Annotated in this window: 50 protein-coding genes (1 of these 50 running past the window's edge); 24 read left to right on the top strand and 26 right to left on the bottom strand. The window is 55.5% G+C overall.

Annotation, left to right across the window (positions count from 1 at the left end; genetic code table 11):
- The first annotated feature begins 183 nt into the window (after positions 1 to 183).
- The gene (locus CA54_RS22795) at positions 184 to 1,689 is read left to right on the top strand and encodes a type IV pilus twitching motility protein PilT (protein ID WP_146373263.1); all 1,506 of its coding nucleotides are present in this window, start codon (positions 184 to 186) and stop codon (positions 1,687 to 1,689) included.
- A 330-nt stretch (positions 1,690 to 2,019) separates the two neighbouring features.
- Positions 2,020 to 2,493 (top strand): phosphohistidine phosphatase SixA, encoded by a 474-nt coding sequence (gene sixA, locus CA54_RS22790; protein WP_146373262.1) that lies wholly within the window; start codon positions 2,020 to 2,022, stop codon positions 2,491 to 2,493.
- Between the two features lie 29 nt (positions 2,494 to 2,522).
- Here the strand turns inward: sixA and leuD are convergent, their stop codons facing one another.
- The 8 genes from leuD to CA54_RS22750 form a co-directional block, all read right to left on the bottom strand.
- Positions 2,523 to 3,113 (bottom strand): 3-isopropylmalate dehydratase small subunit, encoded by a 591-nt coding sequence (leuD, locus tag CA54_RS22785; protein ID WP_146373261.1) that lies wholly within the window; start codon positions 3,111 to 3,113, stop codon positions 2,523 to 2,525.
- Between the two features lie 74 nt (positions 3,114 to 3,187).
- Complete coding sequence (gene leuC, locus CA54_RS22780) at positions 3,188 to 4,609, bottom strand: 3-isopropylmalate dehydratase large subunit (protein WP_146373260.1); 1,422 nt, start codon at positions 4,607 to 4,609, stop codon at positions 3,188 to 3,190.
- Between the two features lie 343 nt (positions 4,610 to 4,952).
- Positions 4,953 to 5,846 (bottom strand): phosphatidate cytidylyltransferase, encoded by an 894-nt coding sequence (locus tag CA54_RS22775; protein WP_146373259.1) that lies wholly within the window; start codon positions 5,844 to 5,846, stop codon positions 4,953 to 4,955.
- Positions 5,847 to 5,967: 121 nt separating this feature from the next.
- On the bottom strand, positions 5,968 to 6,741 hold the full coding sequence (locus CA54_RS22770; RefSeq protein ID WP_231963164.1) for an isoprenyl transferase: 774 nt from the start codon (positions 6,739 to 6,741) through the stop codon (positions 5,968 to 5,970).
- A gap of 206 nt (positions 6,742 to 6,947) precedes the next feature.
- The gene (locus CA54_RS22765; RefSeq protein WP_146373258.1) at positions 6,948 to 8,600 is read right to left on the bottom strand and encodes a formylmethanofuran dehydrogenase subunit A; all 1,653 of its coding nucleotides are present in this window, start codon (positions 8,598 to 8,600) and stop codon (positions 6,948 to 6,950) included.
- A 74-nt stretch (positions 8,601 to 8,674) separates the two neighbouring features.
- Positions 8,675 to 9,250 carry a Uma2 family endonuclease gene (locus CA54_RS22760; RefSeq protein WP_197532738.1) on the bottom strand — a complete coding sequence of 192 codons (576 nt, stop codon included), beginning with the start codon at positions 9,248 to 9,250 and terminating at the stop codon, positions 8,675 to 8,677.
- A gap of 23 nt (positions 9,251 to 9,273) precedes the next feature.
- Positions 9,274 to 10,608 carry a formylmethanofuran dehydrogenase subunit B gene (locus CA54_RS22755; RefSeq protein WP_197532737.1) on the bottom strand — a complete coding sequence of 445 codons (1,335 nt, stop codon included), beginning with the start codon at positions 10,606 to 10,608 and terminating at the stop codon, positions 9,274 to 9,276.
- A gap of 298 nt (positions 10,609 to 10,906) precedes the next feature.
- Positions 10,907 to 11,248 carry a molybdopterin dinucleotide binding domain-containing protein gene (locus tag CA54_RS22750; protein ID WP_197532736.1) on the bottom strand — a complete coding sequence of 114 codons (342 nt, stop codon included), beginning with the start codon at positions 11,246 to 11,248 and terminating at the stop codon, positions 10,907 to 10,909.
- Positions 11,249 to 11,509: 261 nt separating this feature from the next.
- Between CA54_RS22750 and CA54_RS22745 the strand changes: the two genes are divergently transcribed.
- The 4 genes from CA54_RS22745 (at position 11,510) to CA54_RS22730 (ending at position 18,124) form a co-directional block, all read left to right on the top strand.
- The gene (locus CA54_RS22745) at positions 11,510 to 12,985 is read left to right on the top strand and encodes an outer membrane protein assembly factor BamB family protein (RefSeq protein WP_146373255.1); all 1,476 of its coding nucleotides are present in this window, start codon (positions 11,510 to 11,512) and stop codon (positions 12,983 to 12,985) included.
- A 62-nt stretch (positions 12,986 to 13,047) separates the two neighbouring features.
- Positions 13,048 to 15,252: an alpha-glucuronidase family glycosyl hydrolase gene (locus CA54_RS22740; RefSeq protein WP_146373254.1), complete on the top strand. Its 2,205-nt coding sequence runs from the start codon at positions 13,048 to 13,050 to the stop codon at positions 15,250 to 15,252.
- A complete protein-coding gene (gene pdxA, locus CA54_RS22735; RefSeq protein ID WP_146373253.1) occupies positions 15,249 to 16,274 on the top strand; it encodes a 4-hydroxythreonine-4-phosphate dehydrogenase PdxA in 1,026 nt (341 codons plus the stop codon). The genes CA54_RS22740 and pdxA overlap by 4 nt, the downstream gene beginning before the upstream one ends.
- Before the next feature lie 167 nt (positions 16,275 to 16,441).
- Positions 16,442 to 18,124, top strand: coding sequence for a hypothetical protein (locus CA54_RS22730; protein ID WP_146373252.1), 1,683 nt, complete (start codon positions 16,442 to 16,444; stop codon positions 18,122 to 18,124).
- Positions 18,125 to 18,290: 166 nt separating this feature from the next.
- On the opposite strand, the gene CA54_RS22725 is transcribed toward CA54_RS22730, so the two are convergent.
- Complete coding sequence (locus tag CA54_RS22725) at positions 18,291 to 18,728, bottom strand: hypothetical protein (RefSeq protein ID WP_146373251.1); 438 nt, start codon at positions 18,726 to 18,728, stop codon at positions 18,291 to 18,293.
- A gap of 369 nt (positions 18,729 to 19,097) precedes the next feature.
- On the opposite strand from CA54_RS22725, the gene CA54_RS22720 reads away from it, so the two are divergent.
- Both CA54_RS22720 and CA54_RS22715 read left to right on the top strand, forming a co-directional pair.
- The gene (locus CA54_RS22720; protein WP_146373250.1) at positions 19,098 to 19,601 is read left to right on the top strand and encodes a YciE/YciF ferroxidase family protein; all 504 of its coding nucleotides are present in this window, start codon (positions 19,098 to 19,100) and stop codon (positions 19,599 to 19,601) included.
- 310 nt (positions 19,602 to 19,911) lie between these two features.
- Positions 19,912 to 21,327 carry an OprO/OprP family phosphate-selective porin gene (locus CA54_RS22715; RefSeq protein WP_146373249.1) on the top strand — a complete coding sequence of 472 codons (1,416 nt, stop codon included), beginning with the start codon at positions 19,912 to 19,914 and terminating at the stop codon, positions 21,325 to 21,327.
- A 71-nt stretch (positions 21,328 to 21,398) separates the two neighbouring features.
- Here CA54_RS22715 and CA54_RS22710 read toward each other — a convergent pair whose 3' ends face one another.
- Complete coding sequence (locus CA54_RS22710) at positions 21,399 to 21,683, bottom strand: hypothetical protein (protein ID WP_146373248.1); 285 nt, start codon at positions 21,681 to 21,683, stop codon at positions 21,399 to 21,401.
- A gap of 245 nt (positions 21,684 to 21,928) precedes the next feature.
- On the opposite strand from CA54_RS22710, the gene CA54_RS22705 reads away from it, so the two are divergent.
- Positions 21,929 to 22,150, top strand: a complete 222-nt coding sequence (locus CA54_RS22705) for a hypothetical protein (protein WP_146373247.1) — start codon at positions 21,929 to 21,931, stop codon at positions 22,148 to 22,150.
- Positions 22,151 to 22,236: 86 nt separating this feature from the next.
- Here CA54_RS22705 and CA54_RS22700 read toward each other — a convergent pair whose 3' ends face one another.
- From CA54_RS22700 to CA54_RS22690, 3 genes are all read right to left on the bottom strand, one after another.
- The gene (locus CA54_RS22700; protein WP_146373246.1) at positions 22,237 to 23,679 is read right to left on the bottom strand and encodes a protein kinase domain-containing protein; all 1,443 of its coding nucleotides are present in this window, start codon (positions 23,677 to 23,679) and stop codon (positions 22,237 to 22,239) included.
- Between the two features lie 352 nt (positions 23,680 to 24,031).
- Positions 24,032 to 24,790 carry a class I SAM-dependent methyltransferase gene (locus CA54_RS22695; RefSeq protein ID WP_146373245.1) on the bottom strand — a complete coding sequence of 253 codons (759 nt, stop codon included), beginning with the start codon at positions 24,788 to 24,790 and terminating at the stop codon, positions 24,032 to 24,034.
- Positions 24,791 to 24,796: 6 nt separating this feature from the next.
- Positions 24,797 to 27,166, bottom strand: coding sequence for a hypothetical protein (locus tag CA54_RS22690; protein WP_146373244.1), 2,370 nt, complete (start codon positions 27,164 to 27,166; stop codon positions 24,797 to 24,799).
- 176 nt (positions 27,167 to 27,342) lie between these two features.
- Between CA54_RS22690 and CA54_RS22685 the strand changes: the two genes are divergently transcribed.
- The 15 genes from CA54_RS22685 (at position 27,343) to CA54_RS22615 (ending at position 43,895) form a co-directional block, all read left to right on the top strand.
- Positions 27,343 to 28,356, top strand: coding sequence for an NADP-dependent oxidoreductase (locus CA54_RS22685; protein WP_146373243.1), 1,014 nt, complete (start codon positions 27,343 to 27,345; stop codon positions 28,354 to 28,356).
- A gap of 426 nt (positions 28,357 to 28,782) precedes the next feature.
- Entirely contained in the window at positions 28,783 to 29,364 is a 582-nt protein-coding gene (locus CA54_RS22680; RefSeq protein WP_146373242.1) for a PEP-CTERM sorting domain-containing protein, read from the top strand.
- Between the two features lie 234 nt (positions 29,365 to 29,598).
- Positions 29,599 to 29,925 carry a hypothetical protein gene (locus tag CA54_RS22675; protein ID WP_146373241.1) on the top strand — a complete coding sequence of 109 codons (327 nt, stop codon included), beginning with the start codon at positions 29,599 to 29,601 and terminating at the stop codon, positions 29,923 to 29,925.
- A 162-nt stretch (positions 29,926 to 30,087) separates the two neighbouring features.
- Complete coding sequence (locus tag CA54_RS22670) at positions 30,088 to 30,795, top strand: SGNH/GDSL hydrolase family protein (RefSeq protein ID WP_146373240.1); 708 nt, start codon at positions 30,088 to 30,090, stop codon at positions 30,793 to 30,795.
- A gap of 63 nt (positions 30,796 to 30,858) precedes the next feature.
- The gene (locus tag CA54_RS22665; protein WP_146373239.1) at positions 30,859 to 31,464 is read left to right on the top strand and encodes a preprotein translocase subunit SecA; all 606 of its coding nucleotides are present in this window, start codon (positions 30,859 to 30,861) and stop codon (positions 31,462 to 31,464) included.
- Positions 31,465 to 31,490: 26 nt separating this feature from the next.
- On the top strand, positions 31,491 to 32,261 hold the full coding sequence (locus CA54_RS22660) for a leucine-rich repeat domain-containing protein (RefSeq protein ID WP_146373238.1): 771 nt from the start codon (positions 31,491 to 31,493) through the stop codon (positions 32,259 to 32,261).
- A gap of 85 nt (positions 32,262 to 32,346) precedes the next feature.
- On the top strand, positions 32,347 to 32,832 hold the full coding sequence (locus CA54_RS22655) for a thioesterase family protein (RefSeq protein ID WP_146373237.1): 486 nt from the start codon (positions 32,347 to 32,349) through the stop codon (positions 32,830 to 32,832).
- Positions 32,833 to 33,096: 264 nt separating this feature from the next.
- Positions 33,097 to 34,425, top strand: coding sequence for a (Fe-S)-binding protein (locus tag CA54_RS22650; protein WP_231963163.1), 1,329 nt, complete (start codon positions 33,097 to 33,099; stop codon positions 34,423 to 34,425).
- Positions 34,426 to 34,488: 63 nt separating this feature from the next.
- The gene (locus CA54_RS22645; protein ID WP_146373235.1) at positions 34,489 to 35,151 is read left to right on the top strand and encodes an HAD family hydrolase; all 663 of its coding nucleotides are present in this window, start codon (positions 34,489 to 34,491) and stop codon (positions 35,149 to 35,151) included.
- A 151-nt stretch (positions 35,152 to 35,302) separates the two neighbouring features.
- Complete coding sequence (gene ahcY, locus CA54_RS22640; RefSeq protein WP_146373234.1) at positions 35,303 to 36,613, top strand: adenosylhomocysteinase; 1,311 nt, start codon at positions 35,303 to 35,305, stop codon at positions 36,611 to 36,613.
- Positions 36,614 to 36,786: 173 nt separating this feature from the next.
- Complete coding sequence (locus CA54_RS22635) at positions 36,787 to 37,857, top strand: glycosyltransferase family protein (RefSeq protein WP_146373233.1); 1,071 nt, start codon at positions 36,787 to 36,789, stop codon at positions 37,855 to 37,857.
- A 248-nt stretch (positions 37,858 to 38,105) separates the two neighbouring features.
- On the top strand, positions 38,106 to 39,206 hold the full coding sequence (locus CA54_RS22630; RefSeq protein WP_146373232.1) for an FAD:protein FMN transferase: 1,101 nt from the start codon (positions 38,106 to 38,108) through the stop codon (positions 39,204 to 39,206).
- A 143-nt stretch (positions 39,207 to 39,349) separates the two neighbouring features.
- Positions 39,350 to 40,615: a hypothetical protein gene (locus CA54_RS22625; protein ID WP_146373231.1), complete on the top strand. Its 1,266-nt coding sequence runs from the start codon at positions 39,350 to 39,352 to the stop codon at positions 40,613 to 40,615.
- Positions 40,616 to 40,710: 95 nt separating this feature from the next.
- Positions 40,711 to 42,282, top strand: coding sequence for a Gfo/Idh/MocA family protein (locus CA54_RS22620; RefSeq protein WP_146373230.1), 1,572 nt, complete (start codon positions 40,711 to 40,713; stop codon positions 42,280 to 42,282).
- Positions 42,283 to 42,653: 371 nt separating this feature from the next.
- On the top strand, positions 42,654 to 43,895 hold the full coding sequence (locus CA54_RS22615; protein WP_146373229.1) for an MFS transporter: 1,242 nt from the start codon (positions 42,654 to 42,656) through the stop codon (positions 43,893 to 43,895).
- A gap of 276 nt (positions 43,896 to 44,171) precedes the next feature.
- Here the strand turns inward: CA54_RS22615 and CA54_RS22610 are convergent, their stop codons facing one another.
- The 13 genes from CA54_RS22610 to CA54_RS22550 form a co-directional block, all read right to left on the bottom strand.
- Positions 44,172 to 44,483, bottom strand: a complete 312-nt coding sequence (locus CA54_RS22610; RefSeq protein WP_146373228.1) for a hypothetical protein — start codon at positions 44,481 to 44,483, stop codon at positions 44,172 to 44,174.
- Between the two features lie 32 nt (positions 44,484 to 44,515).
- A complete protein-coding gene (locus CA54_RS22605) occupies positions 44,516 to 45,739 on the bottom strand; it encodes a DUF420 domain-containing protein (RefSeq protein ID WP_197532735.1) in 1,224 nt (407 codons plus the stop codon).
- A gap of 37 nt (positions 45,740 to 45,776) precedes the next feature.
- Positions 45,777 to 46,637 (bottom strand): ABC transporter permease, encoded by an 861-nt coding sequence (locus CA54_RS22600; protein WP_146373226.1) that lies wholly within the window; start codon positions 46,635 to 46,637, stop codon positions 45,777 to 45,779.
- Entirely contained in the window at positions 46,634 to 47,572 is a 939-nt protein-coding gene (locus tag CA54_RS22595) for an ABC transporter ATP-binding protein (RefSeq protein ID WP_146373225.1), read from the bottom strand. Before CA54_RS22595 ends, CA54_RS22600 begins: the two co-directional genes overlap by 4 nt.
- Entirely contained in the window at positions 47,572 to 47,994 is a 423-nt protein-coding gene (locus tag CA54_RS22590; protein WP_197532734.1) for a cytochrome C oxidase subunit IV family protein, read from the bottom strand. The genes CA54_RS22595 and CA54_RS22590 overlap by 1 nt, the downstream gene beginning before the upstream one ends.
- A gap of 92 nt (positions 47,995 to 48,086) precedes the next feature.
- A complete protein-coding gene (locus CA54_RS22585) occupies positions 48,087 to 49,124 on the bottom strand; it encodes a cytochrome c oxidase subunit 3 (protein WP_197532733.1) in 1,038 nt (345 codons plus the stop codon).
- Positions 49,125 to 49,254: 130 nt separating this feature from the next.
- Positions 49,255 to 50,196, bottom strand: a complete 942-nt coding sequence (cyoE, locus tag CA54_RS22580) for a heme o synthase (RefSeq protein WP_146373223.1) — start codon at positions 50,194 to 50,196, stop codon at positions 49,255 to 49,257.
- The gene (locus CA54_RS22575; protein WP_146373222.1) at positions 50,193 to 51,158 is read right to left on the bottom strand and encodes a COX15/CtaA family protein; all 966 of its coding nucleotides are present in this window, start codon (positions 51,156 to 51,158) and stop codon (positions 50,193 to 50,195) included. Before CA54_RS22575 ends, cyoE begins: the two co-directional genes overlap by 4 nt.
- Positions 51,159 to 51,230: 72 nt before the next feature.
- Positions 51,231 to 53,045 carry a cytochrome c oxidase subunit I gene (locus tag CA54_RS22570; protein WP_146373221.1) on the bottom strand — a complete coding sequence of 605 codons (1,815 nt, stop codon included), beginning with the start codon at positions 53,043 to 53,045 and terminating at the stop codon, positions 51,231 to 51,233.
- A gap of 3 nt (positions 53,046 to 53,048) precedes the next feature.
- Positions 53,049 to 53,867: a cytochrome c oxidase subunit II gene (locus CA54_RS22565; RefSeq protein WP_231963162.1), complete on the bottom strand. Its 819-nt coding sequence runs from the start codon at positions 53,865 to 53,867 to the stop codon at positions 53,049 to 53,051.
- A gap of 87 nt (positions 53,868 to 53,954) precedes the next feature.
- Complete coding sequence (locus CA54_RS22560; protein WP_197532732.1) at positions 53,955 to 55,367, bottom strand: c-type cytochrome; 1,413 nt, start codon at positions 55,365 to 55,367, stop codon at positions 53,955 to 53,957.
- A gap of 79 nt (positions 55,368 to 55,446) precedes the next feature.
- Entirely contained in the window at positions 55,447 to 56,742 is a 1,296-nt protein-coding gene (locus CA54_RS22555; protein ID WP_146373219.1) for a hypothetical protein, read from the bottom strand.
- Between the two features lie 72 nt (positions 56,743 to 56,814).
- A protein-coding gene (locus CA54_RS22550) for a carboxypeptidase regulatory-like domain-containing protein (RefSeq protein ID WP_146373218.1) crosses the window boundary here: on the bottom strand, positions 56,815 to 57,671 show its 3' portion. Its footprint extends 34 nt past the window's final position; the window shows 857 of its 891 coding nt (coding positions 35-891); its start codon lies beyond the right edge, outside the window — the gene reads right to left on this strand; its stop codon occupies positions 56,815 to 56,817.

The raw sequence follows: 57,671 nt of genomic DNA, 5'->3' as shown, positions 1-57,671 counted from the left end.
CGGAATTCTCGTTGCAACGTCAAGAGGAATCATCCCGTCGGCCTGCCTGAGTGGGCCGTACGATAGGATCGATGCGCTGCGCATCGCAAGAATTATGTTGCAATCTTCAGTCCATTCAGTACAAGATAGAGTTGGTGCTCGGGTTTCCACGGTCACAAATCCTTTTGATTGAGAAACCACGGCATGACCGAAATGATACTCGGTATCGGCCACCAGGAAAGTTTGATCACTGTTCTGGAAATGGCGGAGGAGCATGCCCGCCGCACGCACGGTGCGCCGCGATCGATCGCGGCTCATGCGCCGGGAATCGAAATCCACGCCGACCGGAAGAACTTTGACGGACCCTTTGAGACATTCAAAATCCGCCTGCTCCTCGATGGCCCCTTATTAGTCGAAGTTAAGAACTTCGTAGCGCAATCCGGTGGCGCAATGACCGCCACCGAAGAGGGGGACACGCTCGAACTGCTGTGCCATTGCGACAATCCGGAACACGTTGAGGAGACTCACAAAACCATTGACGAGATTTCGCGGTTATTGCCATTGCCGGAGGTTTGGCGATTTCATGGAGAGCAATATCGTAAAGAGCATTTGAGCGCTGAAAAGATGTTCCATGCGATGCTCAAATTCAAGGCCAGCGACGTGCACCTCTTCCCCGATGCCCACCCGGTGTTTCGGGTAGACAATGTGGCCCGCAATTCGGAAATGCTCAAGCCGCTCTCTGCCGAGCAGATTCTGGCGTTCATCCGTGAAATCGCACCCGACCGCGACTGGAAAGACTTTGAGCAGCATCGCCAATGCAGTTTCACCTACCATCAAGTCGGTATGGGCTATGCGCGGGTGTCGGCATTTATAAAAGGCGACGTGCCGCACTGTACGATGCGGTTCCTTTCCGAAGTCATCCCGTCGTTTGAAGACCTTAACGTTCCTCGCGAAATCATGGAAACCCTGGGCCGCGCTCATTTCGGGTTGATCCTAGTGACCGGCATGACCGGCAGCGGCAAGTCCACAACCGTGGCCTCGCTGGTCGATTGGATCAATACGCACAAGTCCTTGCACATTTTGTCCATCGAAGAGCCGGTGGAGTATGTGCATCACAACAAAAAGTCGATCATTTCGCAGCGGGAAGTGGGGATCGACGTTGAGTCGTTCCATGAAGCGGTTAAGGCTTCTTTGCGGCACGATCCGGATGTGATCTTCATCGGCGAAATGCGCGATCCCGACACAATTCGATCGGCGATCAATGCCGCTGCCACGGGCCACTTGGTCATCAGCACGCTGCATGCCAACACAGCCTCGGAAGTCGTGAATCGGGTGGTCAGCTTTTTTGATCCCGTGGAGCGGGACTTGGTCAAATTGCAACTGCGGGATTGCGTGCAGTGCATCATTTGCCAACGACTGATTCCTAAAGTCGGCGGCGGCCGCGCCCCGGCACTGGAATTCATGTTCAACGACACCAAGCATATTTCCGATAGTATTCTCGCCGGCGACAGTATCGGCATTCGTGTCGGCATGCAGCAGACAATGACCAATTCGATCATCCTAGAGAAGTATTTGTTGCAGATGATAAAATCGGGCTTGATCGCTAAGGATGATGCGCGGGAGCACGCCGCTCATGCCGAAGTCCTGGATCAAATGCTCCGCGGGACGTACGTGGTCCCGTCATTGGAATCAATGATGCACAGCCATTGATGCCTGCGCGTCATTTTTAAGAGCTATTGCTTAAAGTGGCCATGCTGGAAAAGCTGGGCCTGTACCGGCTTGTGACCATCCCTCTGTTTTCTAGCAATCACTCTTGGAAATAATACGTAAGAATTTGCTCGTGCGGAGGGGCAGCCAGATGGGGAAACCACATCCAGGCGAGCGTCTGACTTTTCGCCGGGCATTTTTTCATGCGCGTTCGGCGACGCTCCCGCCCGGCGAACTTCTTGACTTTGCTGCGGGGGGCAACATAGACTCAAGTCTCTGTGGCTTCCGAAATGGGGAGCTGATTTCCTCAAGCATTAAGCGAAGTCGCAATCGATGGACCTCTACATCATCCGGCACGGAATTGCCGCCGATATTGCCCCCAGTGACCGCGAGCGCCCGCTCACTCCACCCGGCAAAGAGCAAATGCGGCAAATGTCCGCCTGGCTAGCGAAACAGGGGACCGTTCCACAGAAGATCATCTCCAGCCCGCTCGTTCGTGCCGTACAAACTGCGGAAATTCTTCGCGACGGTGTCGGTCTGGATGCTGACGACTTGGTCATCAGCAATATCATGGCCCCGGGAGCCGACCCGCAAAAACTCTGCGAACTGCTCCAAAATACATCCGCCAAATCCGTAGCAATTGTGGGCCATGCCCCGGACGTGCAAGTCTACACATCCTTTTTCGCCGGTGGCGGCTGGCTAACCTTCGGCCGCGCAAACATCGCCAGCCTAGAAATCCACGGTTCCCCTTGCGCCGAGCACGGCGTCCTACGCTGGTTCGTCAGCCCACGCATGCTGGGATTTTGACCGCCGGACAATGAACCCTTCTCTCGCAATCACGCGAAGTTCGTCACGTAGGGCAACTGGCTCGCTGTGTCGCGGATTTGTGGTTCGCCTTCGAGCAGTTCGCCTAGGTAATCCCATTGCCCGGTGACCAGGGCGGTCCGCGTTCCTTCGTGCACGTGGCAATCGTGTTTGGTCTCGCCGTGCGTGACGGTCGATGTTTCCAGACAGACGGTCAGGTGCAAGGTGGGGTCGGCTTCGACGGCGGCATTGATTTGCTTCAATTGCTCCGGCGTCGCATGCACGCAGGGAATACCCAGAGCGGTGCAATTGCCGTGGAAAATCTCGGCGAACGATTCGGCGATGATTGCTTCAATCCCCCACCGCAGCAACGCTTGCGGGGCATGTTCGCGGGAGGATCCACAACCAAAGTTCCGCCCGGCGACGAGCACCTTGGCTTCTTGATGGTGGTCGCGGTCAAAGACGTGATCGCCATGTTGTTCGCGGTCATCCTTAAAGACATGATCACCCAAACCATCGAATGTGACGCAGCGCAAATAGCGGGCGGGGATGATGCGGTCGGTGTCGATATCGTCCAACAACAGCGGCATGCCGGGGCCGGTGACTTTTACAATTTTTTTCATGATCTCATCAGGATTCTGGAGGGTTATGCGACGGAGGGGCCGCAAGCTTGGGTAATAATCAGTGCCGTGGAACGCTAGACTCCGACCGGGGCGGCGACTTCGCGGACGTCGACCACTTCACCGGCGATCGCCGCAGCGGCAACCATGGCTGGGCTCATCAACAACGTTCGTCCGGTCGGGCTGCCTTGCCGACCTTTGAAGTTGCGGTTGCTGGAGGACGCACAGAGTTCGCGACCGGAGAGTTTGTCGGGATTCATTGCCAGGCACATGGAGCACCCCGCCGCCCGCCATTGAAAACCGGCCTCTTCGAAGATCTTGTCCAAACCTTCTTCTTCGGCCTGTTTGCGGACTTGTTGCGAACCGGGCACGATCAAAGCGCGAACGTGGTCAGCCACCTTGTGACCTTCCGCCACACGAGCCGCTTCACGTAGGTCCGAAATGCGGCCGTTGGTGCACGATCCGACAAAGGCGACGTCGATCTTCAAGCCTTTGATCGGTTGATGTTCTTCTAACTCCATAAACGTTAACGCTTCGCGGATGCCGGCCTGTTCCTGTTCCGAGAAACTATCGACGGAGCCGATTTCTTCGCTGACACCGACCGACTGACCAGGGTTGATACCCCAAGTGACCGTCGGTTCGATGTCGGCCGCGTCATAAACCACAACATCGTCGTACTGGGCGTCGGGACCGGATGCCAAGCTCAGCCAATACTCAGCCGCCTTTTCAAACGCAGCGCCCTGGGGAGCAAACGGACGGCCGCGGATATAGTCGACGGTCGTTTGGTCCGGATTGATGTAACCGCACCGGGCCCCCCCTTCGATGCTCATGTTGCAGACCGTCATCCGCTCTTCCATGGTCATCGTATCGAAGACCGTGCCGGCAAATTCATAGGCATAACCCACGCCGCCTTGCACGCCCAATTTGCGAATGATGTACAAAGCGACATCTTTGGCATACACGCCCGGTCCCAACTCGCCGTTCACCTCAACGCGACGGACTTTAGGGCGACTCATTGGCAATGTCTGCGAGGCCAACACCGCGGCAACTTGGCTGGTGCCGATGCCCATGGCGATCGAACCAAACGCCCCGTGCGTGCTTGTGTGGCTGTCGCCGCAAGCGATCGTCATCCCCGGTTGCGTGACACCCAATTCCGGGCCGACGATATGCACCACCCCCTGGCGATCATCGTTCAAATCGAGCAACGTGATGCCGAATTCGTCGCAGTTTTTTTCGATGGCGGTCATCATCTCTTCGGCCAATCCATCGGCAAACGGCCGGGATTGGATTTCGGTGGGGATGATGTGGTCGACTGTCGCCAACGTCCGTTCGGGATACATGACCTTCAAGCCCCGATCGCGGAGCATTTGGAACGCTTGGGGACTGGTCACTTCATGAATCAGGTGTTGCCCGATGAAAATTTGCGACTGGCCCGATGCCAATTCCCGGACAACATGGTTGTCCCAAACGCGATTGAACAGGTTTCGTGTATCACTCATAACAGGCTCGAATCAGTTGTTCAGCAAAATGGAGGTCAGGCAGCCGCCTGACGGGTTCGTTATATTTGACGCGGATTGGGCCATTGTGTCAGGCGGCTGCCTGACCTACGGATCAGCGATGCATCCCATCTCTGCGGGAGGGCGAAGCTTCTGCTGAGCCGCGCGCGACCAATTCAGCATGGCCAAGCAAATCGAGATCGCATGTGCAAGATAATTATCATAATAGCCAAGAAGCAGGGCAACTCAAGTGACGGTCCTGGATTACGGTTTCCCAGGGAGGCCATTTCGCCCTGGTGTTTCGCTCTGAAAATAAACAGGACAAGGGGCACGTAACACAGGTTCATTATGGCCCTAAAGGCAATAACAGCCAAAGGATATATGCCACCGGACCGGCGTAGAGAATGCTGTCCAGAATGTCCAACACGCCCCCGAAACCGGGGAGTAACACGGCGGAATCTTTGCGGCCGACATCCCGTTTGATCAGCGATTCGCACAGGTCTCCAATCAATCCCACCACCCCCAGAACCACCCCGAACAAAATCGCCCATTGCGGGGCGCACGGCTTGGTGCCGGGGATCAACAGTGGTGTTGCGAAGGTAAACCAGGCCCAGGAGGCAGCCCCCGCACCGAGAACCGCGCCGTAAGCACCCGCCCACGTCTTGCCGGGACTGAGGCGAGGAATCATCTTGCGCTTGCCGAACAAGCGTCCCAAGGTATAGGCCCCAATGTCACCTGATTTGGTGGCAATGATCAACGAACCCAACGCCAAATAACCGGCATCGGCCCCCGCCACCCACCGTAATTGCGCAGTCACGCTCAACAAGATACCGACATAGGCGACCGTGAGAACTTCGGCACCGAGTGATTCCATACTGTTGCCCGGTTCACGATACCGCAGGGCGGCATGTAAGAAGAGCGCTAATAAAGCGACGGTGAATGCCAACAGACACGGTCCTAGTGCTCCCACACCGGTCGGTGCGGACGATTCGTCTCCGGACAAACGCTCAACCCAGTTCGCGGCAACGACAATCACCGAGCAAGCGATCACGATCCCTGCATCGAGCCGAAAGCTGCGGGTTTTGAGCAAATCGACCATTTCCCATGATGAGCGCGCCGCCAGCGCGATGGCGAGTATGCACAAAAACGGTGCGGTCGGACCGAATTGGGCATCGAAGTAAAATCCGCCGATAAAGGCGGGGATCATGATCGCCGAGAGGAACAATCGCCAACCAAGCATGGATGAATTTCTTTGCGTGTGCGGTGAAAAAACAAACCCCCCGGCGGAGTCGGGGGCTGAGAGGTGGAATCAACAATTGCGTTTTTCCATCAGCCCCCGGCTTTGTCGGGGGATCGCGCCGTTACGGTGATGAAGTCGGCTCGTTCAACCCGCCGTAGCGGCGGTCGCGGCTGGCGAAATCGCGGATCGCCGTATGCAGGTCCGGTTCGCGAAAGTCGGGCCAGCATTTTTGTGTGACCCAAAATTCGGCGTAGCTGATTTGCCAGAGCAGAAAATTGCTAACCCGCATTTCCCCAGCGGTACGAATCACCAAGTCGGGATCGTCGCTGCCGGCGGTATAGAGATGTTCGTCGATGGTCGCCTCGGAGATATCCTCAACCGCAATTTTTCCCGCTTGCACGTCAGCGGCGATCTGTTTGACGGCATCGACAATTTCACCTCGGCTGCCGTAATTCAGCGCCAGGCAAAGTTTCATGCCGTCGTTGCTGCTGCTGAGGTCGATGGTTTTTTGTATCTCCGCCAGCACGCTGTCGGTCAGTCCATCACGACGGCCAATCGTGCCAAAGCGGATGTTCTGACGCATGATTTCGGCCCGCTCCTCGATCACAAATTGTTCCAGCAGCGTCATCAGCATGCTCAATTCGTGTTGGGGCCGTTTCCAGTTTTCGCTACTCAGACAATACAGCGTCAACTGCCCGATTCCTAACCGGGTGCACTCCTCGACGATTTTGCGGACGCTGGTCACGCCACGGCGATGGCCTTCGATACGAGGCAACCCTTTCCCCTGCGCCCAACGTCCGTTGCCATCCATAATGACGGCAATATGCTTGGGCAGCAGTTCTGCGGGAACCGGAGGGGAATCCGTCGTGGTGGGATGAGGGGATGCAACAGTCACAGGGATTCGCTTTGGTTAGTTGCGGTGCGGAACGGCGAAGTTTCCGCTGGACACGATACTTGCAGGCAGGTTTTGCGACGCCACACGGCTCAACGGGAGCTTCACCCACCCGTTCGAGGTGCCGTACGTCATCAAGGGTACATTTTCCTCTTTGCGTTGCAAAGTATCAATGCCGATTTCGTGAATTTTTCCCGTAAAAGTGACGTTTACTGTGTCGGGATGGCCCGTAAATGTTCGATTGTGTCCGCTTGGACCGGGTAATTCGCAAATTGGATCGTGTAATGTTGTTCGAACCATTTTTGGATGTTATCCACGGCATCCGGGTCGAACGACGGTGCCACGTGCAGGGTTTCGCCGTTGACGTTTTCGCGGATTTCCCCCTGTTCAACGATCACTCGACCGCGGCGAATGACGAAACGCGGCAATTCGAACATCAGTTGAATGTCGTTGTCGGGCGTATAAATCGTGATGTCGGCATCGGCGCCCGGTCCCAGATGGCCCTTTTGTGTCAGACCCAACATCTTGGCCGGCGCCGCTCGCGTGACGATGGCTATTTCGTTGAGTGTGTATTCCCGATCCAAATCAGCCAGCGAACATCGCTCCTTCACACCGGACGGAACCCGATCTAAGACCGAGCGGCGACGTTCGCGATCCATCAGCAGGGCGATGATTTCGGGATACGCCATGAATGAGGCGCCGTTGGGGTGGTCGGTGCTCATCGCTACCCGCCAGGGGTCGTTGACCAGCAGATACCATTCCAAGCCAATAGCCCATTGCAGCGCGTGCACCATCGATTTGTCTTTGTAGACGATCGGCACAATTCCACAGCCGGCTTCCATTTCGGTATCGCCGGAAAACCATTTGCGACCGGTCACCTTGTGCAGGAAATAACCCAACGGACCATCGCCGGTCATCGAGGTTGTTTCGGCAAACATCACTTGGCCGACGTCCACGGTAAGGTTTTCGTGGCTGTTGACGTAATCGGCCAATTGGGGGACCTGCGAACAAAAGGTGCTTTGCTCGTCGGGGTTGCCGCCATAACTGTGAAACTGGATGTGGGTGATATGCGCTTTGCGGCCTTCGAGCGCTTTCATCGTTTCCAATGTCGTCAACCAATTACCCGGCATACCGAGATTGTTGCAATGGATATGCACCGGGTGCGGCAGTCCCAATTCTCCGGCTGCGTGGGCCACGCCGGTAATGATTTGTCGCGGCGTGACATCAAAATAATCAATCGGATCGTCCAGCCCGGTGGCATTGCCGCCGGTCGATTTCCAAACCTCAACTCCACCCGGATTGACCAGCTTGCAGGAGTAACCTTTGGTCGCGTTGAGCAGCCAGGCGAGATAGTTTTTCAGTCGCTCCGGTTCCTTTTCCTGAATCTGCCGCATGACGTAATGGTTGTTGCCGACGAGGATGTAGAATCCCTTATCCAGGATCGGCGTATCGTGGAATTCCTCGTGCGCGTGCCGAGCACCCAGCGGGGGAATCGCAGCGTCGAAAGCGGTGGTGTAACCCAGCCCCGCGTATTTGTATCCAGTGGCAAATGTGCTGGGCACGCTGCCCATTGTGCCGGAACGCGTGAGCGGCGTGCGAGTCACTTTGTCGGCAAGCCGTTTTTCCTCAGGCCGCATTTTGCGAGCTACGTTCACCTTCGGCCCAGCAATGTGGCAATGCATGTCGACCCCACCGGGCATCACAACCAATCCCGAGGCATCAAGCGTGCGGTCCGGGATGATACTGGTGTCGGCAGGCGGCTCGATAAATCGACCGTCATCAATCCATAAATCACGGACCTCGCCGTCGATGTTGTTTAAAGGATCGTAAACCGTGCCGCCGCTGATTTTGAAAAGTGACATATAGCAAGAAACATCTGGTGTTAGAGGATCTGAGTCAAACGGATGGAAGGGCAGGGCAGCGGCGCAACCGGGAGTTAAATCATCCCTAGTAGCGGTATCTGCAGTCCAGGCAGTAAGGGGCTCGTGTAGTCATCAGTCTCTTGAAGCGTCGATTCGACAAACTTTTCACCGTCGCGCCGCAAGACCGTCACGCGATGTTCGAAGCGGTCGACAATGACGTATTCCTGAACGCCGGCTGTTTCGTAGTCATTGCGTTTGGCAACGTAATCACGATCATGCGCCGGGCGACCGGGACTAACAACTTCAAAAATGATGTCCGGAACGCGCGCAGGGATCTCTTCGCCCGGCGAATTCGCTAGTAAATAGATGGTAATGTCAGGATGACGATCCGTATCGTCGTCGATACGTAACCAAGATTCTTGAAATACGAACTCGACCACATCCGGCCGAGTGAGTTCATAAGCCCCGAGATACTTGCGAAAATGGTTGGTAATCACGTGATGATAATGACCGGGCGGTGGCAGCACGATGATTCTCTGTTGAGCGCGTTCGTATTTGCACGGAGGTTGGAAATCCGCTTCGGCGTATTCCTCGGCGGAGAGTTCCAGACCTGCGTCCGCATCAGTGATCAACAATTGTGGTTTGCTCACGGGATGACCTCCACACGCGGGACTTAGAGGGCCGCCAATTGCTTTTCGCGAATACGCGTCTCGATCGCCGTTAGAATCGTCTGGTCACTGCGATAGGGGGATTCGAATGCCGGTCGCAGGGGGATCGGGACATCATCCATGCGGTAGACCGTGCCGGGCGTGTTGATACCGTACGTCGCCGAAGTGAATGCCACCGTGGCGATTTTTGCCGTCTCACTCAGCTTCGGGTCGAGCACGACGGTGGGAATTTTTGAGAGGTGTTCCCGTGCCGGATTGCTGAAATTGGACATCGGATCCGAAGCAATGATCAAAGCCGCATCGGCTTCGCCGCGAGCGAGTGTGTCGGACGTCGTAAATTCGCCCGGATTAAAGCGCGGGTAACCGCGGTTGAGATTTACGCCGAAGGGATACCCGGTCGACCAGGCGACGATGTTGTCTGCGCCGGTCACATTGCCATGGCCGCGCAACGGCTTAGCGGCAAATCGGGTGTACTTGTTCATATCGCGGGCCAGGGCCAGGACCGCTTCGGTGTTGATGTGTTTGCCGCGCGTCATGGTCAGCCCCATGCCAAACATAATGACGCCGAATTTCGCCTCCTTCATTTTGGAGACCAGATCCTCCAACATGTCCAACGGAATACCGGTGATCTGTTCGATGTCCGGATCGACCTCCACACCGGCGGCGATACCACGCAGTGCCCAAGCGAGTTCGAAATCGCTCCGCGGCTTGAGCTGCAGATAGTAATCCATTGCTCTAGCAGTTTTAGTCTTGCGGACATCAATCAACACAGCTGTGCGGTCTTTGCGGCCGTTGGGGAGGAATTGTCCCTTGGGCATCAAGCTGTAACGTGTGAAGTGTCGCGGGTGCCCCTCGGCCGGATTGCAGCCCCAGAACAATACAAAATCGGCGCGGTTTTTGATCTCACCGAGTGAACAGGTAACCTCGCCGACTCCCTGAAAGGCCATTCCCGATGGCCCGTGGCAGACCGAAGTCGTCGTGTCGATCGTGCCGCCGATCCAGTCGGTGATGGCGATGGCCACGCGCTGTGCTTCGCTGGTCGTATCCGACAGGCCGTAGGTGATCGGATAGGTCGCGGCCAACAAAATGTCGGCGGCTTTTTCGACGGCTTCTTCGAAGGGGACCGGTTGGCCTGCGATGGTCGCTTCGGGGCTGTCTTCGATGTGGTGGTTGAAAAACCAAGACTTGCCTAGCACGCAGGCGTTTTTGGCTTTGGTAATCTTGTTGCCTTCCACCGTCAATTCCATGTCGTCGCAGACACAGCCGCAAAACGTACAGGTGGCATCCTTAACGATCTTCAACTCATCGGTCTTATCGACCGGCAATTCGGCAATACTCATGGGGATCGGTTCCCCCTTCAACAGGGCCGGAGCTATGCAGAAACCCCGGCAAACGAACATCCGCCCTCCTGAGGGCGCGGCCTTACGGCGGTGAATTGATATTTTACGTGATTCTGTTTTATTTCACCACGGTGGCACGGAGGACACGAAGGAAAAAGGCTGTAGGCTTTAGACTGTAGGCTATAGGGATGTTCGATTACTTATTTTCCTAAGGTCTACGGACTATAGCCTAAAGCCTCTTTTTCCCTCCGTGCCTCCGTGGTGAACCTCATTTTTCTTATCCTGGAAGTCAGCCAACTTAAGCCGGTTCTAAAAATACATCCAGCCCCTTACTGTCCGGCATGCCGCTGCCTTGGGTGTCGCCTCCCATCAGCGCGCTGGACCACATGCCGTAGCTGATGAACAACAGTCCCGGCGGCAGTTCGTCTCCTTTGCTGGTTTTGCAGGGGACCGTGACTTCGCCGATTTCATTCCACATACGGACCTGATCGCCATCGCTGAGGCCCAAACGCTGCATGTCCTGCTCACATATCTGCAGCGTGCTGATTTCTTCCAAGTAGCCGTCTGTATATTTGCCCTCGTTGAGCGTGGTTCCCTGTTTGCTGGTGCGTCCGGGGATCAGGATGAATTCTTCAGCCATAATTTTTTGCGGTATTCCGACCCTGATTCGTTGTGCCATCTTTATTACCAGTTTGATTTTCGCAGCCACGCTCGTCGAAATCAATCCACCTTCCGGTGGGATGGCGGCAATGACGTCCAATGTCCTTGAAACTTAGTAGCTTACGCCGCACATTACCGGCATTTGATTGCTTCGACCGTTTCCCACCGGTATCATCAATTCTCATACCAACGTCCGCAAACTCCGGCAAATTATCGAACCGGACTGACTCAGGAGATCGGAATGCCACGACCAGACCACCTCATGACACTGTTGGGCACAGCGGTGTTGTATCTCGGAATCGGTGTGACCTCACTGGCCACCGCAGGTGAAGCCGATGATTGGCGTCAGTTTCGGGGGCCAAATTGCAGCGGCGTCTCGCAATCCGATTTACCACTACCGACGCATTTTTCCGCCACGGAGAACGTCGTCTGGACGCATGAATTGGGAGACGGAGTCGCTTCAGCTGTGATCGCCGATGGCCGTTGTTATTGCACCGGCCTGTTGGGCGACACCGAAACCGAAGGCACGTTTGTGGTGTATTGCTTTGATGCGGCAACCGGCAAGCCGCATTGGCAGCGGGAATTCCCCACCGGCGATTTGCCGCGCATCACCCGCCCAAACAGCCATGCCTCCTCGACACCCGCCACTGATGGCGAACGCGTGTATGTCTATTTCTCTACGCTGGGACTCAAAGCACTCGACTGCCAAACGGGCAAAGACGTTTGGGAGGACGCGATTGAGCCGCCTAACTTCCTGCTGGGTTGGGGCGCAGCCGCTTCGCCCGTTTTGGTTGACGATCTGGTCATATTCGCCCAGGACGACGATCTCAATCCCTTCATCGCCGCCTATGAAGCCAAAACCGGCAGCGTGCGTTGGCGTAAGGAACGGCCCGAAATGCTGGGCGGTTATGCCGCTCCTGTGTTGTGCACCGCTGATGGCCGGACTGATATTGTCTTAGCTGGATCGGGGAAGCTCAAAGGTTACCGTCCGAGTGACGGCAAGGAACTTTGGAATTGCAATACGATGCTGCGGACCGTCATGACCTCTCCGGTTGTGGTGGATGACAGTATTTTTATCTCGATCCAAAGTTACGGCGACACCGATCGCCATCTCAAACCAGCGCTGTTGCAATGGAAAGATACCGACCAGGACGGCAAACTCAGCCGCGATGAGGTGCCGAAACCGTTTTGGAAAAAATTTGACAAAGGGGATAAGAACAAAGACCAGTTTTTGGTCGACACGGAAATCGATGCGGCGTTTCAATCGCCCGACAATATGGTCGGCGGCGGGCAGACCATTCAGTCGGTTCGCGGCGGTGGCACGGGAGACGTTACCGAAACCCACCTGCAGTGGAATCTCGACAACCGGTCGCCCTCGAATTTGTCCTCACCCTTGGCCGTCGATGGACGTGTGTATGTTGTTAAAAAGGGAGGCCTGTCAAGTTGCTTCAATGCCGACGATGGTTCCACTGTCTGGAAACTCAAACGCGTTCACAACTTCGGCGAGTATTATGCGTCACCGGTTTACGGCGATGGCAAGATTTATTTGACTGGCGAAAATGGTAAGGTTGCCGTCTTGGCAGCCGGTCCTAAGCTTAAATTTCTGGCCAAGAAAAACGACATGGGCGACAGCATTTTGGCGACCCCTTCGATCGCGGATGGCAAGCTGTTTTTTCGGACGCGGAATGGGATTGTTGTTGTGGGGAATGGTGAGTAGGCGAGAAAAAAGTGGCCGGTGGCCAGTGGTCAGTGGCTAGAATTATAAAGGGGGAGGTGGTTATGCGAAGTTGTTGGGTTTGGGGGATCGTGGCTGCGTGTTTGCTTTGTGGGGGCTCTTCGTTGGCTGTGGCGGCGCCGGCGGTTGAGGTGATTGTGGGGGCGGATGCTCCGCCGTTGGAACAATTGGCTGCGACGGAATGGGTGGCGCAGGTCCGTTCGCTGTTCGATGTTGAGGCCGCGATTGTTGAGAGTCCCTCGGGGAACAATCCTGTCGTGTTGATCGGCAGCCCGAAAACGAATTCCGCTGTGGCGGATGCGATGGGCGCCGATTGGCCCGAACTCAGCGATCAAGGGCATTTGCTCCGCAGCCTAAAACTGAAAGGGCAGGAGGCACTGGTGGTTGGCGGCGGCAGCCCGGTGGCGACTTTGTGGGCCGTTTATGAATTGGGGCGGCATTTCGGCATGCGGTATACGGCGCATGGCGACAAAATCCCGGCGGTCAAACCAAAACTTGATTTCACCAGCATCGACAAAACATTGGAGCCGCAACAACAGCAGCGGATATGGCGGACGGTCAATGACTTTCCCGTCGGTCCCGAATCGTGGGGCTTGGCGGAGCAAAAAACGATGCTCCAACAACTGGCCAAGCTGAAATACAATCGCATCATGATCAGCGTCTGGCCTTGGCAACCGTTTGTTGATTACGAATTCCGTGGCACGCGCAAACAGACGGCCACGCTGTTTTTCGATGAAACATTTCCGATCGATAGCGAAACTCCGGGACGCACAGCCCTGGACCGGTCGCCGGTTTTTACCAATCCCGATTTCGCCGCTGCGATAACCTATGAAGAAAAAACCGCCGCCGGTAAAAAACTGCTGACGGGAATCATTGATGAAGCGCATCGTCTGGGCATGACGGTCGGCCTGAGTATTTCGCCACTGGAATTCCCCAAAGAATTTGCCGCTGTCTTGCCCGATGCACCCAAGCCACACGGTTTAGGAAATCTGGTCATCGGTCCCGGTCCGAAACAAACGCCCGATGATCCGCTGTTTCGCGAATTGGTCCGCACCAAAATTCGCGCCTATGTCGAGACGTATCCCACGATCGATCACATGTATTTCACCATGCCCGAGTTTCCGAATTGGAAGGCGCCGGCGAAAACGTCATGGGAGCGGTTGGATAAAAAATTGGGCCTGGACAATGTGATTGACTACGACGCTGTGGTTCAAGCGGCCCGTGAACGTCAGACTGTGGCGAATGGCGACCGTGGCGAATCAGCGGTGCAGGGCAATATCACGACACTCGACTTTCTGCACAACCTCGATCCCGACGGCACGATGCTCAAAACGCCTGAGGGGCGGCAGATCGGCGGCGTACTTACGGCGCTCGATCCGGCGCTGTTTCCCATCGCCGACAAATTAGTGCCGGAATACATCGAGCTACTGCATTTCGTGGACTATACCGCTCGCCGTGTGGTGCAGAACAAAGAGTTGTTGGCTGGGCTTCCCGAATCGGCGGCGAAGCGGAGCATGATCATTCTCACGTTGGCTGATGACAACGTCGGCGTTTTACCGCAATTGGCGACCTCTGACATTCATGCTCTGCTCAACGAAACTCAAAAGCTCGGTTGGGCTGGTTTTTCCACGCGGTATTGGATGGTGGGCGACTTGGACCCCACGCTCAACTACCTGGCGCTGGCTGCGTTTGATTCCAGCGTGACTCCCCAGCAAGCCAACGTCGAATTGATTGACGGGATTTGTGGCCCCGGGGTTGCGCAACGGATGACGTTGGCCTTTGATGCCATCGAAAAGGCGACGGCGATCATCGATGAGCACGATCTCGGTTTTGCATTTCCCGTGCCCGGCATGGTCATGAAGCATTACGCGTCCGGCCCGGTTCCCGCTTGGTGGGAGGAAGCGAACGCGGCATATAACGAGGCGATGGTCGAAATGTATCGCAGCCAAACCCGCGCGGGCAAAGCGGGCCGGAATTACATTTTGTATCACGCCAAACGCCACGAGTTCGCCGTCACCTACTTTGCCGCCATCACCGCACTCCGCGCCGCCGCGCAGGCCAAAAAAGATGGGGATAACGAATTGGCGATCGAAGAACTCGAAAAGGCACTCGAAGCCATCTACAACGCCACACACTGCATCAGCGAAGTCGCGGCTTCGAATAGTGATCGCGGCTTGATCGCTGTGATGGGTGCCTATGGTTTTCGGCCGGTCTCTCAGGAATACGAACGCATTGAGGCGGACGAATGAGGGCGGATCGGCCGCGCGTGGCGCTCACCATGGGGGACGTTGCCGGCATTGGACCGGAGGTCTGCGCACGTGCCTGTGTCGACCCCCAAATCCTCGCAGCCGTCAATCCAATCGTGTTCGGTCATCCCGACGTGCTCGAACGTGCTGTGCAGTTGTTGCAATTGCGGCGCGCGGTCCAACCCATCGAGCAACTCGGTGATGCCGAGACCACCGACGATACGATTGCCTGCTACAACCCCGGCAGCAAAGATGTTGTTGATGTCGCGCCGGCCACCGTCGATGCCCGCGCGGGCCGAGCGGCGTATGACTACTTGGTTGCGGCTACCCATGCGGCCCTAAATCATGAGATCGATGCGATCGTCACCGCTCCACTGAACAAAGCGGCGCTTCGAGCCGCTGGGCTCAATTATCCGGGACACACGGAGATTCTTGCCCAAGAGTGCGGTGTGCGCGATTTCGGCATGATGCTCTACATGCCGCCGGGCGAAAATGTGTTATCGCCCCATGGTTTGGGCGTCGTGCATGTCACGCTGCACACGTCGATCCGCAGTGTCCCCGATTTATTGACCACGACGACGATCCGCGAAAAAATCGGCTTGATGCAGCAGTTCATGCAAACGATGGGCTGCGATCCACCCCGCTTGGCCGTCTGCGCCCTCAATCCGCATGCCGGGGAGGAAGGGCTGTTCGGGGATGAAGAAGCCGGCATCATCGCCCCCGCTGTCGTTGCAGCGGTCGCCGACGGACGAAACGTCACCGGTCCGCTGCCGGCTGATACATTGATGCAGCGCGCCTGTCGCGGAGAATTCGACGGCGTGATCGCTATGTATCACGATCAAGGGCACATTGCCTTGAAGATGCTCGGCTTTGAAAGCGCGGTCAATGTTACACTCGGCCTACCGATCATTCGCACCAGTCCCAGCCACGGCACTGCCTTCGATATTGCCTGGAAAGGGACAGCCCGTATGGACGGCATGCAACAGGCGGTCCGCGTGGCAGCAATGCTATCCCGCGGCGACTGACGATGACCGCTGGCAATAATTCTTTGCATTCGCCTGCTTAACAGCGGTAGAATCGAATGAACAGCTGGCCGGACGTCGAGTCCGTTGTCGTCTTCTGGCAAGGTCGAAACCATTCGGCCCCTACCGCTGCGGGCTATCACAACCATCATTTCACTCAGGAACGCGCTATGTCCATTCGATCCCTATTACGTTGCTGTGGCATCTGTCTCCTCATGGGCATGTCCGCTCATTGGGTTCAGGCGGCCGAAGACGAACCCGCTGCTGCTGCGACGGAAAAGAAAATCCCTGAGATTTCCGACGAACCAAAAACGATCGATCCTGCTACGCTGATGCCCAAAAAATTAGCGGCGCGGGCCACGGTCGATTTTTCTGATTCGTCACTGCGCGAGGTCCTGGATTGGTTGCGAGACGAACAAGGGCTAGTGGTGCTGTTGGAGAAGAACGCACTCGCGGAAAAAGGGATTTCCCTCAGCGAACCGCTATCGGATCAATTGGATGATGCCCCGATTTACTTGCTGCTCAATCGCTTACGGTCGCTGGGGCTGGACTGGTATTTCGAGAATGAGATTCTGCACATCACAACAGCGGAGATCGCTGAGGAACAGCTACAATTGCAGTCGTACAATATCGGCGACTTGTTGGATGCCGGTTATGATGAGGACAGCTTAAACGAAACAATTACGTCGTCGGTAGAGCCCGACAGTTGGGAGGAAGTGGGCGGCCAGGGTGTCTATCGAACCTTGGGCGATGTGGTCTTTGTCCGCCAAACCAACGACCTTCAACGTCAAGTGCAAGGGCTACTCGCTGGTCTCCGCAAGCACGGACGGCAAACCTTCACCTACGATCCTCCCGCTAATTTGGAACTGCAACAAAAACTAACGGAGAATGTCAGCGTCAATTTCGAAGACACACCGCTGGTGGTCGCCGTGGAAAAATTAGCAGCCGACGCGCAGGTCGATTTGCGGCTCGACAAAGCGGAATTGCGCGAAAAACGCATTCGCGACCGGGAGCCAGTGACGCTGTCACTGAACGATCGCGATCTGGCGACCGTCTTGCGGGCGATGTTGTTGGATTTGAAATTGACCTGGGTCCTCGAAGACGGCGTGCTATGGATCACCAGCACCGAAAAGGCGGATAGCATTTCCAAGACGGCCATTTATGACGTGCGGGATTTGTGCCGCGACGGCAGTGAGTCCGATTCATTGGCCGATGCGATTACATCGCAAGCACAGCCCGATGCGTGGGCCGAAGTCGGCGGACCGGGACAGTTGAGTTTTCCACAGCCGGGAACCATGGTGATCTACGCCCAGGACCAGTTGCATCAAGATGCGCTTCGATTACTAGAAACATACCGGACAGCTTTGCGATCCTCGAAACCGCGTGAGATCGAAGCCGTCGATCAACAGGAAGTCGTCACGGTCTACTACCGGTTGCATACTGGGATGGCTAGTAGCCTTGCGGGGACGCTTCCCGTTTTAGTAGACCCCAACTCCTGGAAGCAAAATGATCCCCAGGATGCGCCAGGACAAATTCTGTTGGTTGATTCTTCGCCCGACGTCGAGTCATCGCAAGGAAAAACGTCCTATGCCGCTGCTGGCAAAGCGAGCGATCCAGTGCGCGTTGCCGTCACTTCGCGGGCCGTGTTAATCATACGCCAGACGCGGGAGAACCAAAAAAAGATCGCTGAAGTCATTAATCGAGTCCGTACCGGTGATCCAATCGGAGTCGATACGCAGCAGACCGGGTTCGGCGGAGGCGGTGGTGGTTTCGGCAGCGGATATTTCTCTACGACCCCCGACACGACACCAAATATGGTACCCAAGTCTTTGCCAACAAAATCGCAAAAATAGCGACAGTCGAAAGAGTAATTCGGTTCACCAAGGTTCGATGCACTCTCGTGCGGGCGAGATGGACGGGGGACATCATCTACGCACAACCTGACAGCGCGGCTCAGCAGGAGCTTCGCCCTCTCGGGATGCTGAACGGCGGTTGTTTATGTAATTTGTAGCTCCGCTGTTAGGTGGAAAATCCGCCATGCTCCGCCGGCAGATTCTCAGCATTCTCAAACAGCTCCCGCACCGAGGGGCGGTTGAGCACGATCAGCGCGAAGACGCCCAGGACCGTGCCAAAGGGCATGAACATACAGGCGACTCCTGAGACCACCACGCAGAACATCCAGTGCGTTCGCTTGGAGATGAATCGGCCTGTGAGAAATATGCAAATCGTTGCCGCCCACCCCAGCGTGAAAAATAATCCACCGATGCCGGCGAATAAATACCCTAGAAATGCCGGCGGTTCCTCGCCTTGAGGTTCGGGAAAGCCTTCGGGATTCACGATCAGCATGATCCCGATCACCAAGTGGATGAGCGGCATACAAGCAAAAAGTCCCGTGATCGCTGCGACGATGTAGAAAAAGATGGCCAGCAGGTTCAGATGTTCTGCATCTTGTTGCATGGGGGCTCCGAGCGCAGCTTGGGTTCTTGATTAGGAATCCGTCCGTCGTACCGATGCGATTGATCTTACGCACCCGCTGTTCATTCTGGCAACGGAATTCTCTGGAAGATTGCGGTTGCAGCGCGATCATGTTGGTCGTCCGTCATTCAGAAATATAGGTCCAGCAGGGCTGTATTCATGTGCGGAGAGGACGCCGTTTCGTATCCGGTGGCAGTTGGCAAACATCGTCGCGACTGCGAATTGTGTAGGAAATATCATTTCAGCTGCAATGCCGCTGGGGTTTGCCAAAAAATATAGAGGATTGGCACGCGCTGTGCCTTAAGGGAATGCTAGGTACAAGCATCCCCATTTAGAAAAGGATCCAGAATCATGAATCTCGACTCACTGCAAAAACTGTATGTCATGGAATTAAAAGATCTGCACAGTGCCGAACGCCAGTTGTTGTCGGCCATTCCCAAAATGGTGGAAGCCGCGCACGACAAGGACTTGAAGGCCGCATTCTCAAGTCATTTGGATGAAACCCGCACACACGTTCAGCGTTTGGAATCAATCTTTGAAAACCTGGACTATGAGCCGGGCGGTCACAAGTGCGCAGCCATGGAAGGGTTGATCAAAGAAGGCGAAGATTTGCTCAACGGCAATGTCGACTCGCAGGTTCTCGATGCCGCTTTGGTCGCTGCCGCGCAGCGCATCGAGCATTACGAAATCGCCGGCTACGGCACAGCCCGCGCCTATGCGGAAAAATTGGGTGAAAAAGATGCGGCCGATCTGCTGCAGGAAACGTTGAATGAAGAAGGGCACGCCAACCAGTCGCTGACGCGTCTCGCCGAACGGAGCTTAAACTTCCTGGCGATGACTGCCGCTTCCCATTGATCGGCTCAGATCCGACAGGGTAGTCGCGGTTGCTGCACTCTTGGCGGCTATCGATTGAAACCACGACATGCGGGCCACGCGATGTCCATTGGGCCGGCGGCGGAGAACAGGGGTGTTCCCGCTGTCGGGCCATCTCGTTTTGCACTCTCTGAACGAGAAAGTCGGCAATTCGGACCGGATAATTGTCTCATTGTTTTTGAGACAGCCTTTACGATGTAGCGGAGAGTGTAAGCCGTCTTGACGGGCAACGCAGCCCGACATAAAGTTCCGGCCCACTCTCTCATTCTTCTCTCCGGTCGGATACTAAGCTATGCGTGGACGCTGCGTAATCAGCGCGATAGCCGTCGTAGTCGTAGTCGTATTCGCGTGCGCGCTAGCCTGCGATGCGGCAGAGCCCGCCGAACCGGCGACAACCAACACCGACACGGTTGTACCCGTGGCCTATGAGAGCAGCGAAGAGCCATGGTCGACCGAAGGCCAGGGAAATGGAGAGTTCGGTCAAAACCACCGGAGATTGGTTGCCGAATTTGAAGATGGCGTCGTTCTCAAAACCGACGACGACGAATTCGAGTTGGCGATCCGCATTATGGAGCAGACCGACTTCAAATACTTTTCGCCCCGCGATCAAATGCCCGCACGGCCTGGCGTCTATATTCCCCGCTTCCGTGCCTACTTCGAGGGACACATCACGAGTAGCTATGGCTATGAATTGTCCTTGCAACGAAGCGTTGAAGGGGCGTTTGACATTTTGGACGCGAATATCAATTTTCAACCGTCCGAAGAATTTCAAATCAAAGTCGGCCGGTTCATCGTGCCGTATAGCTACGACTGGTATGACCATCTGGAGCAGTATTTTATCGCGCCCGAACGGGGCCTGTATCCGTTGAACTTTGGTTTGTCGCGCGAAGCAGGGGTAATGTTTTGGGGACGGATCAACGACGGCGAGGTGCAATATGCGCTGGGCGGTTTTTCCGGGCAATTGTCGGGACTGGCCGATACGAACACCACCCGCGACTTGGTCGGTTATTTGAATTTTCGGCCGTTTCGCAACACCGGTTCGATGATGTGGGAAAACCTAAATCTCGGTGGGTCTGCCGCGTATGGCGATCAAGCCTTCGCCGGCGAGCCATTGCCGCTGCGGACGTCGCTGCAGTCCTCGGAAAATGACGATGCCGCACAAGCAGCTTCGTCCGTGTTCTTAGAGTATGAAGACGATGTCGAAGTTTTAGGGAAACGCGAACAGGCGGCGCTGCATTTGGCTTGGTATTACGAGCAACTTTCCTTCGAATCCGAAGTTCAAGTCGGGCGTTTCGGATACGAAAAAGAGGATGTTGCGACGAACTTGCCTGTCGTCGGATATAACATTGCCCTGAGTTATTTTATCACCGGCGAGGAAGTCACCGGCCGCAAAATCGTCATCCCCAACCGCCCGTTCAATCCGGGATCAGGACAAACCGGACCGGGAGCCATCGAACCCTATGTCCGTTACAGCTATCTGCAACTCGGCGAGCAACTATTCGAAGACCAACTGGCCGACGGCAACGATTGGACCCGACAAATCTCAATGGTCGATCTGGGCTGGAACTGGTACCCCAACCGGTATGTGAAGTTTTACTTCGACTGGCAAGTCTCCATGTATGGCTCTCCGGTGGTGCTCAACGAAGAAAAAGACGAGCGGTCGAAAACCAATCAACTCTTCTGGCTACGAGCACAGGTTTTCTTTTAGACGCAGGGAAGATTTGACGGAAAGCGACACGGCGAGGCACTCTACATTTTTCCGTGCCTCGTTACTTGTGATTATTTCGTCGGCTTGCCATCGCGTCGCCAACCAAGTCGCTCGCGCCAGGCATAACGTATAAACGCCCACAGACCGGCATAGCGGTATTCGGCGTCGACGTAGTGCTGAATCACGTAAAACGTGAAGTAATAAAACCGGCAGGCGCACCAGACACAGATCGCAAGCAGGGCGGCGGTTTGTAGTGTAGGGTTGAAGGCCAGCAGCAACCCGGCCGACAGGACTGCGCCGACCAAAAACAGCAGGCCTTTCAGATAGATCAAGCGCGGATTCTTGAGGTCGCCCATGGTGTTGTCCTAGATGGGGGCTGTGATACGGGTTTGCCGGCAATATCCCCATTCTACGGCGGTTTTGCGGTGGTGTGCATCCCCAGTTATTCTCCGCAGGATATCAGTCTGTCGAATCGAACTTGCCAGGGGGTCAGTGGCCGGTTACGGTGGCAGTGAAGGTCACGCTAATCGTGGGGCCGAAACGGCGACTGAGAAACTTCGATTGATGCTGCCCGCAAAGTGGCGCAGGGAGAGAGAACGTAATGCATTTTGATGGCAACGACGCTCCGTTGCGATTAGCGGATGAAATCCGAAAAGAGATCAAACGGAGCCATAAAAACCTTTACCGTTTGGCACACGAAGCCAGAATGGACTACGCCAAACTGCGAGGCTTTATGGAGGGCGAGATCACAGTGCCGCGTTCATCGCTTTTGAAATTAGCCAGCAAGTTGGGGATGTCGTTGCAGCAAATCGGCAAAGGCTGAGCATCGCACAACATCGGATCCGCTTGCAGCCCGTTCTCAAGACGATACGCCGTCATTGCAATAGAAACTGGCCCAGTGGTCTGAGCTTAGTTTCGCATGGTGCGAGCGATTCGTGAAAAGACTACGGCGCCAATCCCAGCCAGCGCGACCAGAATCCCCGCCAGATAAAACGGCCATGCTCCCAGGCTCTTGTCATCTTTCTTGCTGTTGCGGATGGCATTGCTGGCTGCTTCGGCTTCTTGGCGGACTTGCGGTTCGGAATCGGTCTGGTAGACCTTGTCGAGTTCTCGCACAGCTGACGCCGCAGGAGCTCCTATTAGTCCCAGGGATTTCGCAGCGGCACGACGCACTTCCCGATTCGAATCTTCAGAGAGTGCGAGAGTCAACGCCTCGACGCTTCCCTCGGCCGAGGGACCGATTTCTCCGAGCGCTTTGGCTGCGGCAATGCGTACATCACTGTTGGAACTCTTGAGGGCTTCGACCCACAGCGCCCCCCCCTTGCCGGCAGATTGCGGCGTGTTGCTGGAGTAGCCACTCCAGAACAGAAATGCCATCAGCATCACCGCAACGACCGCCAACATCGTGCTCCAGGACGGGCGTGTTGCTCCTGGGCCGCTGAAACTGCGCTCGGACGTCCCCATCGCTTCTTGGACGGCTTGAGCGGCCTGCGTGTTGCGGATCGTGATGTCCCGCGTCGTTGCATCCAACGAGGTCGTTTGTGTCACTTGTTTCAACCGACGGGCAACATCAATGGCGCTCGGTGGACGATCCTCGACGCGTTTCTCCAACAGGTCGAGAATGATCTGCTCCAGCGCTGCCGGGCAATCCATCGCATTGGTGGAAACCGGTGGCGCGGGTTTCTCGAGGTGTTTTTGCAAGATTTCAGCAGGCGAATGTCCGCGAAACGGCGGCCGGCCGGCCATCATTTCGTACATCACGCAACCCATGGCATACAGGTCCGCACTGCCGGTGAGCGGCGGTTTGCCACGGATTTGTTCCGGCGACATATAATGAAACGTCCCCATGGTCTTGCCATGTTCCGTCAAACCAACATCGGAACGAGCACGTGCCAGACCAAAGTCGCTCAGCTTGAGCTTTCCCGTGTTAGTCAACAACAAGTTGCCCGGCTTGACGTCGCGGTGAATGAACCCATGTTCGTGTGCAAAGTACAACGCAGAGCACAATTGCAACGTGTATTCAATCACCTGCTCCCAAGGGAGCCGGCCCCGTTTTTTGAGCAATCGTTCCAGCGACCCGCCTTCGACGAGTTCCATGGCGTAGAAGTGCTGATCCCCTTCGCACTTTCCACCAAAGCAGTACACGATATTCGGGTGCTTAAGCTTTTTGAGCACCTCCAGTTCGCGTTCAAAGCGGGTGGCGATTTTTTTGTCCGCGGCAATCTCGGCGGGCAGAATTTTCACCGCCACTTCGCGGTCATTCTTGACGTACCGCGCCCGGTAGACGACACCCATGCCGCCTTGTCCGATTTTTTCTTTGAGTTCAAACGGCCACAGCCAGCGATTGTCCATCGCACCCGCTCAAAATTACAATCAAATTGATGTCGTTCTTCGCACGAACCGAAGCGAGCACGCACGAATGTCGGGAGCCGCAACGCATGTGAGAGCCTGCTACTAGTCTACTTCACAGTACTCGTACCGTGACATCAGAATCAATGTCTAAGCCCGACATAAAATACAATCCGCAGGTTTCAACCGCTGCCGATTGCCTTAAGGTATAGGAGTCCGTTGCAAAATCGTACGTCGAGTCAATCGTATTTGAATGCATTGATGCGTTGGCGGTTTTGCCTGACACTTCTGTTCGCGGTCGATAAAAAAATTCGGCCGGTGACTTAGTCGCGTTTGGTTGTGGCAAGGATGCCGATTATGCCGATTCTTGAATTGCTGCAAAACGCAGGCGGACATAGTCCACCGTCCATTGTCCCTGCACGTCGCACAGGGAGGCTTTGGCCGCATCCTGAATTTCCTGAAAGAAGGCGGCGTGCTCTTCCGTGGGGATCGGCGGCAAAAAGCTTTCGGCAAATGTTTCCAACCAATCGGTCAGTTCTCCAGGCAGCGGAGTAGGACGCGGAATCAGTTCGATGGACTGGACCTGAAACCCGGCCGCTTGCAGCTCGGCCTGGTATTCTTCCGGTGTAGGAAAGTACCACGGCCACAGCGTTTCCATATCAATCTCGCGACGGGTCAGCGCGGCTGAAAGTGCCATCTGCACTCGGTGGATATTCCCGGCGCCCCCGAACTCCCCCACAAAACGTCCTTGCGGTTTTAAGGCGCGGCGGACTCCCGCAATGACCTTGGCAGGACGTTTCATCCAATGCAGCGCCGCATTGCTGAAGACGGCGTCGAATTCATTGTCGAATGTCAAGTTGTGGCAGTCGACCACGTGAGCGTCCAAGCCACGTTCGCGCGCCGCCTCGATTTGATCCGCACTGGCATCGACACCCACAACGTTGCAACCCATCTCGGCGAGTTTTTGTGTCAACACGCCATCGCCGCACCCGAGGTCTAAAATGCGTTCTCCCGGCTGGGGCGCCAATAGTTCGACAACCGGCATCCCCAGCGCTGCCACAAACCCGGCGTTGCGAGCGTAACGTTGCGGGTCCCATTTCTGTTGTTGTGTCATCGTGTTCTATTCAGCATCTTCGAGAATGTAGCCGTGATAAAGTCCCATGTAGTAGGGCAACAAATAGACGGCGCCGTCGGCCAATATTCTGCCGCCGCTTCCGCCGTCCAATTCAAAGGGATTGTGATTCCAATGTTCCACGCGACGTTCGTCGATCGGTAGGCATTTGCCGTTGCGCAAATGTCCGGTGCCACGCGAGCGGAGAATATGTTTGCCCAACGGCACAATGTCGATACGGTGGCTATTCTTGTAGTTCCAATCGATGCGGTCTTGCGGGATCTGCTTCAGGGTGGTGATGGAATCGGTGATGACACTTTGCGGCGGAGACCAGAACCGTCGCCAACGCTCCGGGACATCGAAACGGGCGGCAAAGATGAAATTAAACAACGGATTGTTTTCAGGTTCTTCCAAACGCCAATAATCCCACAGCGAGCGCAGATACTTGCGCCGCAACGTTTCGTCGGTTTCATAATTCAGCAGCGTGTAATAACACATGAAGGCCATTTCATCGTCCGACTGGTTGCCCGACCCCGGACCGTTTTGCCATTTGGGAAATTCAACGTTCGTCGCATATCCGTGTTTCTCAATCAGGTCGTTGTACGCTTTGCGATATTTTTCGTCGCCGCCGCTGATGTGTTCGGCGACTATGAGGTAGGACAGAATGCTCAATGAGTTGAGTCCGCGGCCCATTGTCTGTTCGTAGTTTAATGTCTCTGGGTCGAAAAATGCCCAGCGGGTTGGTTTCCCATCATGGTCGATCATGCGAAAACCGTTGTCGATCAGGTGATCGGTCATCGGCAACACGATTTCGCGGACGCGCGCTTTCTCCTCGTCTGTTTCGGCGACCAAATCGTAATAACAGGCGTTGAAGAAGTAGTGGCCGTCCAACTCGTCGGAACTGGTATCGCATTTCCAATACCATTTGCCATCCGCGCTGGTTGGCCAACGGGGGCTGATGATTTTCCAATAGGGATCTTCGCGTTGTTTCTCGCGGTCCTTTTCCGGGGTGTAATGCTCGGCATTGGGATCTTCACCGGAGGTCGGCAAAATCGTTCGTGCGACAAAACCGGCCGGCGGCGGGTGCGAACTATCCCGCGTGACCACGGTCAAAAACCGCAACGCCTCAAACGTGTCCTTGGCCCGTTGTTTCGCTTGTGGGTCTTTCGTAGCAGCGTAAGCAAAGCATTCCCCCGCCCCATACATCGCCGTCCACAGGCCATCGTTGTCGCTATCCAGATTGCGGGCAGTGCTTTTGTCTCCGGCGACCTCCAAGCCGGCGCGGTCCACAAATCCGTAGGGGGTGCGGCGGTTGTATTTGTCGATTTCCTCTTCGAAGTACTTTGCTTTTTCGGCCAAGGTCACCGGACGTCGCTGAATCACGCCGGTTCCCGCTGAGGTCGCAAACCACGCATCGCCTTGCTGGTTCACGGCAATGCCGCGAACCATATCATCGGGCACCCAGCGTAAGCCTTGCCGGTAGGACCAATGCTCGCCGTCAAAACGAATGGCGCCGATTTTTGTGCCAAACCAAATCACACCCTCTTCGCCGGCTGCCGCTGTGGTGAAATCATTATACGGCAATCCATCTTCACCGGTGTAGAGCGTCCACGTCTCCCCATCCAGCACGCCCACGCCTTGCGGACTAGCGAACCACAACCGGTCCTGGCTATCGAACGCAACGCCGCGCACGTCATGCGGCGCCCAACTGCGATTGCCTGCGCGTGGAAACAGTTGCACCCAAGCTGAATCGTCACCACCTAGAAACAATCCCGCTTGCGCAGCCAAGGCGATCCGTCCGTCCGTTGCTCGGGCGATTTGACGAACGTCTGAATCATCGCCCAATAGCTTTTGCAATACATCATTGCGCACGAATTTACCGTCCCGCAAGTGGAACAATCCAGACGGTGTGCCGATACCAATCGAAGCTCCGCCGACAAGTGCCGGCGCCGCGCCCTCTGCCACAGCCTCAGGCGGAGCGTCGGCCAAGCGGTTGGCTGTCGTGCCGGTAACTTCGAATACACCGCTGTCGGCAATTGCTATGACACCATCGCCATGAGTCGCCACCTGTAATGCGGGACCCTTCAGACCTGTAACCGGTTCCCAGCTTTCACCCTTCCATCGCACCAGCCCAGCGCCCGTCGCCGCATAGACGCTGCCATCTTTGGCAACCGCCACACCGCGAACGTCATTGTCCGGGAGCCCCGAATCCTTGTTATAGAATTCGCGCTGTTCGGCATCGAATGCGCCGACCTTGACCCCCTCGATTGGTTTTGGTTCGCGCATTCGGCGGCGTTGCGCATGGGCCTCGCCGCTGGCGAATGAAAAACTAACTCCCGCAAGAATGATGCCTAGCAAAACTTGTTGACGAATGTGCATAGTGATATTTCTCTCTGGCGACGAATACGAATCGGCAGTGGGGATACAGGCGGAGCCGCCGACACTTTGACTTCGGCAGACCAAACGATTATCGTTGTGATCCAATTCACTATCATTGTTTCTTGCACGCGCCGCAACCGTCGCGACGCAAATTTCATCTCCTGCACGAGGGCATCATGTCACGTATTAACCGTCAAATTACCCTCGCAGCACGCCCCGCTGGCCGGCCTCAAGAGTCCGATTTTGCACTCGTTGAGACGCCGATTCCGGAACTGGAAGAGGGGCAATTCTTGATTCATACGACTTATCTATCAGTCGATCCCTACATGCGGGGACGGATGAACGACCGCAAGTCGTATGCCGAGCCGGTCAAGTTGGGTGACGTGATGGTCGGCGAAGCGGTTGGCAAGGTCGTCGAGTCCAAGCATCCCAAATACGACGAGGGAGACATCGTCGCCGGGAGCATCGGCTGGCAGGAGTATTGCGTCACCGACGGCACAGACATCCGCAAAGTCCGTACTGGAAATCAACCGGTTTCCGCAGCCTTGGGCGTGTTGGGCATGCCCGGCTTGACTGCCTATTTTGGATTGTTGGAAATCGCCGATCCTGCTGCGGGTGAAACCGTCGTCGTTTCCGGCGCAGCCGGGGCAGTGGGGTCCACAGCGGGGCAAATCGCCAAAATCCGCGGCTGCCGCGTGGTGGGCATCGCCGGAACGGATGAAAAGGTCGCCTATCTCACCGACGAGCTCGGTTTCGATGCGGCGTTCAACTACAAAACGACCAAGGACTACGTCGCCAAACTGGCCGAACTTTGCCCCGAGGGAATCGATGTCTATTTTGACAACGTCGGCGGCCCAATCACCGATGCCGTCTTTCCGTTGATCAACAAACACGCGCGGGTTTCTGTCTGCGGACAAATATCGCAATACAACGCCACCAAGATGGAACAAGGTCCGCGGTTGTTGTGGAAGCTGATCGAGAAACAGGCCCGCGTGGAGGGCTTTCTGGTCTTTCAGTTCATCGACAAATTCCGGACTGCGATGGTGGACTTAGCGCATTGGGTCGAAGAAGGGCAAATGAAGTACCGCGAAAACATCGAGGACGGTTTGGAAAACGCTCCCAAGATTTTCCTGGGCCTGTTCGACGGCGACAACATCGGCAAACAACTCGTACGCGTCAGCCCGGAGTGAGCCTCTGCGGCGCAGCGAATGTCGATTTTCGCAGCCACTGGTTCACCCAACGCGGCTAGGCTGCAACTAAGCTTTTGAAAACTATTAGCCACAGAGGCCACAGCGTTCACAGAGAAAAAACTAAAACTGCGATGACCGCTCATTACAGTTTTCTCTGTGTCCTCTGTGCTCTCTGTGGCTAATGCCTTATCTGCGAATGCCATGTGCCTAATCAAACGGCCCTTCCTTTGATTTTGTCCTTGCAAACGCCGCTTTAATGACGACCGGCATGGCCGCTGAAATCGTTATGATTTGTACATTTGGCTAAGGGAATCGGAGATTTACGCTGCGCGGATGAGATGAATCTTGTGTGTGGTTCTTGGTCGTGCATGATGAAATTGCAGGCTTAGTAGCAACAAGATTCCACCACATCGAAGGCAGTTGACAATGAAATTGCGCAGTGTCGGTTTTAGCGGATTGATTTTGTTTATGGCGGTGCTCGGCCCCACCGTAGCTCAAGCGGGCTTGGTTTCGTATACGGCGGACGTCTCGGACGGCCCCGGATACAATCGGCCGATGAATGGCAACCCGCCGACATCGCAATCAGGCTTTGCTACGAACAACTTTTTCGATGCCCAGCCGTTCTACGTGGACCTCACCGGCCAGTATCGCATGGAGGTCGTCGCCCATCTGTCTGGCAGCAGAGATTCGTATTTGATCCTCTATGAAAACTCGTTTGATCCCGCGAATCCGCTCGGAAATGCGCTCGAAGCCGATGATGATGGCGCAGGGTTTCCTTTTTCAAGAATTGATCGCATCCTGACGGCGGGAACCAACTACATCCTGGTGACGTCGACGTTTAGTAACAACGTTCTAGCGAGCTACACCAACGAAATCGAAGGGCAAGGCAATATTAACTTTGGAAGCACCAGTGCCGTCCCCGAACCGAGCAGCGTTGTGCTGCTGGGCATCGGTGGCATCGCCCTGGCCGGTTGCGGCTGGCGGCGCAAACGGCGCGCTGCTGCGTAATCAATTGAATTGCAAAGAATTTAAACCGTCGACGCCCGCGCGTCGGCGGTTTTTTTGTTGTATTGAAGGCTGCTCGCCCGCGGCGCAAAGTCCATGTCTGCCAACTCGGAATGTCAGAACACCACGGGGTAAGGCGAAATCTGTCTTATCAGCTTGACGGCAGAAAGAAAATTGCAGATCTTTGAGAGGACGTGAATTCTGGATACGGTTCTCATGGAATACAGATAGCGCATCATGTATCTACTGAAGACGAACAACCCCAATTCGTTGTATCAACTGGCAGAATCACTCGACCCAATTCAAGACTTCACGCACTGCGACCTCGGAAGTCTCAACTCGCTCCAACTGATTGAATTGTGTGACGAAGCGGCTGCTTGGATTGCCAAAGAACCAATTGTCTTCGACGAAGAGAACGGCTTGGCGATCTTCGAGTTTTCCTCATCAGGTGTCGTGTGGCTTCTTAATCACTCTGTCGCATTGCATCGTTGGAATGCTGACGTTGCTGCATTATCTGCATTGGATGGGGCTGGAGGCACCCTCTACGTAGTTGATACTTTTTGATCGCCTTGTCAGTGGGGAAATCGCATTGGCTGTTTACGATTTGCGTCGTTAGCGGCGCGCCGCCGACACCCCGCCATCCACCGCAACTTCGAATTGCCGTGCCAACCGTCTATACTGTCCTCTGCTGAGCACCGAAATTTGATTATCCTAAGGACATCACACATGCTACGGTTTTTCGCGACGCTGGTTACACTCCTGGCGATGGCGCAATGCATCGACGCTGCTGAACCGGTGCGGGAACGCATCGAATGGGCGGATTATTGGGTGACTGATGCGGAAAAAGACGACCTGCCGCGCGTGCTGTTTATCGGCGATTCGATTGTAAAGGGATATTTTTCCGCTGCGGAAAAGCAACTCGCGGGAAAGGTACGCTGTGCCCGGTTGGCGACCTCCAAATGCGTCGCCGATCCGTTGTTTCTCGACGAAGTCCGGTTACTGCTCAAGCAATACCGGTTCGACGTGATTCACTTCAACAACGGTCTGCATGGCTGGGGTTATAGCGAAGACCAGTACCGCGACGGCCTGCAAAACTTCCTAGCGGCCCTCCCCAAAGAAGCGGGCGACGCCAAAATCGTCTGGGCCACTTCGACTCCCATGCGCGCTTCGAGCGACTTGGGGAAATTCCACGAAAAAAACCAACGCGTCGTTGCCAGAAACCGCCTTGCCGCCGAGGTCATGAAACAATTAGGGCTGCCTACCAACGATCTCTACGGATTGGTGGAGCCGCACCCCGATTGGCATTCCAAAGATGGCGTGCATTTCAACGACCGCGGCAAGACCGCACAGGGAGCAGCTGTGGCTGACAGTGTGTTAAAGCAGCTACGTCATGCGGCGACGTCGGGAAAGCGGGACGATGTCAACGATCAATAGGCCGTTGTTCATGCCGCTGTGGCCTGTTGTGGTGCTGTTGAGTTGAAGCCGGAGAACGGAACCATGGGATTGTGGGACATGTTGTTTGGCGGGGGATATCCCGCTTCGGTCGACGTGTCGGGCGACCACATCTGGATGTCGCACGCAGCAAAGTTTCATGGGATTGGTCGGCAGCTCACTGAAACCGGCGACTCGGCGGGGGTGCTACTCATCGCGCATTTCGACGAGACACTCGCGCAGCTGGATGTCCTCACGGCAGTTGATCATTTCGACGTGCCGGTGCATGCGATCCTCGCCCAAGACCTCTCGACCGATATCGCCATTCGTTGGAGAATGGAACAGACAGCAACAATCGACCTGATCGTGGCGGACCGGCATCCGCTGTGGTCCGTCGACGGCGAACTCCTACAATTCGCCGGGGAACTACCCTGCCGCTGCCGCGTGGCCTATCATCAATCCCTGCAGGACCCACTGGTCAAACGTTTCACCGGCGCCTGGCTGGAACCGATGCTGGAACAGATGGGAATGAAACAAGACGAGGCGATCAGCAGTCCGTTGGTCAGTAAACGCATCAAGGCGATGCAAAAGAGGATAGAAGCGAAAGCATTCGGAAACCACCGCGCCGCGTCAGCCACGGAATGGTTTGAATTGAACTTCCCGGAGTCGTGACCGCGACGAGGAATTGAGCATACCCTATGACCGAACCCACCCCCAAAAGCCGTCTGCCGCGCACGGTCACGCTGTTGCTCATCGCAGCGGTGTTGCTCATTAGCGTTGGAGCGTTGATGGTGTGGTGGCCGTATCATCGCAATCAAACGGCGATGGCTGAGGTTGAAGAACTTGGTGGACGAACCAAAACAAGAATCGTTCGTCCTTTCTGGATTCCAGACGCAATCGATGATGAGTATCTGTGGCTGTTTAGGCGGGTAAATGTCGTTCGTTTGAGTGATACCCAAGTCGTTGATGCGGATTTTGAGCATCTACAAGGGCTGACCACACTTGAGTACCTGTCGTTCAATAACACCCAAGTCAGCGATGCAGGCCTTAAACATCTTCGAGGGCTAACTAACCTTCGATTGCTGTTCCTCTATAACACCCAAGTCAGTGACGTTGGATTAGAGCATCTCCGAGGGATGACCAACCTTCGGTACCTAGCCCTCAACGACACTCAAGTCAGCGACGCTGGGCTTGAGCATCTCCCAGGGCTGTCCACACTTGAGTACCTGTCTTTCAACAACACGAAAGTCAGTGATGCTGGCCTAGAAAATCTCCAAGGCTTAACCAAACTTCGGAACCTAATGCTAAACGACACTCAAACCAGCGACACTGGACTCGGGTATCTCAGAGGAATGACCAACCTTCAACGGCTGCATCTCACAGATACCCAAGTTACGAAAACTGGAGTCGAAAAACTCCAGAAAGCCCTACCTGATTGCAAAATTAGTTGGACGCCCCCGTCGACATAACAGTCACTCCCAAGATCCCAACGACCTTTTCCGTTGGGCTTCGAGCAAAACAAAACAATTTACACACAACGGACACGCACAAACCGTGATCACCCCAGAAGACCTCCAACCACTCCCCATCACCGGCAATAAAACCATTCCCGAGGACTATCTCGACGAGATGGGCCACATGAACGTGATGTGGTATACGCATCTGTTCAGCAATGCCACCGGCAAGATGTTTGACCTGTTTGGGCTGTCGGATGACTATTGCGTTCGCACCAATTCCGGGGCGTTTGCGCTGGAATGCCATTTGCGGTATCTGGCTGAGGTGCGGGTCGGCAAGACGGTGCGGATTCATAGCCGGCTGGTCGGCCGCTCCGAAAAACGGTGGCATTTCATGCATTTTATGGTGATTGAAGAAGACGGCCGCATCGCCGCCACGGCGGAATTCGTCGGCGCACACATCGACATGACCCGCCGTAGAACTTCCCCCATTCCCCCGATCGTAACGGAACCGTTCGACGCCATATTAGCCCAGCACAACCAACTTGATTGGGATCCCCCCCTCTGTGGTATAATGCGCCCATGAATCGTACTCGTTCCCAAACTCCGTTTGGGAACGGCCTGTCGCGAAGCTCTGCTTCGCTTGCCCATGGCGACCGACCGAAGCAGAGCTTCGGAAAAGTGGGTTCCCAAACGGAGTTCGGGAACCAGGGAAAGTTCGCAAAACAGACAAAAAGGCAGAATCTGTACCTCTTTGCGTCTTCGCGTCTCTGCGCGAGGCTTCTTTTAATTTGCTAGTTCGATTGATTTTTCGCCGCGAACGCCGAAGATTGCCTGCATGGATAACAACGTGACAACAACGACGACGACCGAAAACCTCGGGTCCAATATCGAATACGGCAAGTACCTTGACTGCGTGCATTGCGGCTTGTGTACGGCAGCCTGTCCAACCTATTTGGAAACCGGGGATGAAAACAAAAGCCCCCGTGGACGTATTTACCTGATGCGGGCCGTCACCGACGGGCGTTTGGAACTGACCGACGACGTTCGCGAAAACCTCGATACCTGCCTCGATTGCCGCTCCTGCGAAACCGCCTGTCCCTCCGGCGTGCAATACGGTCGGTTGATCGAACCGTTTCGCATGGACATGGAACATGCCGACGCTGCTGCGGGGGCGGATGCGTCGCAATCCTGGTTTCACAAGTATGTGCTCTACGGCTTGCTGACCAGTCGCAGCAAAACCCGTATCGCACTCTTTCCCGCACGGATCATGCAGGCCTTGCGGCTTGATACAGCCATGGAAGCCGTCGGCCTGACGAAACTGTTGCCGGGCAAATTGCAGCGGATGTTCAAACAACTGCCCCGACTCCAGTCCAACCTGCCGGCTCTTCCGGAGCACCTGCCGGCAATCGGTCCGCCACGGGCCAAGGTGGGACTATTTCTGGGGTGCGTGGCCGATGCCATGTTTCGGCAAACACACTGGGCGACCGCGCGGGTCTTGCAACACAACGGCTGCGAGGTCTTCATTCCCCGCAGTCAGGGTTGTTGCGGCGCAATGCACTATCACAGCGGCGCCGGTGAACCGGCCATGGAAATGGCAACGCAAAACGCGGCGGCATTTGATCTCGATCAACTCGACGCGGTGATTGTGAACGTGGCCGGCTGTGGGGCGATGCTCAAGGATTATCCAGAGATCGCGCACGAAGTCGCGTCCGAGGACCATGCTTTGCGAGGGACGTTAGAAAAACTGACTGCGAAGATCAAAGACATCTCTGAATTCCTCGCTGAATTGGGCCCGATTGCCCCGCAGGGCGAAATCAAACTACGAGCGACCTACCACGACGCCTGCCACCTCTGCCACGCACAACAGATTCGCGCGCAACCGCGCGACCTGTTGAGTCTAATTCCCGGGTTGGAATTGGTACCGCTGCCCGAGTCGGAAATTTGTTGCGGCGCCGCTGGAAGTTACAATCTCACGCAGCCGGAAATGTCCGACCGGCTCGCCAAACGTAAATACGACAACATCATGACCACACGGCCCGACGCCGTGATCACCGGCAACGCGGGGTGTCTCTTACAGATCCAGTCAGAGATGCGGCAAGCAGGACAAGAAATCGCCGTGGTGCATCCAATGGACCTGTTGGATTGTAGCTATCGCGAAGTCTCCCCGACTTTGTGACAATTTAAGGTTCTCCTTTGGCTTTGCTGGAGAGTTTCACCAATCCCCACAAATCAAAACACCATGACCCTCCACCAACCCCCCATCAAGGCTGTCGTGTTTGACTTCGACGGGCTGATGTTCAATACCGAGGACATTTTCGAAGCGGCCGGGAGAGAATTGCTCGCGCGGCGCGGGCTGGAGATGACGCCGCAACTGTTGAGCACCATGATGGGCCGCCGTCCCATGGAAGCCTTTCAGTTCATGGTCGACATGCACGGCTTGACCGAGCCGATTCCCGACCTGCTGGAGGAATCTCGCGTCATTTTCTCGGATTTGATTCCCGGCATGCTGCAGCCGATGCCCGGATTGCACGAATTGCTCGAACACCTCGAATCGCGGGATTTACCCAAAGGGGTGGCGACTTCGTCATCACGGTCCTATTTGGAGGACTTGCTCTCGCGGCACGAATTGCTGGAGCGGTTCCACGTTACGTTGACTGCCGAGGATGTCACGCACGGCAAACCCCATCCGGAGATCTATTTGGCCGCTGCCCAGCGATTGGGCATCCACCCGTCGGAAATGCTGGTTTTAGAGGATTCCGAAGCGGGAACAAACGCCGCTGCCAGCGCCGAGGCGGTGATTGTCTCCGTTCCGCACCAACACAGCCGCAGCCACGATTTCAGCCGTGCACACTACGTGGCCGAGCGTTTAGACGATCCGTGGGTTCTTGACCGTCTGGGCTAGAAACTAGCGGCTTCCCTGTCTGTTATAGCGGACAAATCCCGGCAATCTTGTTTGCCTGCGACAAATGTCCTATCCTACCCGGCACTGCTGTCTACAAATTGAATACCGGAACAAATTACCCATACTCTTTGCGTCACTTCAGGAGAGATAAATGTCGACCGCTGCGGCACTACCATACAAAGTTGCGGACATGGAATTGGCCGATTGGGGCCGTAAGGAAATTGAACTCGCCGAAACCGAAATGCCCGGTTTGATGGCGCTGCGGGAGAAGTATGGTGCGAGTCAACCGCTCAAAGGGGCACGCATCGCCGGTTGTCTGCACATGACCATTCAGACCGCCGTGCTGATCGAAACCTTGACCGCACTGGGGGCCGAGGTCCGTTGGTCCAGTTGCAACATCTTCTCGACCCAAGATCACGCCGCCGCGGCCATCGCCGCAACCGGCGTCGCGGTTTTCGCCTGGAAGGGCATGAGTGAGGAAGAGTTCGATTGGTGCATCGAGCAAACGATCTTCTGGCCCGACGGACAACCGCTGAACATCATTCTTGACGATGGTGGCGACTTAACCGCCATGGTCTTGGAGCGGTTCCCGGAATTGGTCAAAGACATTCGCGGCATCAGCGAAGAGACCACCACCGGCGTGCGTCGTCTGGAGCGGATGCACGAAGAAGGCAAGTTGCCCATTCCCGCGATCAACGTCAATGACTCGGTGACCAAAAGCAAATTCGACAACCTCTACGGCTGTCGCGAATCGCTGGCCGATGGCATCAAACGCGCCACTGACATCATGATTGCCGGCAAGGTGGTTGTGGTCGGCGGTTACGGCGACGTTGGTAAAGGCTGTGCCGCTGCGATGAAGGGCCTGGGTGCCCGCGTGATCGTCACTGAAATCGATCCCATCATCGCCCTGCAAGCCGCCATGGAAGGTTATCAGGTCGTCACGATGGAAGAAGCTGCTCCGCTGGGAGACATCTTCGTGACCACCACCGGCTGCTGCGATATCATTTGCGGTAAGCATCTGGATGCGATGAAGCACGAAGCCATCGTCTGCAACATCGGCCACTTCGATTCAGAAATCGAGATCGCCTACCTCGAAGGCCGCGACGATATTGAAGAGATCAATATCAAGCCGCAGGTCGACAAGTTCGTCTATCCCGACGGCAAAGCGATCATTGTGTTGGCGCGCGGACGGTTGGTGAATCTCGGATGCGCGACAGGCCACCCGTCGTTTGTCATGTCCGCCAGCTTCACCAACCAAGTCCTGGCACAAATGGCGCTGTGGGACGAGAAAGCCGACTTCGAAGTCGGTGTGCACATGCTGCCCAAAGAACTGGACGAAGAGGTCGCCCGCTTGCACCTCGACAAGTTGGGTGTCAAACTCACGAAACTGTCTCAAAAACAGGCCGACTACCTCGGCATTCCGGTCGACGGCCCGTACAAGCCGGATTACTACCGGTATTAAGATGCCGGACAGTAGGATTCCGTGAAACAACGTGCTCAGGCTGATGGCTTGGGGTGTAGTTGTTTCACGCATTGCGACGATATCAATCGAGCCGTGACGGTGTTCCGCGTGACCCGCCACGGCTCGAATTTTCTTGCGCGGACCGAAATCGCGAGCAGGAAAGCATATCGGCAATGCGGATTCTCTACGGCGCGTTCTCCCAGGGAAACGGGCATCTCTCAAAAGCGTCGGTCCTGGTTCCACTGCTGGAAGCCCGTGGGCACGAGGTCCGCGTGATCACCTCCGGTCCGCCTCCCACGAGCTGTTACCAGTTCAACTGGCACCGCCATTTTCCCGGCATTTCCTACGTCGCAAAAAACGGCCGGACCGACTATCTGGCCTCCTTCCAACAATGGAGTCGCCGCCTGCCCACGTTGTTTCAAGGGATTTGGGCAATCCGCGGGATTGCACGCGAATTTCAGCCCGAGTTGGTGATCAGCGATTTTGAACCGATGACTGCCAGCCCGCTCGTCGAGCCGGGGTGCGAGGTCGTTTCCATCAGCCGACAAGTCTCGTTGCTTGATCCCGATGTACCGATGCCCCCGGTGGGCGGATTTGACCGTAAGATGACCCGTTCGGTAATTCGCGTTTTCACCTGCGGAGCGGATCGCAAGTACGGTTACCACTACGAACCTGCATCGTTTCGTTGTGTGCCGCCGTTGATTCGCGCCGCAGCCAAACAACGGCGACCGGAAATGGGTGAGCATGTTTTACTCTATAGCGGACTGCCCTCCTTCCAACCACAGCCGGCCGATGTCGTCGCCTGGGCACGAAAAAACCGGCAACGCGTGATCGCCTACGGCTTCGCTCCCGAATGCGCCATCGAGAGGGAACGGTTCGTGTCATTCCGCCGCCCCAATCCCGGCCAGTTTTTGGAGGACATGGCCACATCGCGGGGCGTGATCACGACCGCCGGTCTGTCGACGCCCATCGAAGCCTTTCTACTCCGCAAACCGCTCGTCGTCGTGCCGATCCCGCGTCAATGGGAACAAACCGTCAATGCGTTCCAACTGCACGAAGCCAAGATCGCCTGCTCGGCACCCGATTGGGATTTCGACAAGCTTCTAGAAACCCCCGCACCGGCTGCCGATCATCCGCTGCTTTCTTGGATGCACACCGGCAGCGATTACGTCCTCAATCGCATTCTCGACGAACCCACGACAATCACCCTCCCACCCCAAGAAACCGTCCGCCCCGCCGCATAAAAATTGCAAACAAACGCCCCGGGAGGGCGAGGCTCCCGCCGAGCCGCGCGCGACCAAAACACGTCATCGCGCAACGCGATTTTTGACATCCACGCACAGCGTGGCAGCGCGGCTCAGCAGGAGCTTCGCCCTCCCGGTTCGCTGCTGGTGACGATGTCTCTTCCCATCCGCCCTTGGCGTACGCTTGCCATTCCCGATATGATTTCCTGCGGACACGTATCACCGCAATCCATTCGGGATAAACGCTGATGTCAGATGAGGCTGCTGGAAGTTCTCGACGCGATTTCCTCACCGGCCGCGCGGTTCAACGCTCGGTGGAACAGGTCGGAGAACGTATCGCCGACGAGTTGGTCGATGACACTGCGCGACAAGCCCCCGTCGCGAGCGAGACCGTGCAGCTGGGCAAACAGGCGATGGCGTGTGACTTTGATGTGATCCTCAACCCCGGTCAACCGGGCGCCATCCGACCCGCTTCCGATGCTTTGGATGTCATCGATCTGCTCGAAGATCAAATGAGTGTTTATCGCGATCACAGTGAATTGTCGCAGCTCAATCGCCGCGCTGCCGACGAACCGGTCGAGGTCGAAGCGGAGTTGTATGCCTTGTTGCGGCGCGCGGAAACCATTGCGCGTCAGACCGAGAGTGGGTTCGATCCCACAGCGGGGCCGATCGTCGATTTGTGGCGGCGGTGTAAAGCCGAGGGCCGCGCACCGACGGAATCTGAAGTTCAGACAGCGCTCGATATTGTCGGACTGCAATATGTGAACTTCGACGATGAGCAGCGAACCGTCCGCTTTTCCAAACCAGGCGTGGAGGTGAATCTGAACTCTATCGGCAAAGGCTACGCCTTGGACAAGGCGGCGGAAGTCCTCACGGAAAACGGGGTCGAGGATTGGTTGTTTCACGGCGGTCACAGCAGCCTGTTAGCACGTGGGTCTCACGGCGAGCTAGGGGGGTGGCCGGTGGGAATTCGCAATCCACTGTTTCCCGATCAGCGACTGGGGACGATTTTGCTCAAAGATAGCGGAATGTCCAGTAGCGGATCAGGTGTCCAGTATTTTCGGCATGGTGGAAAACGCTACGGCCATATTCTGGACCCTCGGAGCGGATGGCCGGTGGAATCTATGCTTTCTGTGACGGTTTTAGCCCCCACAGCGGCACTGGCGGACGCACTTTCGACGGCATTTTTCGTTGTCGGACTCGAAAAGGCCGCCCAATATTGCCATAATGAGACTGGTGTCAGTGCTTTACTGATTCCCCCGCCGGCCCATGGCCGCCGTCTGGAGCCGGTCAATATCGGTATGGACGATGACATCCTGTTTCTCACCCCAGAAGATAATCCCGCCTGACATCGTCTGAGACTGCGGAGCGTTTCGCGTTCCGTCAGCTTCGTCCGCATAAATTGCATGGTGAATCACATGCCGGTGGCCAACCGAGGTCGCGAACTGAACCGGATTCCGAGCCGATTTTCATAGCAGAAGGTAAACTGAGCGTGTCCGCATCCCAAATTCGTAAAGTCACATTCTTCGCCTGCCTGTTCCTCGTGACACTGCGCGTCGCCATCGGATGGCAGTTCCTGTACGAGGGAATGTACAAGTACAAATCGCAATTCACGGGAAAACCGTGGTCCGCTGCCGGCTATTTGAAAAATGCCAAAGGCCCGTTCCGGGACCACTATCGCAGTCTGGTCCACGATCCGGATGACTTAGAAAAACTGGATTACGACAAAGTCGCCGCCATGTGGGACGATTGGGAAAAACGGTTCGTCGCCAAACATTCTGATCTGAGCGATGGTGATAAGAAAAAACTACACGTCTTCCTCAACGGCCCCGAGCCACAACAATGGACGCGGAATTTGGCCGAATTGCCGCCCGGCGTGGATGTGACGGCGACCTACAAATTCGTGACCTACGATCCCGAGAAAAAGCGGCTCGTGACCACGCGACGCTTACTGCCTCGTGAAGTCAACAAACTGTTGGCCTTGGTGGAGGTCAAAAAGGATCCGACCGAAGAAGAAAGACCGGCAAATGATCTGGCTAAGGCTTATCAAAAATCGGTCAAAGAACTGGGGTTGGTCTGCAGTCGATTGAGCCTGAAGGAACAACTTGAGGTTTCGCTGTTGTGGGACAAAGACCGCGCCGGCGTGACGATCACCGAAGAGAATCAAAAGAAGCTTTATCCCGATGTGGTCGGCACACTCGACGAACATCGTCCGGGGGATATTGAACTCTACCGCAATGCCTTGGCACGGTACGAAGAGAAACTCCAAAATGTGACCCAAAACGGTGCCCCGGATTTCGCGCAGGAGCACCTCTCCAAACAGTGGACGGAACTCCAACAAAAAAGGGGCGAACTGGTCGGCCCGGTCAATGCCTGGACCGCAGAACTCATCCGCTATGGGGAGGAAATGCTCACCCCGGAACAACTCACCAGTGGCGGCGTTCCCATGCAAGTCACGCAGACCGATGTGACAAATCAGCGCACCATCTGGGCGCTGTTGATCTTGGGCGCGTTGCTGATTTTGGGCCTCTTTAGCCGCGTATCGGCTTTCGGTGCTGCGTTGCTGTTGTTGTCGTTCTACTTCGCAATGCCGCCCCTACCAGGTGTCCCGCCCGCTCCGGGGCCGGAACATACTTTGATTGTCAATAAAAACCTAATCGAAGTCATCGCCCTGTTGGCGTTGGCTAGTCTACCAACGGGACGTTGGTTTGGTGTGGATGGGTTCTTTCGCCGCGTGATTCTCCGCAAGAAAGACTAAGTTTGCGCCGTCAATTTCCCTTTGTTTGACGTATGTACAGTAGTAGTCGAATCGCAATTTCCCGGTTGATACCGCTTTTTATGTGAGGTTTGGTCATGCAAATGACTCCTGAAGAGAAACAAATCGGCAAGGACAATTTTCACGAAGCCTCGGCCGATGTGCAGTTGTTGCAAAAAGATAAAGCCAAAAAATCGGGCGATGACGCAGGACTCACACGTCGCGATGCCATCAAAGCGGCGGCAATCACCGGTATGGGCCTCGGAGCGGCCGTCTACGGCTACGATGAGCTCTCCGGCGCTGATCGGGTCAAAGTCGGATTCATCGGCACCGGTGACGAGGGGAGCGTATTGCTCACGCAACATCCCCCGGAGTACATGGACATCGTCGCAATCGCCGACATTCGTCCCAGCAACCGCAAACGGGCCTTCACCGGCGATGGAAACGATCATCGCGTCGGCTTGTACAAAAAACTGGGCCGCGAAAAGTGCGAATCGATCAAGGTCTACAACGACCACACCGAATTGCTGGCCGATCCGGACGTCGAAGCAGTCGTGATTGCCGTTCCGCTCAACCAGCACGAGCCGTTGGCCATCGCAGCACTCGAGGCCGGTAAGCACGTGCTCAGCGAAAAGCTGATGGCGCACAATATTACAGAGTGCAAAAACCTGATCCGTAAAGCCAACGAAAAAGGTTTGCTCTACGCCGTCGGCCATCAACGGCATTACAACGTGCTCTATGAAAATGCCTATGAGCTGATCAAAGAGGGCCTGTTGGGTGACATCAAATTCATCCGCGCCCAATGGCATCGCAACAACAGCTTTCCCAACAAAGATAGCTGGCACAAGCCGATTCCCAGCGAGGACGAAGTCGAGTTGAAGGAGTCGGTGACAAAATACGGCTACGATTCGGTCGAAGAGCTGTGTCGTTGGCGGTTGTACAACAGCACCGGCGGCGGGCTGATGGCCGAATTGGGAAGTCACCAGTTGGATGCCGCGAGTATCTTTCTGGGTAAGGTGCGGCCAATCGCCGTGCAGGGATACGGCGGCCGTAATTTCTACGGTGTCAAAGGGGTCGGTTCGAAGGATAAACAAAACGACAATCGCGAGATCGATGATCACGTCTACGTCACCTTCGAGTTCCCTGGTCCAAACTACGCCGAAGACGAAAACGACGTCGTGATCGTGACCTACTCCTCGATCAACACGAATCGCATGGAGCCGTACGGCGAAACAATCTTCGGCAGCCGCGGCACGATGATCGTGGAGTTGGAACAAGACGTCATGCTCTTCAAAGAAGCGGGTGGAGCGACCGGCGGCGGTGGAGCAGAGCAGCGACTGCAAGTCCTCAACAAAGGGGGCGGCCCAGTCATGGATGCCAGTGCCAGCATGGCCCCCAGCGCCAAAGCGGCAACGGCCGACATTGGCGAGGTGAGCCGCGGTTACACCGAAGAGATGGAGCATTTCGCCTATTGTGTCCGCAACAACATCAACAAGCCGCGTGAAGAAGGCGGACTGCGTTGTAACGGCGTGGTCGCCATGCAGGATGCGATTATGGCCCTCACGGCCAACTTGGCGATGAAGCACAAAAAGCGGATCGTCTTCAAAGAGGAATGGTTCGACCCCAATAGCGATGCCGTGCCGGAAACCGATCCGGACATCATCGGCTAATCAAAAATACGTTTATGGCTTAAAGGACCGGGATATCGCCGTTGGTATCCCGGTCCATTTGCTTTCACCCGCTGGATTATTCGAATCCCATGGCACGCTGGCCCGACAATCCCCGCGCCACGATCACCACAGTAATACTGATCGTGGTCATCTTTCCCCTACTATGCTGGCTAGCGGTCTGGTACGTCGGCGGCTAGGATTGCCAGCTGTTTTTATAATTCACCACGGTGAAGGAAAAAGGCTGTAGGCTATAGACCGTAGGCTTTAGGGTTGGGCTACCAACACGATTTCTGCAGTCTAATCTCTAGAGTCTACAGCCTTGTTTCAGCCTCCGTGGTGAAAAAATATCCCCCTTCGCACGAGGCGAAACGTTGTCGAAACACTCCAAGGCATCTCTGGGTGTCATTTTTGTCACAGTCTTTATCGACCTACTTGGCTTCGGGATTGTGCTGCCGTTGTTACCGCGTTACGGCAAGTTCTTTGAAGCGGATCATCTGCTTGGTCCTTTGATGGCGTCGTTTTCGGCGATGCAATTTCTGTTCGCCCCCGCCTGGGGCCGCCTCTCCGATCGCATCGGACGTCGCCCGGTTTTGATCGTAGGGCTGGCCGGATCGACGATTTCATATTTCATGTTCGGCTACGCCACGTCGTTGGGAAAAGACGATACGCTGCTGGGGCTGGGCGTGCTGGCCTGGTTATTTATCTCGCGAATCGGGGCAGGAATCGCCGGTGCCACAATACCCACAGCTCAGGCCTACATCGCCGACGTCACCGGTCCGGAACAACGGGCGCGGGGAATGGCCCTGATCGGAGCCGCGTTTGGCATTGGCTTTACGTTCGGTCCTTTGATTGGCGCCGGGTTTGTCTCGGATCAGGTAAACGCCCCGCCCAGTGCGGCGCCGGGATATGTCGCAGCGGTGATGTCGGGCTTGGCACTGTTGTCGGCGATCTTTTGGCTGAAAGAATCGCTTGAGCCTGGAAATACGCCGATCCGGCATCACTGGTTTGATCGCTCCAGTTTAAGAAACGCCTTATCGCAGCCAAAGATCAGCATGATTCTGCTGACGATTTTCATCACCACGTTTGCGTTCGCCCAATTTGAATCGACCTTGTCGCTGCTGACGAGAAACCTGGGCATGTCGCCGCGCAGTAACTTTTGGATCTTCGCCTATGTCGGCTTGGTGCTCACCATCGCCCAGGGTGTCTTAGTCCGCCGCTTGTTACCGCGAATGGGCGAATATCGCATGAGCGTCGCCGGCGCTATCCTGATGACCGTCGGTCTGCTGTTGGTCGGTCTGGCTGGGCAACAAGGTTCGACCGGCATGCTGTTTGCCGTGCTCCCGGTGAGCGTCGTGGGATTCTCGGCACTCACGCCGTCGCTGCAGTCGTTGCTATCGCGAGGCACGTCCGCCTCGCAGCAGGGGGGTATATTAGGATTGGGGCAAAGCCTCTCCGCTCTGGCCCGCATCTTCGGCCCCTGGCTCGGCATCTCGCTCTTTCTCGACGACATGTTCATCCCCTACGCTGTCGCTGCAGGGATCATGGCGGTAGGGTTTGTAATGGTCCTCGGACTGCGTAACTTTTCACACTCAATCGACATCGCCGAAAAATAGGGCGACCCGTCTCTGGTGGAATTACGCGTCTCGGCTCACGATTCGCGCGGCGTTGTACCATTAGGCGAAACGGGAGGGCGAAGCTCCTGCTGAGCCGCGCTTGTCCATGAGACGTCTAATGGTGTGTGGGGATGCCCAGCGGACCCATCGGCTTTGTGTACCAAAAGCGGGCGATATCTTTGGCGATGCCAAAACTGGTGTTGCGAATCTCTCGTCCTACCTCGAAAGGTGCGTCGCGACGCACCGCACCCCTCGAATAGCAAACAGGCTTGGGCACTATTCTTGGTCATTCTGCTTCAGGGCGGTGATCACGCGCTCGTCGTACTGCGCCAGAACTTCCGGATCCAGGCTTTGTTGCTTGGCGGCATTTTGTTGGCTGAGGCGGTAGAACGTGTAGCTGAATCCCGTGAAGATCGTCGCCGGGACGGTCAACATGAAGATAATGCTGTACTGGTAGGCGCGCGGCATTTGGTCGTCGGACTTGATCCCTTCCTTGCAATTGGGGCAAGCTTGGGCGGACTCGACGACTGGACCGGCGAACAGCGCAGCCAGTACGAACAGGCCGATGAATGACATTCTGCGAAACATGGGATTCTCTTTCTCAAAAAACGACCGGAAAATCAAACCGGCCATTGGTACAGCATCACATATATTATCACGCCGGTGATCGAGACGTAAAGCCAAATCGGAAAGGTGATCTTCGCGATACGGCGGTGTTTTTCGACCTGACCAGCCAATCCACGGTAAATAGTGATTCCCGCAAGAAACGGGACCGGGACGGCGAGGAAAATATGCGTAATCAAGATCGCGAAATAGACCGTACGGATCGGGCCGGTCCCTCCAAACGGTTTGGAAAGATGGTGGTAATGGTAAATCAGATAACAGGTCAAAAAGGCCACCGAGACGCTAAACGCCGCGAGCATGACGTTGCGATGGGCGGTGATTTTTCGAGCACGAATCAGACCGTAGCCGAGCAACAGCAGGACCGTCGCCAAGCTGTTCAGGCTGGCGTTCACTTCCGGCAACGACTTGACCCAATCGGGGATATCGGCAACCGCGTCCTCCTCGTCTGCCGCCGGCTCCTCTGATGGTTCCGCTGCGGGGGGCTTGGTTGTCGCCAAATCTTCCGCCATCGGTTCTTCTCCAATCCGAATGCCGGCTTTCGGTTTGACGAAACGATGATTTTCCGGAGTTTCCATTCCGTTGACCAGCACGCGCCGCAATGCAACGACATCGTCAGGCACCACGGCGTTGTATTTGCCGATCACTTCTCCCTCGGCGTCGACGTGCATGATGTTGTTGCTGTGAATCACTTGAAAGCCGGGTGGGCCGTCCGGATTGTCGGCAGCGGCCACGCCGAAACTGTTATGCAGCAGATGAAATGTATCCGCTTTATCGCCAGTTACGAACCACCAGCGGTCGGGGTCGGCGCGGAATTGTTCGGCATATCGAGAGAGTACCTCGGGCGTATCATGGTCGGGGTCGACGGTGATCGTGACCAACTGCACGTCCGTGTCCTTGACCGCGCGGCTCAACTCGGCCATGGCTGCAGTCACCCTGGGGCAGGTTGAGGCACAGCGCGTGAACACAAAACAAGCCAGCCACGGTTTTCCTAACAGATCCGCCCGCGTCACCGTCCGGCCACTCCGTTCAGTGAAGGTGAAGTCCTCGACGATCGTTTCCTCGTCGCCTGGGGATTCCGGAGCGATGACTTCCACATCGACATCCTGCGCACCGGCGCGTGGCATCGAGGCACAGAGCATCATCGCAGCCGTCAGTCCCAGCCACAGCGACCGGCGGAACTTCGCTATTCCGCGAACCGTTTTTTGATGAGCAAAAATCATGGCAAAACCGTACGTTTCTCGAAAAGTCGTAAACCAATCACCGGGCATCCTTAGAGACCCGACGACTTGCCAAATAGACCGACAGTCCCACGCAGACCACGCAAAATAAACAAGTGACCGCCAGCGATATGCCGAGACCGGGCAGTCCGTTACCTGCGGGGATCTCGCGGTTAAAGTACAACAATCGCCGCAAACCAGCGACCCCGTAAGTCAGCGGATTGGCGGCGATGATCCAGGAGAGCCAACCCGATTCGCCGGCGGGAAAAAATGCGCCCGACAGCAACCACATCGGCATCAAAAACACGCTCATGATCGCATGGAATCCCTGTGTCGATTCCATCGGCCAAGCGATGATAAATCCCAGCGCCGTGAGCGTAAACGACAACAACGTCAACCAAGCCAGTGTGCAAATCGCCAACGTGGGGGACAACGCGATTCCCATCGTCGGCGCTAATAACAAAAACAGCGCCGCTTGCAACACAGCCAACACCGTCCCACCGCACAGTTTGCCTATTACTAATGATAGACGCGAAATCGGAGCGACAAGCACACCCTGCAGAAAACCTTCGCGACGGTCTTCGATGATGGAGATCGTGGAGAAGATGGCTGTGAACATCACAATCATCACCGCGACGCCGGGGAAAAAGTATTCCTGATAACTCATCTCCCAAGTCGCCCAACGCGGCGCCTGGAAAGAGCCTTTCAGGCCCGCTCCGAACAGAATCCAAAACAGGAGCGGCTGTACCAGCGCACCGATCACACGTGTACGTTGCCGAAAAAAACGGACCAATTCCCGTTGCGTCAACGTGAGGATCGGCAGCCAAAAGTTCGCGCGCGGCTGCGCGTTGAGCTTGGGCGAAGCAGGGGAGGGGGCGACCGCCTTAATCGATGTGCTCATGCGTCCTCCTTGGCCCAAAATTGATGTCCTGTCAGGTGAATAAACGCATCCTGCAGCGTCGGTTTGCCCAGCGTGATGGTGTTGATCTCTGTCGGGAAGGCCTCAACCAGTTCCCGCACCAATTCATGTCCACCAGTCCGTTCGATTCGCACATTCCCGCCCACGACCGCAGCATCCAGGTCGAATTGCGCCGTTATAGTTTCTGCCAGCGCGGCCGGTGTAGCGGAAGTGATCGTGATGCAATCGCCGCCAACATGCGCCCGCAATTCGGCTGGTCGTCCCGTGGCGACCAATCGGCCTTCGTCAAGAATCGCCAAGCGATCGCAATGTTCGGCTTCTTCCATCAGATGTGTGGTTACGACCGCCGTTACACCGTCGCTGTCCCGCAAGTCTCGCAAATATCGCCACAAATCATCGCGGGCCCCTGGGTCGAGTCCGGTACTTGGTTCGTCAAGCAGTAATAACCGCGGGCGATGTAACAGTCCTTTGGCGATTTCCACGCGACGTTGCAAACCGCCCGACAGCGAGGCAATGCGGTCACGCGCGCGGTTGGCAATGCCCAGTCGTTCTAACAGCAACTCAATCCGTTGCCGCAACTCCGACCCGCGCAGCCCGTACAGGTGCCCCTGATGTTTCAGGTTTTCGCTGACGGTGAGCATGCGGTCGAGGCTAGGGGATTGAAAGACCACACCGATTTGCGTGCGGACTTCGCTTTGCCGCGTGGCGACGTCGGCGCCTAAGATATTCACGGTGCCGGTTTGAATCGGCAGCAATGTGGAGAGCAGACGGAACAGTGTGGTCTTGCCGCCGCCATTGGGGCCGAGCAAGCCAAAGATCTCTTGTTCGGCCACTGAAAACGAAACGTCGCTTAGCGCCGCGTGGTCTCCATACCGATGGGCCAATCCGTGGATCTCAACCGCCGAGTGATGCGACATCAGTGACCGCCGCCATGCTCCGCTGGTTCGTCGCCGTGATGGTGCTCCTCTTCAGCTTTTTGTTTGGCGATCTGCTCGATTTCTTTTTCAAGCAACGTGTTTTGCTGCGGCACCTCGACATCGTAGTAGTGAATGCCGATATCCGAAGCCAGCGCAAACGGAATCGCCAATGCCAGCACCACGGTCGGGAGCAGGATGATGTATTTCCAACCCCCTTCGAATTTCAGGTGCATAAAATACCGCATCACGTACGACGCCTTGAAGCAGGAGATGAGCAACACCACAGCGGAGAGCACGTAGATGTTGTACATTGCCTTCAAGTCCATAACGTCGGCAATCACCGATGCGACCGTGAAGATGCACAGGTAACCAAATATCCGCCAGTAAGGGACGTGAGGATGGTCATTATGTTCGTCGGTCATAACTTTGGTTTCTTTCGACATCAGAGGCGAAACGCGCCATTATCCGCCAAGGTGTCCGTTTTGAAGTCGTCAATCAATTAGCGACGGGAGGGCTAGATAATATAAAGCAGCGGGAACAAGAAGATCCAGACCAAGTCGACAAAGTGCCAATACAGCCCCGCATTCTCGACAAACACTTCATGTTGCGAGCCCAATTTGCTGCCGTAGGCCAACAGCATAATAAACATGGCCATGCCGACCAACACGTGGATCGCATGGAAACCGGTCATGATGAAATAACAGGATGCGAATAGGTTGCCGAACTTAATGGGATGCGGTACTTGAACTGAGCCAAACACCTCTGGGTTTTCTTTATGAAGTCGGGCGACTTCGGAAACCATGGTCGATTTGCCCGCCTCTTCGACAGGATGTTCGGCTGCCGGTTTTTCAGTGGTCGCGGTCTCGGCGGCAGAATGTCCTGGCGGCGCATCTTTGCCATGCTCCGCGGCCACTCCGAGTTCGATGGTGCCCGCCTTCACGCGGTCGTTGATCGCCACGACTTTGTTGGCGATCGGTGTGATCTCTTCGACGACTTTTTTTTGCGCGTCGATGCGTTTCTGCAGCGACTCGGTGCTACGCCCCTTCTTTTGCAATTCAGCCATCTGCGTTTCCATCCGCTTCAGTTTTTCTGTTTGAGGATCAATTCCCGTCGCAGCGCGGAGGTCGCGAGCAGTAAAGGCCAAGGCCTGGCTGTTGGTCTCGGGGATCTGTCCCGGCAGAATGTTGTGGTCGAATTTTCCGTAGTATTCGTAGCTTTTGATGCCTAAAAACACGAACGAAAGTATTAAGGTGACGAACAGCCATTTGCGGGCGAGTTGGAAATCCTTGCTCCGCATGCCTTCTAAGGCGAATACCACCGCCACGCTGGAACAGATCAGCACAAACGTATTCGTGCCTCCCGCCCAGATGCGGATGTGCGTGACATCCACATCAGTTGGCCAGCCATCGGATCCAATCCGCAGCACGATGTAGCTGCCGATGAAGGCCGTGAAAAACATGATTTCCGTACCCAGAAACAACCACATTCCCAATTTTCCATTAGGAATGTCGATCCCCATCTTCAATGGTGGGTGTCCGGATTGATGCGACATGAGTTCTTCTTCTAAACCGTTCTGAACTGTTTCCAAAAACCCCTACGGTTTCTCAAAAATTATTGCGTTGAACAAACACGATGTAGGGACGGCAAATGTGTGCTACCAATGTCGTGGCGGCACCGTTCTCTCAATTCAATAAATGCAGGTGTTCGCCCACCATCGCCAACCAGACTGCCGGCAAATACGCCAGCGAAGCCAGTAGCAACTGTCGGGCTGTGCGGACCGATTCGGTTTTGCAGAATCGAACGGCCGTCCAGAGATAGATCACACCAAAAACCAATGCGACCACAAAGTAAATATCACCCGCCAGTCCCATTTGTCCCGGCAACAGACTGACCGGCAACAGCGCCAAGGCGTAGCCAACCGCTACAAATCCAGTGACCTGTTTGCGGTCTTCGACTGCGGGAATCATCTTCAAACCAGCACGGCGATAATCATCGCGGTACAACCAGGCAATTGCCATGAAGTGCGGGAATTGCCATAAATACAAAATCGAAAACATCATAAATGCGTTGAAATCTAAACTTCCGCCGGCTGCCGTCCAACCCAGTACCGGCGGCAGTGCGCCCGGCACAGCTCCCACGGCGGTGTTAACCGTCGAGATCCGTTTCAGCGGCGTATAAATCAGCGTGTAGGCCAGGTAGGTCGCTGCTGCCAAAGCGGCGGTCAGCAGGTTGACGAACAGTGCCAAATAAACGCAACCCACGATTCCGCTGACCAGCCCCATCGTCAAAACTTCTCCCGCGGACAAGCGTCCTGAGGGAATGGGGCGGGAAAGCGTCCGTTCCATACGGGCATCGGTGTCCCGCTCGTAGTACTGATTCAAAGCGCTGGAGCCGGTCGCCACCAGGGCGATTCCCAGCAACGCATTCGCGAGGGTCCAGACTTGAAACTCGCCGCTGCCGCCCAGCAGAAACCCGGCAGCTACGGAGATCAAAACGAAAAATGAGATCCGCGGTTTGGAGATTTCGACGTAATCCGCAATACGATCGGTCCAATGTCGGCGTAACGGAATTGCGACTGTCTCCGTGGAGGCATAGGTCGAAGCTTGAGCGGTGGAGCTTCTCATCGGGCGCCTCCTTGCAAACCGAAAGGATGGGGCGAAACAAAGGAACTTTCCAAGACCGGTGCGTTGTTCAGCGAACCGGCTACCGCACACAGGCGTGCAGCACGGAGCAGAAGATTCACCGAAACCATAAACGTCAGCAAACCGACGACGAAATGCGCTGTGCGAAAGATCACCTGCGACAGGGATCCTTCAACAACCAAATAGTTGCCAAAGCCGAATTTCGTCAGCCAGGCTCCAAGGCCCAAGGCGATCTGTACGACTAACATCATAGCCAGCCAGTGTGCCGGTTTCCAAATCCAAGGCTGTTTGTCGGTCCGTGAAACCCAAACGGTCATCGAGACCACAACGAAAACGACCACCGCAAAACCCAGATGTTGGTGCGGCCACCAACCCAGATGTCGCAGTAGCCCGCCCAGTATGTATTGTACAAATAACACAGCCGTACTAGCCGCTGCGAATGTGCGGATGCGGCGGATGTTGTTGGGGACGGTCTTTTCTGCGGCGTTCAGCCAACCACGGCTGGTGAACAGCGCCACTGCCGCCATAAACGCAAAGACCAGATTCGCAAATCCGCCGTGCAAAAATGCCAGCCCGAGTTGGTCCAGCAAGACGCGCTGGCCACCCAACAAGCCTTGGGCGATCACGCACAACAGCACAGCCACTCCGCACCAACGAACCCAGGTACGTTTTTCAAACACCCACAGGATGGCTGCCAGCGCAATGCTGACAAAGCCAATCAACATCCCCGCTAAGCGGTGTCCATGTTCGAAGAATTTGTCCCCGGCCGATTGCAGCCAAGGATAGGCGAACATGCCGTGCCCATCCGACGAAGGCCAATCGGCGAACGCCATGCCAGCTTTCATCGTGGTCACCAACCCGCCCATCACAATCGGCAAAAGGGCTACGCACGCCGTAAACACGGCGAATCGAAAGACCCAAGGTTGATAGACGGTTGGTTTCATGGTGCTGTGACGATTTGGTTGTCGCGAATCAAAATTGCCAACGGAAGGTTCATAAACGGCGGACGAATCGATCTAAGTGGTTCCAGGCTGCGGGCGCGGCGGAATGTATTCCGTCTGCGGCAGGTAATCCTTGTCGGTTAGCGGCGAGGAGTACTCGTACGGTCCGCGGTAGACGACCGGGATCGAATCAAAGTTACCGTGCGGCGGCGGCGAGGGAGCATCCCATTCCAGCCCGTTGGCATTCCAAGGATTGCGACCGCATTTCGGCCCCCAGAACATGCTATAGAAGAAGTTGCCCAGCAACAGGAATTGCGCAAATCCCATCAGCATGGCCGAATAGGTCATGAACTGATTCAACGGCAACAAATGTTCCAAGTAGGGGTAGTTAAACGGATCGGCCAACCGACGCGGCATACCGGCCACACCCAACAGATGCATGGTGAAAAACGTGCCGTTGAATCCGATGAACGTCAACACAAAGTGAAGTTTGCCCACATTGTCGTTCATCATGCGACCGAACATTTTGGGGAACCAAAAGTGAATCGCACCAAACACACCAAACAGCGTGGCTCCAAACAACACATAATGGAAGTGAGCCACGATGAAATAACTGTCGTGGATATACAGGTCGACAGGCACCGCTGCCATGAAAATTCCGCTCAAGCCCCCGACGATGAACATCGAGATGAATGCTACGGAATTCAACATCGGCGTCGTAAAGATCAAATTGCCGCCCCACAACGTTCCAATCCAGTTGAACGTTTTCACAGCTGAGGGGAGGGCGATCATCATCGTCGAAACCATGAATGTCATGCCCAAGGCGGGATTCATACCGGAGGTAAACATATGGTGGCCCCACACAATAAAGCCCAGCCCGGCAATGGCCGCCAGCGAATACACCATCGGCTTGTAACCGAACAGCGGTTTGCGGGCGAATGCACACAAAATGTCCGAGACCATGCCCATCGCCGGCAGCAACATGATGTACACAGCTGGGTGTGAATAGAACCAAAACAGATGTTGCCACAACAGCGGTTGGCCACCACCAATCGTGGGGTCGGCATTATTCACGACAAGTCCCGCCGGCACAAAAAAGCAGGTTCCCATGGTCCGGTCAAAAAGCACCATGAAACCCGCAGCCGTCAACACCGGCAGAGCGAAGGATTGCAAAATAGCAGTGATGAACATTCCCCAAATCGTCATCGGCATGCGGAACAATGTCATTCCCGGAGCCCGCATGTTGATGATGGTGGTCATGTAGTTGACCGAACCCATCATGGAGGAAACACCGACGCAGGTGACCGCCAACAACCAAAACGTCTGAGCCGCCCCGGAACCGGGAGCAGCCGAAGCGATGGCAGAGAGCACTGGATAAGAAGTCCAACCCGCGGCGGGGCCAGCCGTGACACCGCCGATGACAAAACTGATTCCAAACAGAACAATCGCCGGCCACATAAACCAATAGCTCAGCATGTTCAGCGTCGGAAACGCCATATCATCGGCACCGATTTGTAGCGGAATCAAAAAGTTACCAAACGCTCCTGCCAGCACGGGAATGATGACCAAAAAGATCATCACCGTGGCGTGCATGGTGAAGAGCATCGTATAAAACTCGGGAGAGATGATCCCTCCTTGATCTTTGAACACCTCCAAGTCGCCGGCGATCGGCATCCACTGCCAGGGAAACGCCAGTTGCCAACGGACCGCCAGCGCTAACGCACCCCCAACCATCAGCATCAGTAATGTGGTGATCAAAAACTGAATGCCGATGACCTTATGGTCTGTCGAGAAGATATATTTACGGACAAAGCCGATCTCGGGATGACCCCCATGTGCGTGGTCGTCGTGCGAATGGGCGCCGGCCGTGTCGTGCGTCGCGATACTCATGAATCAATCCTCATTGCTTTGGGCCACAGCATTGTTCGCTTCGGCCGAAAAGCCGTCGTCGTTCATTTTTGCCTGCAGGGCTTGCAGGTAAGCGTCGTATTCTTCTTGCAACTCAACCGTCAGTTCGCCCTGCATTTTGTAGTGCCCCCAACCGCAAAGTTCCTTGCACACAATGTCATACTTGCCAGTTGTGTTGGATTGGAACCAGACGGGAATCACGAGTCCGGGCACCGCATCCTGCATCAATCGTAATTCTGGAAGGCCGAAACTGTGTTGGACGTCTTCACTGCGAAGGCGAATCATGACCGGTTTACCGACCGGCACGTGCAAATCGTTGACAGTATACAGATCTGTCGGTTGCGGTTGCGGCATCAGTTTCTTGCCCGGCGCCGGATAACGAATCCGCCATTCAAACTGCCGAGCGGAAACCTCCGCAACCGGAGCATCGCGCGCTTGTTCGGGAAACTGACTCATCACGCGAATCCGCGCCAAGACATCCATCTGGTACAACGAAATGAACAACAGAATGATCGCCGGCAGAATCGTCCAAATCACTTCTAGGTTGTGGCTGCCATGGCTGAACCAAGCACCGCCCGTTTTGACGGTCGTCCCTTTCCAGAGCACATAACCCAGCGCGACTTGCGTGCCGATAAACACGACTGTTGTGATGATCAGCAACAGATTGAACAAATCGTCGATCTGTTGGCCCAGTTCCCACGGAGCGACGCTGGGAAACCACCAACCATTCGTGGGGGCAACCACGCACACGGCGATGGCCAACATCGGCCAGAACATAAAAAATAGGCACCAAAACTTTCTCACGTCTCATGCTCCCTGACTGGGGGGCCCAGTCCGATCATGGCGAATTGCCAAACGATCATTTTCCGAAAGCGGGCAGGCCGCTAACAATTATTTTGTAATATGTTCGGCAACAGTTTTTTCAGCCGGCACCGACTCGGGGGACAAATTATTCTCGTAAGGGATGCTCATGACGTAATTCACCAGATCCCAAATCTGATCATCACTCAATGATGTCCCAAAGCCGGGCATCAACGCGCCTTTAATCCCGGCGCTGATCCGACGGTAGATGTCCAACGGACGTCGTCCGCCACGATAAATACCGGTGTGTAGATTCCGAGGTTTGATCGGGTGTCCCCAATCGTCGTACAGCCCCGGCTTGTCGTACGTCAGCGAAGAACCGGGAAGTTGTTGATAAGCCTCTGTTTGCGGGCCGTTCCCATTGCCTTGCATGCCATGGCAGTCCGAACATTTGGCATCCTTGGAAATGAACAACGCGCGGCCGCGGGCAATCGATTCAGCCGTTGGTTCCGGACGAGGCTTTTTAGGAAAGACTTCCACTTCCGGCGAATTGGCCCGTTCCCAGTCCTCAGCCAGAATCATCCCCACTTCGTCGGAAAGTTCCGTCAAACCGGTACTGAGTTCTTCTTGCTCTTGGAATTCTTTGAAAACTTGCTGCCGAGTGAGTCCCTGCTCGTCACGTAGGCGATCTTGGACTTCTTGTTTACCGCCACCAAGCACTTTCATTTCGTTGCCAAGATTAATCTCGTATTCACCCCGTGAAGACAGGAACAACACATAGGCGATGATTGCATCCATGTCGTCGCCAATCAATTTTAATTTGAAGGAAGGCATGCTCGTGCCTTGAATCCCCTCGTACAGAGTCTGTCGAAAATCGCGATGTGCTGCTTTTTCAGTCGAAATCGTGGAGGTGAACTTAAACTTGCCTTGACGATAATCGCGCGGAAGCGGATTGAGATATTGCGCTGTCGGTCCGGCGCCGTCGCCGCTGACTCCGTGGCAGTGCACGCAATGAATCATATACAAATTGCGACCGCGGACCAGTTTCCAGCCATGAGGCTTAGTTACGATCGTCACACTGTCGTCGTCGGTCAATTCCGTTGCGATCGGGGGCGTGACATGCAATTGTCCCGACTCTGAGTCATAGCTGACAATGTCGTGAACGGCGTCGGTGGACAGTTTGAGCGTTGCTCCCTCCAAGTCCACTCCCAGGTCGTCGGTGTTGTCCAAAACAACGACTCCCTTCGCGGCCGTATCAAAGGAATTGACTTTGACCGTTACAGACTCTTCGGCGCCGAAGTCGAACTGGAATTTCAGCCAGGCGACCAACGCTTCAGGTGTTCCGAAATTCTCTTTGAGTTCGGTTTTTACGACCCTTTGCGCCGGTTTGATCAACTCGTCCGTTGTTTTGTTGTACGAAAACACGGACTTAAAGTCGCCACAACCGGCGAGGGTCACAGCCAGCAGCGAGGCAGCCGAGAGAATAACGAATCGGGGTTTCACGACAACAACCTCAAAAAAACTAATTGCCCGGCGATGGACCAAATCCATCGCCTTACAAAACAGAACGTAATTCATACCGTTAACGACCGGTGTTCAACACCAAGACCTTGGCCGTCGGACCATTGTGCTGAGCGAAGTCTTTGGCCGCATACTTCAGCGGTTCTTCAGTGTATTCGCCCGCCTTCACCGTGACTTTCAAGGACTTCGTCAAGTAACCCGGTTTCTCTTGCCACACGGTGAAAACATATTTTCCCGGCGGAAGGTTGGGGATTGCAAACTTCCCGTTCTCATCAGTGGAAGCACAAAACGGATGGTCCAACACCGAATGATAAGCCGACATCCAGGCGTGCAAGTCGCACACCACTTTGACCGGTAGGCTCTCGGGACGGCGATAGAGCAGTTTGACGCCCACGCGATCGTCCGCACCAATCGCCGAGTTGAACCCGGGATTACGGACCGGGTTGGTATGCGTATTGTGCACGATCGGGTCGCCATTTTTGACTAACACTTCTTGGCCTGCATAGACGATCAGGTTGTGCGGCAGGAAAACACAATATTTTTGGTCAAACACCAACGCATCTTTCGGCGGTTTGGGCTTGAACCCTCGGGGTTTTTTGCGGAGATAGACGAACACATTTTTCACGCCATTATTCTCTTGGTTGACGATCAGCGATTGATCGGGAATCGCTTCCAGACCACACACTTCAGGGTCCTTCGGAGCTCCTCCTTTGGCGTACAAATTCTTGGGTTCCGGAGCTTTGCCATCGAATGTGATGACCCCTGAGAACCCTCCAGTGCCATCAGCCAATGCGGGACGTCCCTTGGCATCGACATCGCCGGCTTCAGCGGCGGGAGCGGGCGTTGGTTTCGGCTTGGGAGCCAATGCCACCTCGGTTTTGGGAGCAGGCTTCTTAGGGGCCAGTTTTTTGACGGCTGGTTTCTTCGCAACTGGTTTTTCTGCGGTTGGCTTCTTCGCGACTGGTGTTTTCACGACTGGTGTTTTCACGACTGGTGTTTTCACGACTGGCGTTTTCACAACAGGCTTCTCGGGAACCGGCGATTTGACTGCGGGCTTAGCAACAGCCGCCACTTTTGTCATCGGTTTTTCAGCGGCAGGCTTCTTAGGAGCCGGTCTTTTGACTTCGGGAGCCTTGGCGGCCGGAGTGCTCACAGCGACGGTGGATTCCGGGCCGACATCCCGCCGCGGGAACAGTGCCGTCGATTCTTGACCGGTTCCAAAGTCGGTCAGCACCATATGTTGACCGCCCGATTCATTCGAATTGCAGCCGCCGATCATGCACAGGCTGCTCATCAAAATGGCGCAGACGGCGAATAATCGTAGAGTACGAATCTGTCGGTGGAGGTTCATTGTCATGTTCAGACTCCTGTGATTTGCACGTTTGTCATTGCCGCTCGTTTAGGAGCAGCGACGGATGGCTCTTCAGATTTATAGCTTGAACTTGTCAGCTGAATAGGTGGTTTTTGCCGGATCGACCGAAGTGGTTTCATCTGGACTGATCGTGACTTCCAGTTTTCGATCCAGCAGTCCACCACTTTCTTGCCAAACTTTGAATTCATGTTTACCTGCTGGCAGACCTTCGATCGTAAACGTGCCGTCCGGATTTGTGATCGCAAAGTAGGGATGGTCGATCGGGAAATGGTAGGCCTTCATCCAACTGTGATAGTCGCACGTCACGCGGATCGGTTCACTCTCCGCACGGGAATACTTCACCGTAATCCCCTCACGGTCATTGGCTTTGACCGCTTGGTTGAATTGCGAATTGCGTTGTGGGTACGTATGTGTGTTGTGTGCAATTGCGTCGTCGCTTTTGATGACCAACGGTTGGTCCAAATCGACACGGACTGGCAAAATGTGTGGGAAGAACTTACACCCCTTTTGGTCAAACACCGCTGGATTGACATCAGTGTCGCTCGAGGCGAGATCGGGATTGATGTGTTTGGGAGCTTTCGCCAAATAAATAACCACATTGCCGATTCCCTTAGTCGCTGGATCGACTTCCAAAGCTTCGTTCGGGACCGCTTCGATGGAGCAAACCGATGCATCTTTAACGCCGGCGTCACCCGCATTGACCAGCGGCATTAAGGTCGGCGCTGTGCCATTCAGCGTGATCTGACCGGTGAGATTTCCATAACCGGCGACCTCAGACTCTTCCGCATCCACATCGGCGGTGCCTTCGTCTTCGCCCCCGGCGGACTTAATCGTCACACTGACGACCGGCGGTGAGGGGAACTTGCAGCCCGAAAGGACCAAAGCCCCCAGCAAGCTCAGGCTCCACAGCGTCC

Source organism: Symmachiella macrocystis (assembly GCF_007860075.1).
GTDB classification, from domain to species: Bacteria; Planctomycetota; Planctomycetia; order Planctomycetales; family Planctomycetaceae; genus Symmachiella; species Symmachiella macrocystis.
This window is presented reverse-complemented; position numbering and strand designations above follow the sequence as displayed.

Coding starts and splice junctions, on each gene's coding strand:
- sixA (WP_146373262.1), top strand. CDS start 2,020: ATGGACCTCTACATCATCCGGCACGGAATTGCCGCCGATATTGCCCCC.
- CA54_RS22715 (WP_146373249.1), top strand. CDS start 19,912: ATGCGTGGACGCTGCGTAATCAGCGCGATAGCCGTCGTAGTCGTAGTC.
- CA54_RS22725 (WP_146373251.1), bottom strand. CDS start 18,728: ATGCAACAAGATGCAGAACATCTGAACCTGCTGGCCATCTTTTTCTAC.
- CA54_RS22590 (WP_197532734.1), bottom strand. CDS start 47,994: ATGACCGACGAACATAATGACCATCCTCACGTCCCTTACTGGCGGATA.
- CA54_RS22755 (WP_197532737.1), bottom strand. CDS start 10,608: ATGAGTATTGCCGAATTGCCGGTCGATAAGACCGATGAGTTGAAGATC.
- CA54_RS22610 (WP_146373228.1), bottom strand. CDS start 44,483: ATGTTTCGCAGAATGTCATTCATCGGCCTGTTCGTACTGGCTGCGCTG.
- CA54_RS22695 (WP_146373245.1), bottom strand. CDS start 24,790: ATGACACAACAACAGAAATGGGACCCGCAACGTTACGCTCGCAACGCC.
- CA54_RS22630 (WP_146373232.1), top strand. CDS start 38,106: ATGTCAGATGAGGCTGCTGGAAGTTCTCGACGCGATTTCCTCACCGGC.
- CA54_RS22660 (WP_146373238.1), top strand. CDS start 31,491: ATGACCGAACCCACCCCCAAAAGCCGTCTGCCGCGCACGGTCACGCTG.
- CA54_RS22620 (WP_146373230.1), top strand. CDS start 40,711: ATGCAAATGACTCCTGAAGAGAAACAAATCGGCAAGGACAATTTTCAC.
- CA54_RS22705 (WP_146373247.1), top strand. CDS start 21,929: ATGCATTTTGATGGCAACGACGCTCCGTTGCGATTAGCGGATGAAATC.
- leuD (WP_146373261.1), bottom strand. CDS start 3,113: ATGAAAAAAATTGTAAAAGTCACCGGCCCCGGCATGCCGCTGTTGTTG.
- CA54_RS22595 (WP_146373225.1), bottom strand. CDS start 47,572: ATGTCGCATCACTCGGCGGTTGAGATCCACGGATTGGCCCATCGGTAT.
- CA54_RS22675 (WP_146373241.1), top strand. CDS start 29,599: ATGTATCTACTGAAGACGAACAACCCCAATTCGTTGTATCAACTGGCA.
- CA54_RS22570 (WP_146373221.1), bottom strand. CDS start 53,045: ATGAGTATCGCGACGCACGACACGGCCGGCGCCCATTCGCACGACGAC.
- CA54_RS22690 (WP_146373244.1), bottom strand. CDS start 27,166: ATGCACATTCGTCAACAAGTTTTGCTAGGCATCATTCTTGCGGGAGTT.
- CA54_RS22710 (WP_146373248.1), bottom strand. CDS start 21,683: ATGGGCGACCTCAAGAATCCGCGCTTGATCTATCTGAAAGGCCTGCTG.
- pdxA (WP_146373253.1), top strand. CDS start 15,249: ATGAGGGCGGATCGGCCGCGCGTGGCGCTCACCATGGGGGACGTTGCC.
- CA54_RS22765 (WP_146373258.1), bottom strand. CDS start 8,600: ATGTCACTTTTCAAAATCAGCGGCGGCACGGTTTACGATCCTTTAAAC.
- ahcY (WP_146373234.1), top strand. CDS start 35,303: ATGTCGACCGCTGCGGCACTACCATACAAAGTTGCGGACATGGAATTG.
- CA54_RS22575 (WP_146373222.1), bottom strand. CDS start 51,158: ATGAAACCAACCGTCTATCAACCTTGGGTCTTTCGATTCGCCGTGTTT.
- CA54_RS22720 (WP_146373250.1), top strand. CDS start 19,098: ATGAATCTCGACTCACTGCAAAAACTGTATGTCATGGAATTAAAAGAT.
- CA54_RS22795 (WP_146373263.1), top strand. CDS start 184: ATGACCGAAATGATACTCGGTATCGGCCACCAGGAAAGTTTGATCACT.
- CA54_RS22700 (WP_146373246.1), bottom strand. CDS start 23,679: ATGGACAATCGCTGGCTGTGGCCGTTTGAACTCAAAGAAAAAATCGGA.
- CA54_RS22635 (WP_146373233.1), top strand. CDS start 36,787: ATGCGGATTCTCTACGGCGCGTTCTCCCAGGGAAACGGGCATCTCTCA.
- CA54_RS22555 (WP_146373219.1), bottom strand. CDS start 56,742: ATGACAATGAACCTCCACCGACAGATTCGTACTCTACGATTATTCGCC.
- CA54_RS22680 (WP_146373242.1), top strand. CDS start 28,783: ATGAAATTGCGCAGTGTCGGTTTTAGCGGATTGATTTTGTTTATGGCG.
- cyoE (WP_146373223.1), bottom strand. CDS start 50,196: ATGAGAAGCTCCACCGCTCAAGCTTCGACCTATGCCTCCACGGAGACA.
- CA54_RS22645 (WP_146373235.1), top strand. CDS start 34,489: ATGACCCTCCACCAACCCCCCATCAAGGCTGTCGTGTTTGACTTCGAC.
- CA54_RS22745 (WP_146373255.1), top strand. CDS start 11,510: ATGCCACGACCAGACCACCTCATGACACTGTTGGGCACAGCGGTGTTG.
- CA54_RS22585 (WP_197532733.1), bottom strand. CDS start 49,124: ATGTCGCATCAATCCGGACACCCACCATTGAAGATGGGGATCGACATT.
- CA54_RS22750 (WP_197532736.1), bottom strand. CDS start 11,248: ATGGCTGAAGAATTCATCCTGATCCCCGGACGCACCAGCAAACAGGGA.
- CA54_RS22685 (WP_146373243.1), top strand. CDS start 27,343: ATGTCACGTATTAACCGTCAAATTACCCTCGCAGCACGCCCCGCTGGC.
- CA54_RS22665 (WP_146373239.1), top strand. CDS start 30,859: ATGGGATTGTGGGACATGTTGTTTGGCGGGGGATATCCCGCTTCGGTC.
- CA54_RS22605 (WP_197532735.1), bottom strand. CDS start 45,739: ATGATTTTTGCTCATCAAAAAACGGTTCGCGGAATAGCGAAGTTCCGC.
- CA54_RS22775 (WP_146373259.1), bottom strand. CDS start 5,846: ATGCTTGGTTGGCGATTGTTCCTCTCGGCGATCATGATCCCCGCCTTT.
- CA54_RS22740 (WP_146373254.1), top strand. CDS start 13,048: ATGCGAAGTTGTTGGGTTTGGGGGATCGTGGCTGCGTGTTTGCTTTGT.
- CA54_RS22600 (WP_146373226.1), bottom strand. CDS start 46,637: ATGAGCACATCGATTAAGGCGGTCGCCCCCTCCCCTGCTTCGCCCAAG.
- leuC (WP_146373260.1), bottom strand. CDS start 4,609: ATGAGTGATACACGAAACCTGTTCAATCGCGTTTGGGACAACCATGTT.
- CA54_RS22730 (WP_146373252.1), top strand. CDS start 16,442: ATGTCCATTCGATCCCTATTACGTTGCTGTGGCATCTGTCTCCTCATG.
- CA54_RS22670 (WP_146373240.1), top strand. CDS start 30,088: ATGCTACGGTTTTTCGCGACGCTGGTTACACTCCTGGCGATGGCGCAA.